At 72.8% G+C, this 57671-nt stretch carries 48 protein-coding genes (1 of these 48 only partly in view); 27 read left to right on the top strand and 21 right to left on the bottom strand.

Translation table 11 applies throughout. The features are described from left to right. Nucleotides 1–1052: the 3' end of a DNA helicase PcrA gene (pcrA, locus tag ACIQMU_RS04380; RefSeq protein WP_352240305.1), read on the top strand. The gene continues 1393 nt to the left of window position 1, outside the view; 1052 of the gene's 2445 nt are visible here — the last part of the coding sequence; its start codon lies off the left edge, out of view; the stop codon is at nt 1050–1052. A gap of 91 nt (nt 1053–1143) precedes the next feature. Here the strand turns inward: pcrA and ACIQMU_RS04375 are convergent, their stop codons facing one another. Both ACIQMU_RS04375 and ACIQMU_RS04370 read right to left on the bottom strand, forming a co-directional pair. Beyond that, on the bottom strand, nt 1144–2934 hold the full coding sequence (locus ACIQMU_RS04375) for a peptidoglycan DD-metalloendopeptidase family protein (RefSeq protein WP_402688181.1): 1791 nt from the start codon (nt 2932–2934) through the stop codon (nt 1144–1146). Between the two features lie 245 nt (nt 2935–3179). Further along, a complete protein-coding gene (locus ACIQMU_RS04370) occupies nt 3180–4217 on the bottom strand; it encodes a lipase family alpha/beta hydrolase (protein ID WP_402688180.1) in 1038 nt (345 codons plus the stop codon). A 357-nt stretch (nt 4218–4574) separates the two neighbouring features. Between ACIQMU_RS04370 and ACIQMU_RS04365 the strand changes: the two genes are divergently transcribed. Beyond that, a complete protein-coding gene (locus ACIQMU_RS04365; protein ID WP_352240308.1) occupies nt 4575–4982 on the top strand; it encodes a cobalamin B12-binding domain-containing protein in 408 nt (135 codons plus the stop codon). A gap of 244 nt (nt 4983–5226) precedes the next feature. Here ACIQMU_RS04365 and ACIQMU_RS04360 read toward each other — a convergent pair whose 3' ends face one another. Both ACIQMU_RS04360 and ACIQMU_RS04355 read right to left on the bottom strand, forming a co-directional pair. After that, complete coding sequence (locus tag ACIQMU_RS04360; protein WP_402688179.1) at nt 5227–6909, bottom strand: DUF5691 domain-containing protein; 1683 nt, start codon at nt 6907–6909, stop codon at nt 5227–5229. A gap of 241 nt (nt 6910–7150) precedes the next feature. Beyond that, the gene (locus ACIQMU_RS04355) at nt 7151–8548 is read right to left on the bottom strand and encodes an SWIM zinc finger family protein (protein ID WP_402688178.1); all 1398 of its coding nucleotides are present in this window, start codon (nt 8546–8548) and stop codon (nt 7151–7153) included. A gap of 154 nt (nt 8549–8702) precedes the next feature. On the opposite strand from ACIQMU_RS04355, the gene ACIQMU_RS04350 reads away from it, so the two are divergent. From ACIQMU_RS04350 to sucD, 6 genes are all read left to right on the top strand, one after another. After that, complete coding sequence (locus tag ACIQMU_RS04350; protein WP_352240311.1) at nt 8703–9167, top strand: MmpS family transport accessory protein; 465 nt, start codon at nt 8703–8705, stop codon at nt 9165–9167. A gap of 247 nt (nt 9168–9414) precedes the next feature. Then, a complete protein-coding gene (locus ACIQMU_RS04345) occupies nt 9415–10539 on the top strand; it encodes an AAA family ATPase (protein ID WP_356733415.1) in 1125 nt (374 codons plus the stop codon). Further along, entirely contained in the window at nt 10536–13052 is a 2517-nt protein-coding gene (locus tag ACIQMU_RS04340) for a DUF5682 family protein (protein ID WP_402688177.1), read from the top strand. Before ACIQMU_RS04345 ends, ACIQMU_RS04340 begins: the two co-directional genes overlap by 4 nt. Nucleotides 13053–13279: 227 nt before the next feature. Further along, the gene (locus ACIQMU_RS04335) at nt 13280–14575 is read left to right on the top strand and encodes a VWA domain-containing protein (protein WP_352240513.1); all 1296 of its coding nucleotides are present in this window, start codon (nt 13280–13282) and stop codon (nt 14573–14575) included. 385 nt (nt 14576–14960) lie between these two features. After that, nucleotides 14961–16142, top strand: coding sequence for an ADP-forming succinate--CoA ligase subunit beta (sucC, locus tag ACIQMU_RS04330; RefSeq protein WP_352240314.1), 1182 nt, complete (start codon nt 14961–14963; stop codon nt 16140–16142). 21 nt (nt 16143–16163) lie between these two features. Next, nucleotides 16164–17048, top strand: a complete 885-nt coding sequence (sucD, locus tag ACIQMU_RS04325; RefSeq protein ID WP_352240315.1) for a succinate--CoA ligase subunit alpha — start codon at nt 16164–16166, stop codon at nt 17046–17048. Nucleotides 17049–17195: 147 nt separating this feature from the next. On the opposite strand, the gene ACIQMU_RS04320 is transcribed toward sucD, so the two are convergent. Then, on the bottom strand, nt 17196–18623 hold the full coding sequence (locus tag ACIQMU_RS04320) for a helix-turn-helix domain-containing protein (protein ID WP_402688176.1): 1428 nt from the start codon (nt 18621–18623) through the stop codon (nt 17196–17198). A 126-nt stretch (nt 18624–18749) separates the two neighbouring features. On the opposite strand from ACIQMU_RS04320, the gene ACIQMU_RS04315 reads away from it, so the two are divergent. After that, nucleotides 18750–20801 (top strand): DUF6350 family protein, encoded by a 2052-nt coding sequence (locus ACIQMU_RS04315; RefSeq protein ID WP_402688249.1) that lies wholly within the window; start codon nt 18750–18752, stop codon nt 20799–20801. Here the strand turns inward: ACIQMU_RS04315 and ACIQMU_RS04310 are convergent. Further along, the gene (locus tag ACIQMU_RS04310; RefSeq protein WP_352240317.1) at nt 20791–21759 is read right to left on the bottom strand and encodes a hypothetical protein; all 969 of its coding nucleotides are present in this window, start codon (nt 21757–21759) and stop codon (nt 20791–20793) included. The genes ACIQMU_RS04315 and ACIQMU_RS04310 overlap by 11 nt on opposite strands. A gap of 270 nt (nt 21760–22029) precedes the next feature. On the opposite strand from ACIQMU_RS04310, the gene purN reads away from it, so the two are divergent. The 3 genes from purN to ACIQMU_RS04295 all read left to right on the top strand — a co-directional run bounded on the left by purN (nt 22030) and on the right by ACIQMU_RS04295 (nt 25946). Continuing rightward, the gene (purN, locus tag ACIQMU_RS04305) at nt 22030–22686 is read left to right on the top strand and encodes a phosphoribosylglycinamide formyltransferase (RefSeq protein ID WP_402688248.1); all 657 of its coding nucleotides are present in this window, start codon (nt 22030–22032) and stop codon (nt 22684–22686) included. Then, on the top strand, nt 22673–24223 hold the full coding sequence (gene purH, locus ACIQMU_RS04300) for a bifunctional phosphoribosylaminoimidazolecarboxamide formyltransferase/IMP cyclohydrolase (RefSeq protein WP_352240320.1): 1551 nt from the start codon (nt 22673–22675) through the stop codon (nt 24221–24223). The genes purN and purH overlap by 14 nt, the downstream gene beginning before the upstream one ends. A gap of 181 nt (nt 24224–24404) precedes the next feature. Continuing rightward, a complete protein-coding gene (locus ACIQMU_RS04295) occupies nt 24405–25946 on the top strand; it encodes a DUF2079 domain-containing protein (RefSeq protein WP_352240321.1) in 1542 nt (513 codons plus the stop codon). A 156-nt stretch (nt 25947–26102) separates the two neighbouring features. Here ACIQMU_RS04295 and ACIQMU_RS04290 read toward each other — a convergent pair whose 3' ends face one another. Continuing rightward, a complete protein-coding gene (locus ACIQMU_RS04290; RefSeq protein ID WP_402688175.1) occupies nt 26103–26705 on the bottom strand; it encodes an RDD family protein in 603 nt (200 codons plus the stop codon). Nucleotides 26706–26925: 220 nt separating this feature from the next. On the opposite strand from ACIQMU_RS04290, the gene ACIQMU_RS04285 reads away from it, so the two are divergent. The 4 genes from ACIQMU_RS04285 to ACIQMU_RS04270 all read left to right on the top strand — a co-directional run bounded on the left by ACIQMU_RS04285 (nt 26926) and on the right by ACIQMU_RS04270 (nt 31476). Next, a complete protein-coding gene (locus tag ACIQMU_RS04285; RefSeq protein ID WP_352240323.1) occupies nt 26926–27807 on the top strand; it encodes a bifunctional methylenetetrahydrofolate dehydrogenase/methenyltetrahydrofolate cyclohydrolase in 882 nt (293 codons plus the stop codon). A gap of 23 nt (nt 27808–27830) precedes the next feature. Next, nucleotides 27831–28586: a DUF3017 domain-containing protein gene (locus ACIQMU_RS04280; RefSeq protein WP_402688174.1), complete on the top strand. Its 756-nt coding sequence runs from the start codon at nt 27831–27833 to the stop codon at nt 28584–28586. Between the two features lie 498 nt (nt 28587–29084). Further along, nucleotides 29085–30236, top strand: a complete 1152-nt coding sequence (locus ACIQMU_RS04275) for a DUF2690 domain-containing protein (protein ID WP_402688173.1) — start codon at nt 29085–29087, stop codon at nt 30234–30236. Nucleotides 30237–30486: 250 nt separating this feature from the next. Then, nucleotides 30487–31476 (top strand): malate dehydrogenase, encoded by a 990-nt coding sequence (locus ACIQMU_RS04270; protein ID WP_352240326.1) that lies wholly within the window; start codon nt 30487–30489, stop codon nt 31474–31476. A 151-nt stretch (nt 31477–31627) separates the two neighbouring features. Here the strand turns inward: ACIQMU_RS04270 and ACIQMU_RS04265 are convergent, their stop codons facing one another. Then, nucleotides 31628–32143: a carboxymuconolactone decarboxylase family protein gene (locus ACIQMU_RS04265; RefSeq protein ID WP_402688172.1), complete on the bottom strand. Its 516-nt coding sequence runs from the start codon at nt 32141–32143 to the stop codon at nt 31628–31630. Nucleotides 32144–32190: 47 nt separating this feature from the next. Here ACIQMU_RS04265 and ACIQMU_RS04260 point away from each other — a divergent pair, with 47 nt between their 5' ends. The 3 genes from ACIQMU_RS04260 to ACIQMU_RS04250 all read left to right on the top strand — a co-directional run bounded on the left by ACIQMU_RS04260 (nt 32191) and on the right by ACIQMU_RS04250 (nt 35300). After that, complete coding sequence (locus ACIQMU_RS04260) at nt 32191–33591, top strand: PLP-dependent aminotransferase family protein (RefSeq protein WP_352240328.1); 1401 nt, start codon at nt 32191–32193, stop codon at nt 33589–33591. Nucleotides 33592–33792: 201 nt separating this feature from the next. Further along, nucleotides 33793–34107: a hypothetical protein gene (locus tag ACIQMU_RS04255; protein ID WP_352240329.1), complete on the top strand. Its 315-nt coding sequence runs from the start codon at nt 33793–33795 to the stop codon at nt 34105–34107. Between the two features lie 5 nt (nt 34108–34112). Beyond that, a complete protein-coding gene (locus ACIQMU_RS04250; protein ID WP_352240330.1) occupies nt 34113–35300 on the top strand; it encodes a glutathionylspermidine synthase family protein in 1188 nt (395 codons plus the stop codon). Between the two features lie 171 nt (nt 35301–35471). On the opposite strand, the gene rocD is transcribed toward ACIQMU_RS04250, so the two are convergent. Next, entirely contained in the window at nt 35472–36677 is a 1206-nt protein-coding gene (gene rocD / locus ACIQMU_RS04245; RefSeq protein WP_402688171.1) for an ornithine--oxo-acid transaminase, read from the bottom strand. 238 nt (nt 36678–36915) lie between these two features. On the opposite strand from rocD, the gene trpS reads away from it, so the two are divergent. Together trpS and ACIQMU_RS04235 are read left to right on the top strand one after the other, a co-directional pair. Next, nucleotides 36916–37983 (top strand): tryptophan--tRNA ligase, encoded by a 1068-nt coding sequence (gene trpS, locus ACIQMU_RS04240; protein WP_352240332.1) that lies wholly within the window; start codon nt 36916–36918, stop codon nt 37981–37983. Nucleotides 37984–38106: 123 nt separating this feature from the next. Next, nucleotides 38107–38715, top strand: a complete 609-nt coding sequence (locus ACIQMU_RS04235; protein WP_402688170.1) for a 2'-5' RNA ligase family protein — start codon at nt 38107–38109, stop codon at nt 38713–38715. Nucleotides 38716–38736: 21 nt separating this feature from the next. Here ACIQMU_RS04235 and ACIQMU_RS04230 read toward each other — a convergent pair whose 3' ends face one another. After that, the gene (locus ACIQMU_RS04230; RefSeq protein WP_402688169.1) at nt 38737–39492 is read right to left on the bottom strand and encodes a decaprenylphospho-beta-D-erythro-pentofuranosid-2-ulose 2-reductase; all 756 of its coding nucleotides are present in this window, start codon (nt 39490–39492) and stop codon (nt 38737–38739) included. Nucleotides 39493–39505: 13 nt separating this feature from the next. After that, nucleotides 39506–40912, bottom strand: a complete 1407-nt coding sequence (locus tag ACIQMU_RS04225) for an FAD-binding oxidoreductase (RefSeq protein WP_402688168.1) — start codon at nt 40910–40912, stop codon at nt 39506–39508. 172 nt (nt 40913–41084) lie between these two features. On the opposite strand from ACIQMU_RS04225, the gene ACIQMU_RS04220 reads away from it, so the two are divergent. Further along, nucleotides 41085–42074, top strand: coding sequence for a YihY/virulence factor BrkB family protein (locus ACIQMU_RS04220; protein ID WP_352240336.1), 990 nt, complete (start codon nt 41085–41087; stop codon nt 42072–42074). Here ACIQMU_RS04220 and ACIQMU_RS04215 read toward each other — a convergent pair. Continuing rightward, nucleotides 42071–43438: a D-alanyl-D-alanine carboxypeptidase family protein gene (locus ACIQMU_RS04215; protein ID WP_402688167.1), complete on the bottom strand. Its 1368-nt coding sequence runs from the start codon at nt 43436–43438 to the stop codon at nt 42071–42073. The genes ACIQMU_RS04220 and ACIQMU_RS04215 overlap by 4 nt on opposite strands. Nucleotides 43439–43571: 133 nt before the next feature. Between ACIQMU_RS04215 and ACIQMU_RS04210 the strand changes: the two genes are divergently transcribed. The 3 genes from ACIQMU_RS04210 (at nt 43572) to ACIQMU_RS04200 (ending at nt 47124) form a co-directional block, all read left to right on the top strand. Then, nucleotides 43572–43817, top strand: coding sequence for an SCO4848 family membrane protein (locus tag ACIQMU_RS04210; protein WP_352240338.1), 246 nt, complete (start codon nt 43572–43574; stop codon nt 43815–43817). 33 nt (nt 43818–43850) lie between these two features. After that, a complete protein-coding gene (locus ACIQMU_RS04205; RefSeq protein WP_402688247.1) occupies nt 43851–45299 on the top strand; it encodes a metallophosphoesterase in 1449 nt (482 codons plus the stop codon). A gap of 271 nt (nt 45300–45570) precedes the next feature. Then, nucleotides 45571–47124 carry an ABC transporter substrate-binding protein gene (locus ACIQMU_RS04200; protein WP_352240339.1) on the top strand — a complete coding sequence of 518 codons (1554 nt, stop codon included), beginning with the start codon at nt 45571–45573 and terminating at the stop codon, nt 47122–47124. Nucleotides 47125–47134: 10 nt separating this feature from the next. Here the strand turns inward: ACIQMU_RS04200 and ACIQMU_RS04195 are convergent, their stop codons facing one another. From ACIQMU_RS04195 to ACIQMU_RS04155, 9 genes are all read right to left on the bottom strand, one after another. Next, complete coding sequence (locus ACIQMU_RS04195; protein WP_352240340.1) at nt 47135–47872, bottom strand: TetR family transcriptional regulator; 738 nt, start codon at nt 47870–47872, stop codon at nt 47135–47137. A gap of 10 nt (nt 47873–47882) precedes the next feature. After that, nucleotides 47883–48338, bottom strand: coding sequence for a DCC1-like thiol-disulfide oxidoreductase family protein (locus ACIQMU_RS04190; RefSeq protein WP_352240341.1), 456 nt, complete (start codon nt 48336–48338; stop codon nt 47883–47885). 179 nt (nt 48339–48517) lie between these two features. Beyond that, nucleotides 48518–49366: a hypothetical protein gene (locus ACIQMU_RS04185; RefSeq protein WP_402688166.1), complete on the bottom strand. Its 849-nt coding sequence runs from the start codon at nt 49364–49366 to the stop codon at nt 48518–48520. Nucleotides 49367–49374: 8 nt separating this feature from the next. Continuing rightward, on the bottom strand, nt 49375–49974 hold the full coding sequence (locus ACIQMU_RS04180; RefSeq protein WP_352240343.1) for a hypothetical protein: 600 nt from the start codon (nt 49972–49974) through the stop codon (nt 49375–49377). A gap of 139 nt (nt 49975–50113) precedes the next feature. Beyond that, complete coding sequence (locus ACIQMU_RS04175; RefSeq protein ID WP_097868834.1) at nt 50114–50890, bottom strand: succinate dehydrogenase iron-sulfur subunit; 777 nt, start codon at nt 50888–50890, stop codon at nt 50114–50116. Then, the gene (gene sdhA / locus ACIQMU_RS04170; protein WP_352240344.1) at nt 50890–52644 is read right to left on the bottom strand and encodes a succinate dehydrogenase flavoprotein subunit; all 1755 of its coding nucleotides are present in this window, start codon (nt 52642–52644) and stop codon (nt 50890–50892) included. The genes ACIQMU_RS04175 and sdhA overlap by 1 nt, the downstream gene beginning before the upstream one ends. A gap of 29 nt (nt 52645–52673) precedes the next feature. After that, entirely contained in the window at nt 52674–53156 is a 483-nt protein-coding gene (locus tag ACIQMU_RS04165) for a succinate dehydrogenase hydrophobic membrane anchor subunit (RefSeq protein ID WP_030579533.1), read from the bottom strand. Between the two features lie 5 nt (nt 53157–53161). Continuing rightward, complete coding sequence (sdhC, locus tag ACIQMU_RS04160) at nt 53162–53542, bottom strand: succinate dehydrogenase, cytochrome b556 subunit (RefSeq protein ID WP_073740310.1); 381 nt, start codon at nt 53540–53542, stop codon at nt 53162–53164. A 166-nt stretch (nt 53543–53708) separates the two neighbouring features. Further along, nucleotides 53709–54266, bottom strand: a complete 558-nt coding sequence (locus tag ACIQMU_RS04155; protein ID WP_352240345.1) for a 2-oxo-4-hydroxy-4-carboxy-5-ureidoimidazoline decarboxylase — start codon at nt 54264–54266, stop codon at nt 53709–53711. A gap of 481 nt (nt 54267–54747) precedes the next feature. Between ACIQMU_RS04155 and ACIQMU_RS04150 the strand changes: the two genes are divergently transcribed. Next, nucleotides 54748–56358 (top strand): glycoside hydrolase family 20 protein, encoded by a 1611-nt coding sequence (locus ACIQMU_RS04150; protein ID WP_352240346.1) that lies wholly within the window; start codon nt 54748–54750, stop codon nt 56356–56358. A gap of 360 nt (nt 56359–56718) precedes the next feature. Then, on the top strand, nt 56719–57297 hold the full coding sequence (locus ACIQMU_RS04145) for a hypothetical protein (protein WP_352240347.1): 579 nt from the start codon (nt 56719–56721) through the stop codon (nt 57295–57297). The last annotated feature ends 374 nt before the right edge of the window (nt 57298–57671 follow it).

The raw sequence follows: 57671 nt of genomic DNA, 5'->3' as shown, positions 1-57671 counted from the left end.
TCCTCGCCAACCCCGAGGACACCGTCCCGCTGCGCCGCATCCTCAACGTCCCCAAGCGCGGCATCGGCGACCGCGCCGAAGCCATGATCGACGCCCTGTCGATGCGCGAGAAGATCTCCTTCCCGCAGGCACTGCGCCGCGTGGACGAGGCGTACGGCATGGCCGCCCGCTCGTCCAACGCCGTCAAGCGCTTCAACACGCTGATGGAGGAGCTGCGCACGATCGTCGAGTCCGGGGCGGGGCCCGCCGTCGTGCTGGAGGCCGTCCTGGAGCGCACGGGCTATCTCGCCGAACTCCAGGCTTCCACCGACCCGCAGGACGAGACCCGCATCGAGAACCTCCAGGAACTCGCCGCCGTCGCCCTCGAATTCGAGCAGGAGCGCGGCGACGAGGAGGGTTCCGGCACGCTGGCGGAGTTCCTGGAGAAGGTGGCGCTCGTCGCGGATTCCGACCAGATCCCCGACGAGGACGAGGACGGCTCCGGCGTCATCACGCTGATGACCCTGCACACCGCGAAGGGCCTGGAGTTCCCGGTCGTCTTCCTCACCGGCATGGAGGACGGCGTCTTCCCGCACATGCGGGCCCTCGGCCAGACCAAGGAGCTGGAGGAGGAGCGCCGCCTCGCGTACGTCGGCATCACCCGCGCCCGCGAGCGGCTCTACCTCACCCGGGCCGCCATGCGCAGCGCCTGGGGCCAGCCCTCGTACAACCCGCCCTCGCGGTTCCTGGAGGAGATCCCGGAACAGCACATGGACTGGAAGCGCAAGGGCCCGATGGCCGCCCCCGCCGGGCCGACCTCCGGCATCACGTCCTCGCTGTCCTCCTCCCGCAGCCGCTCCGGCCCCTCGGGCTTCGCGACCCGGCGCGGCGGCGGCGCGGAGAAGCCGACGGTCACTCTGGTGGCCGGGGACCGGGTCACGCACGACCAGTTCGGGCTGGGCACGGTGACGGCCGTCGAGGGCTTCGGCGACCAGGCCAAGGCGACGGTCGACTTCGGCGACGAGCGCCCCAAGAAGCTGCTGCTGCGGTACGCACCGGTCGAGAAGCTGTAGCCGGGCGGACGGACCAACGCGAAAGGGAGCGGGAGGAGGGCCGAGGCCCTCCTCCCGCTCCCTTTTCCGTCTCCGTTTTCGCCCTGGTGTCTCAGGTCGGGTCGACGCCCTTGCTGCGCAGCCACGCCAGCGGGTCGATCGCCGTGCCGCCGCCGGGCCGGACCTCGAAGTGGAGGTGCGGACCGGTGGAGTTGCCCGAGTTCCCGGAGTACGCGATGACGTCGCCGGCCTTGACCGGTCCCGAGCGGATCTTGGTGCTGCTGAGGTGGCAGTACCAGGTCTCGGTGCCGTCGGCGGCGGTCACGATCGCCATGACCCCGTAGGCGCTGTTCAGCTGGGTGCGGACGGTGCCGTCGGTCGCGGCCATCACCGGAGTGCCGTACGAGACGGGGAAGTCGATGCCCGAGTGCACGGACATCCAGTTGACGCCCGCCTGGCCGTAGTAGGCGCTGAGCCCGTGCTGCTTGACCGGCAGGACGAACTTGGGTCGCAGCGCCTCACGGCGTGCGGCCTCCTCCTCGCGCTTCTTCTTCTCCGCCGCCTGCCGCTCCCGCAGGTCGATGCGCTCCTGGGTGCGGCTCGCGCGCTCGCGGAAGTCGTCGCTTCCCGCGGAGAGCTGCTCCAGCTGGCTGTCCAGCCGATTGTTCGCGGCGACCGGCTTGACCGTGCTGGGGTCGGCGACCGCCAGCGAGGTGGTCGTCTCGTCCTGCTTCTCCTCGCCGCCCGGCATTCCGGCGACCGACGCGGCGGCGATGCCCGCGACGCTCATCACGCAGGCGGAGGGTACGGCGACGGTCAGCAGGGCGGAGCGCTTGGCGGGGGTGCGCCGACGGGCCCGGTTGCGCGGGGCGGGAGGGCGGACGGGGGCGCGGTTCGCGGAGGGCGCGACGGGGAAGCCGGCCCCGGCGTCCGGCTCATGCGCGGCCTCCGGTGCGAGGGCGGCGAACTCGGCGGTGGCGGCCGGGCCGTCCTCCGGCTCCTCGGTCATCCGGTCCGGGTCGGCCGGAGCCTCGGGCACCGCCACGTCGGCGGCCCGCTGTTCGTACAGCGGGTACGACGTCTGTTCGGGTTCGTACGCGGTGGGCTCGGGCGTGGCGCCGGAGTTCCACGCGGTCGCGTCGTAGGCGCCCGTGTCGTACGTACCCGCGCCGTAGGCGCCGGTGCCGCCGTACGAGCCGGTCTCGTACGAGCCGGTGTCGTACGAGCCCGTGTCAGGTGAACCGGTGCTCTGCGTGCCCGCGCCGAGGGTGCCGGTGGTGAAGGCGGTGGTGGCGTACGTCCCGGTGTCGGCGGTGACGGCCGCCGTGCCGTACGCGCCGATCGGATACGCCCCGGTCTCGTAGGCGTCCGACCCGTGGGCGTCGCCGGTTCCGTACGCCGTGCCGGCCGGGTAGGTGCCGGTGTCGTAGGAGCCGGCCCCGTACGCCCCGGCGCCGTACGCGGTGTCGGTGTCGTACGAGCCCGTGGGGAAGCCGTTGGTGGGGAACGAACCGGTGTCGGCGGTCGCCCACGGGCCGGTCGCGTCCTGGGCGGCGACCTGCTGCCAGGCCCCGGAGGTGTCCCACTGCTGCGGGACCTGCTCCTGGGCGGCGTAGCCGTCGTGGGTGAGCGTCTGCTGTGCGCCGGTGTTCCACGCGGAGGCGTCGTACTGGCCGCTGTGGTCCGGCTGTCCGGTCGCGTACGCGGTGTCGTGGCCGGCGCCGTAGGTGGTGTCGGCGTAACCGGCGGCGGGGTGACCCGCGTCGTGACCGGCGTCTTGCCCGGCGTCGTGGCCGGCGCTGTGGCCCCCCGGAAGGGAGCCGAAGAGCGGGTCGGTGTCGAAGCTGCCGGTCGATCGGTCGTCGTACCCGATGTGCCCGGCGTGGGGGTGCTGGTCGTTCACCAACTTCTCTCTCGCCTCGGCGGCAGGACTGTCCTGTATCCCGGTCGGGGGGTCCCAGGGGGAAGCAGTGGCCGCGACTGTACCCGGCGGTATGTGACGACGACAATCTTCGACAGGGTTTGCGTTCGCAGGAAACGGGCAATCGGCCGCCTTTCGGTGGACGGCTGACGCAGCCTTGGCTCTACGTTCGAGTGATGTTCTATTCGGGATCACTTCAGGCCGCATCGGGCCCGCATCGGGCCGCATCAGGCGACGGAAGCCGCTCCGGTGGCGGGAGTGGTGTCCTCCCGGGTCCCGGGCGCCTCAAGAACCTCGCGGATCGCGGCGGCCACGGTCGGGTGCACGGGAAGTGCCAGGTGCCCGATGCCGGTGACGCGAACGTTCACCGCGTCGAGATCCGGGTGATCGACACACGCCGTTCTGACGGGGACCATCATCTGGTCCAACTCGCTCCAGAAGCTCACGAACCGGGTCCGGCAGCCGGGGGCGGGGCCGCGCAGCTCCTCGATCAGGGTGGAATCGCCGCGCATCTGCCGCACGATGGGGTGAACGCCGGTACCGGGGGCGACGGCCGTGCCCCCGTGCGGCGTCCCGAGCGTCACCAGGGTGCGCACCCGCCGGTCGCCGCCCAGTCGCTGTACGTAGTACCGGGCGATCAGGCCGCCGAGGCTGTGCCCGACGATGTCGATCCGGCTGTGCCCGGTGCGGGCGCAGATCTCCTCCACATGCCGCCCGAGCAGTTCGGCGGCGGTGCGGACGTCGCGCGTCAGCGGCGAGTAGTTGAGGGACTCCAGGTGGCGGTGGCTGCGCCGGGTCAGGGCGCGTCGCAGAACGACGAACACGGAGCGATTGCCGATGAAGCCGTGCAGCAGGACCACGGGCGGCGCGGCGGTGGCCGTGACCGGCAGGGCGGCGGCCGCAGGGGGAGTGGCCTCGCCGCACTCCCGGTCCGGGCCCCCGGCCGGGTCCCGGCGGGCGTCCGGAGCAGGGCGGCGGCGGGTCTCCGGGCTCGCGGCTGGGACCGGGCCGCCAGTGGCGGCATCGGCCCCGGCGGCGGTGGGGCCGACGATGACGTCGGTGGCCGCGGCCGTGGTGGTGGGGGTGTCGGTGGCGGTGTCCGCCGGTCGGGCCGGCGGGCGGCGCTCCGGGGTGATGCCGAAGGGGTAGACGATCAGGTGCCCGGCGAGGACGACCAGCTCCAGCGCGGTGGCGCCGAGCAGCGCGGACGACAGCCGGGGGCCCGGCAGACGGGGCAGCGGGGGTAGGAGAGGGAGGAGCTTCACGGCCGGCCTCCTGCACTGGCGTACGGGGAGAGGAGGTCCCCTTCCCCGTACAGCTCTCGCGGGGCGTCGGTACGAGGGTCGCGCGGCCGGCGGAGGCCGGACCGCGACGACGGAGGCCGGACCACCGTGCCGTGCGGCTGGCGGCGCGGTGGTACGGCGACCTCGTTGCGGCTCCCCTTGCGCCGGGCCCCGCGCGGCCGGAACACCGCGTTTACGGGGGACGACGCCTGGCGAACATGTCCCACATGTGATTTCCCCCTCCCCGCCTGCCGCGAAACAGCGGCTTGCGAGATGCTGTGGATAACGTTCGTTCACATCCCCGGCCCTTCAGGCGCGGGATACCAGGTGGAGGCAGTGATGGGTGTGACCGGTCCGATCCGTGTGGTGGTGGCCAAGCCGGGGCTCGACGGCCATGACCGCGGGGCCAAAGTCATCGCGCGCGCGTTGCGGGACGCCGGTATGGAGGTGATCTACACGGGGCTCCACCAGACGCCCGAGCAGATCGTCGACACGGCGATCCAGGAGGACGCCGACGCCATCGGCCTCTCGATTCTCTCCGGGGCGCACAACACGCTGTTCGCCAAGGTGATCGAGCTGCTGAAGGCCCGGGAGGCGGAGGACATCAAGGTGTTCGGCGGCGGGATCATCCCGGAGGACGACATCGCGCCGCTGAAGGGGCTGGGCGTCGCGGAGCTCTTCACTCCGGGGGCGACGACGACCGAGATCGTCACGTGGGTCAACGCCAACGTCCGCCAGCCTGCCTAGGGCGTCCCTGAACGCCGGCCCGCGCGGACCTGCACCCGTGTGTGCGGGGGGCGCGCGGTGCTGCGCCGGGGCCGGCGCGCGCGGCGCTGCGTGGGTCTGTTCGGGCGGGGGAGCGGCGGGGACAGCGGGCCCGGCGGCGGCCGGGGAAGCGGCGGGCCGGTCACGGGCCGGTCGGGCGCCGGAGGCATCCGCGTACGGGCCGTGCCCGCGACCGCGTCCGCGTTTGGGCCGTGCCCGCGTCCGCTCAGGCCAACAGCTCCGCCTCCATCGCGGCGCGCAGCCGCAGGGTGGAGACCAGGCGCTGGAAGGCTTCGGACCAGTAGCCTCCTGCTCCCGGTGACGCCCCCTCCCGCTCGTCCTGCGTGGCCGTCAGGACCTCCAGCCGGTCGGCCTCGGCCGGATCCAGGCAGCGCTCCGCGAGCCCCATCACACCGCTGAAGCTCCATGGGTAACTCCCGCCGTCCCGTGCGATGTCGAGCGCGTCGACCACCGCGCGCCCGAGCGGACCGGCCCAGGGGACCGTGCACACCCCGAGGAGCTGGAACGCCTCCGACAGTCCGTGGGCCGCGATGAACTCGGCTACCCAGACGGCGCGTTCCTGCTCACCCAGCACCGCGAGGAGCTTCGAGCGCTCGGCGATCGACGCCGTCCCGGGGCCGCTCGCCGGCGGTGCCGAGGGGCGGCCGAGCAGGGCCCGGGCCCACTGCGGATTCCGCTGCCGCAACGCGGCTCTGCACCACGCCCCGTGCAGCTCGCCGGCCCAGCCGTCGGCGACGGGCAGGGCCACGACCTCCTCGGCCGAACGCCCGCCGAACCGCTCCTCCCAGACGCCGAGCGGGGTGGCCTCCACCAATTGCCCGAGCCACCAGGACCGCTCGCCCCGGCCGGTCGGCGGAACCGCGCTGACGCCGTCGCGCTGCATCCCCGCGTCGCACTCGTGCGGCGCCTCCACGGCGATGGTGGCGCCGTCCCCCGTACGGTCCGGGTTCACACAGGACGTCGCGCGGGCCGCCATCCGTCCGGCGAGCGCCGACTCGGGCAGAGCGGAGAGCAGTTCGGCGGCGGTCGCACGGACGTTGCGGCTCCGGTCGGACAGGGCCTGCTCCAGGAACGGTTCGTCGTCACCCCCGAGCCCGGTCCGCAGGGAGTCCAGGAACATCAGCCGGTCCTCGGCCCGTTCGGCCGGCCACGTGGCGGCGAGCAGGGCCCGTGCGGCGGACGGATCCCGGGCCCGTACGGAGTCGAGCAGGGCGATCCGCTCCGCGAAGAGTCCTTCCTCCCACAGCCGGCCCACCGCGTCCGCGTCCATGGCGTCGAGTTGCGGGGTGCCGCTCGCGGAGCCCCGCAGGGCGAACCTCCACTCGGGGTTCAGGCCGGCCAGCCACAGACCGCGCGGCCCGGCGAAGGCGAGCGCCTGCGGGCGCAGGTCCGTACGGGCGCGGGCGGCGTCCAGCAGCGGTGGCAACAGGGCCGCCGGGGCACGGTAACCCTTCCGGTTGGCGGTGGCCAGCCACTGCGGAATGAGTTCGGTGAGGTCCGGCGCGGACCCGCGCCTCCCGCCGCCCGACGGCGCGGAACGGTCGGCCAGCAGGCGGGCGAGCCGGTGCCGGGCGGCCTCGGGGAGCGCCGGGCGTGGATCCGGCGCGGCGGGCCCGGGCCGGTCTTTCGGGACGGCGGGCAGCAGCCCGGCCCGCCGCCGCACGGTGTGCAGTGCGGCGGCGTCCAGCAGAGCTGCGGGCGCGTCGGCCGGTATGGGGCCACCGTGTGGTGCCGGCGGGCGGCGGTCGGTGCCCAGGAGCGCCGAGGTGATCAGCTCCTCCCAGGGCAGGGAGTCGACGCAGGCCGAGGTGGAGGCGGGAGCATCGCTGGTGCTGGTGCTGGTGCTGGTGCTGGTGCTGGTGCTGGCGGCGCTGGTCGTGCGAGTCATTTTTCCCCTCCGGTGGCAGGGATGCGCGGTTGTCGGTCAGGGGTGGTGGTGGCCGGGGCGGCGGGCGGATGTGGCAGGCGGTGCGCGGGCGACGGATCCCGGTTCGCCAGGGTGGGAAGAGCGGATGGCGGCGACGCGGGCCACGGGGCGAGCCGAGTCGGGCGTCGAGGAGGGCCGGGGCGCACGGGCCGAGCGCACGGGCCGGTGCGCACGGGTCGAGCGCCCGGGTCGAGCGCCCGGGTCAGATCAGCTGGACGACCGCCCCGCCGCCGGTGCCCCCGTCCTCCTCCGTACCGTCCGGGTCCCAGGCCGCGAACGGGTCGAAGCCGCGATGGCCGAATTCGCCGAACACCGTGACCGGGCCGCCCCCGGAGAGGGCGCCGAGCTTCCACAGGCCGGGCCGGGACAGGGCGGCCGGGGCGATCGGCAGCGCGGCGTCCGCACACGCGTCGGCCACCTGCCAACCGTCCTCGGCCGGCACGGGTATGACGCCGCCCAGGGTGACCGGGCAGGCGTCCAGCCACGGGTCCTTTCGCAGGGCGTCTCCGTAGACGGCCGGTGCGGCCGCTGCGGTGATCCCCGGCGGGGGACCGGCCGGAGGCACGCCTCCGAACCGCTCGCCCAGTTCGGCACGGAGCTGCCCGCCGCCCGGATAGGGCGTCAGCTCCGCGTCGATCGTCGTGCCCACCGGCAGCGCCTGCGCAGGCGACCGGCCCGCCGCGCCGAACGAGAGCAGCAGAGCGGTACGGCCCGACTCGCGCCCGTACAGCCAGATCCGCCGGGTGACGATCCTGCCGTCCGGAGTGTCGTACTGGGCGAGGACCAGCCAGTGGTCACGGACCGGGACGCCTTCGGCGGAGGACGGCAGCCCCACTCTCGTGCGCACGGTCGCGGCCAGTGGCTCGGGCAGCCGCTCCCGGCCGAGCCAGGCCGTGTTCAGCAGATGGAGCAGGCCGCACTCCTCCAGCAGGCGGACCGGCCGGTCCGCGGCGGAGCCGGTGATCGCGCCCAGCTCCCTCACCCGGGCCGCCAGCCCGGGGGCCTGGGCGTCGACCATGCGGGCCGCAGTCTCCTCCCACAGGCCGTATCCCGAGCGGTCGGTCGCGGCGAGGCCCCCGCGCAGCAGGTCGGCAAGACGCTGTTCCAGCTCCTGAGCCCCGCCCGTGACACGCTCCGCGCGGCGCTCCGCCCGCTTCCTGGCGGCGGCGCCCGCAGGCTCTCCTGCGAGACCGCCGCCCGTCGCCCGCGCCTCCGCCACGCGCCCACGCCGGGCCTCGATCCACGCTGCGGCCCAGTCGGCCGGCTCTCCCGGCCGGAACGCGGCATCGTCGGACACCCGGAACAGCAACAGTCCGAGCGCGTGCTCGCACGGGGACTTCCGGCTCGGGCAACTGCACGAGAAGGCCGGGCCGGCGGTGTCGACCACCGTCCGGTACGGCGTGCCCCCGCCGCCCTCGCACAAGCCCCACAACGCGCCCGCGGCGTCACAGCCCGCGCCGGTCCACGGGCCGGCCGCGCCGAGTCGCCCACCCGCCTCGCGTGAGGCTTCGTCAGGAGCCAGTGCCAACACCTGCTCCACCGACCAGCGCGCCACCGGTCCGCCGGTGGGCGAGGGTTCTCCCCCGTGAGATAGCAGCATGTCCCCGACGGTAGGGGGCGCCACTGACAGACGCCTCCGACCTGCGAAGCAATTGCCCCGCGAGGGATTTGACTTCGCCGGTCCGCTGCGCTTCTCTGCGATCTCCGCGCACGGAACGGATCCGTGCCCGGGCCGATCCAGGGGGGATCCCGGAATGAACCGCACCATCCGCACCACACGCACGTCCAGAACCATCCGCCCCGTGCGCACCGCCGCCCACGCCCTTGCGATCGCCGGCCTCGTACTCGGGCTCGGCGCCTGCTCGGCCGAGACGGTCGACGAGGCGGTCGGCAAGGCGGTCGACACGGCCGTGGACGAGAAGTACGAGGTGACCTACGAGGTCACCGGCAAGAGCGTCGACGAGATCACCTACCACGGGGGCGCCGGCGACGCCATGGAACCGGAGCTGGAGACCGTCACCTCGCCGGCCCTGCCGTGGAAGAAGACCGTCGAACTGCGCGGCATCATGCCGCCTGCCGTCATGCCGGTGGCCGTGGACGCGGGCGGCGCCGACGTCGCCTGCACCATCACCTACAAGGGCAAGATCATCAAGGAGGCGAAGGGCGAGGGCATGCTCACGGCGGGCGGCTGCGTCGCCGTGTCGCCGATCGTCGGCTGATTCGGCCGGCCCTCGATCGGCCTGCCGGTCCTGCCGGTCCCGATCGGCCTGCCGGTTCTGCCGGTGCTGCTGTTTCGGCGGGCCCGGCGGGTCCGGCGGGCCCGGCCGGTCTCCGCGGTCCGGATGCCCGGCCCGGCTGTTCGGCGCGCTCACCGGAAAACGGGCCCTGACCTGCGGTCAGGGCCCGTTGTCAGTGGCATGGTGCACGGTGGAACCACATCAGGTCGATCGATCTGGAGGGGGATCCATGACCGTGTCCGAAACCACCGCGGCCGTCGGGCCGGAGGCGGGCGCCGAGCCGCTGCGCCCGCACGCCGAGGACGCGTTCGCCGACGAACTGAAGGCGCTCGCCGCCGCCGACGACCGCCCGAGGCCCGCGCGTTGGCGGCTGTCGCCCTGGGCCGTCGCCACCTATCTGCAGGGCGGGACCCTGCCGGACGGGACGGTGATCACGCCCAAGTACGTGGGGCCGCGCCGCCTGGTGGAGGTGGCCGTGACCACACTCGCCACCGACCGGGCGCTGCTTTTGCTGGGCGTCCCCGGCACGGCCAAGACCTGGGTCTCCGAGCACCTCGCCGCCGCCGTCAGCGGTGACTCGACCCTGCTCGTGCAGGGCACCGCGGGGACCCCGGAGGAAGCCGTCCGTTACGGATGGAACTACGCCCGGCTGCTGGCCCACGGCCCCAGCCGCGACGCCCTCGTGCCCAGTCCGCTGATGCGGGCCATGTCCGAGGGCATGACGGCCCGGGTCGAGGAGCTGACCCGCATCCCCGCCGACGTGCAGGACTCGCTCATCACGATCCTGTCCGAGAAGACGCTCCCCGTCCCGGAGCTGGGACAGGAGGTCCAGGCCGTCCGGGGGTTCAACCTCATCGCCACGGCCAACGACCGGGACCGCGGCGTCAACGAGCTGTCCAGCGCACTGCGCCGCCGGTTCAACACCGTCGTGCTGCCCCTGCCCGCGACCCCGGAAGCCGAGGTCGAGATCGTCTCCCGGCGCGTCGACCAGATCGGCCGCTCGCTCGACCTGCCGGCGGCACCGGAGGGCCTGGCCGAGATCCGGCGCGTGGTGACGGTCTTCCGCGAACTGCGCGACGGGGTGACCACCGACGGGCGCACCAAGCTCAAGTCCCCCTCCGGCACGCTCTCCACCGCCGAGGCGATCTCCGTCGTCACGAACGGCCTCGCCCTGGCCGCCCACTTCGGCGACGGCATCCTGCGCCCCGGCGACGTCGCGGCCGGCATCCTCGGCGCGGTCGTCCGCGACGCGGCGGCGGACCGGGTGGTCTGGCAGGAGTACCTGGAGACCGTGGTCCGCGAGCGGGACGGCTGGAAGGACTTCTACCGCGCCTGCCGCGAGGTATCCGCATGACGGGCCCGGCCGGCCCCTGGCTCCTGGGGGTGCGGCACCACGGCCCCGGGTCGGCCCGCGCGGTCCTCGCCGCGCTCGCGGCGGCCCGCCCGGCCGCCCTCCTCATCGAGGGACCGCCCGAGGGCGACGCGCTGCTGCCGCTCGCCGCCGACCCGCGTATGCGTCCCCCCGTCGCCCTGCTCGCGCACGCCGTGGACGACCCGGGACGGTCCTCCTTCTGGCCGATGGCCGCGTTCTCCCCCGAGTGGGTGGCCATCCGCTGGGCGCTCGACCACGGCGTCCCGGTCCGCTTCATCGACCTGCCCGCCGCCCACTCCCTCGCGCTCAGGGAACCCGCGCCGGGCACCCGGAGCGACGGGGCGCCGGGGGAGGGGACACCGGGGGGCGGGGCCGTGGAAGGGATCGCGCCGGTCGTCGACCCGATCCGGCTGCTGGCCGAAACCGCCGGATACGACGATCCCGAACGCTGGTGGGAGGACGTCGTCGAGCACCGCTCACCCACCAGGGGCACGCCCGGCGGCGGTACGACTGCCGGACGAACGCCCACCGAAGGAACGGCTGCCGTGGAAGCGGCCGGCGGCGGTACGACTGCCGTGGCATCAGCCAGCCGGGGACCGACCGGCGCCGGCGGGGGACCGACCGGCGGGGGAACGGCCTCGGTCGGCGCGGACATCGGCGGCACGGCGGATGACGCCCTGGTGCCGTTCGAGGCCCTGGCGGAGGCCATGAGCGCTCTCCGTGAGGCGTACGGCGACGGCGGTCATCCCCGGGACGCGGTGCGCGAGGCGTACATGCGCATCCAGTTGCGTACCGCGCGCAAGGAGTTCGGGGACGGCGTCGCGGTCGTCTGCGGGGCGTGGCACGTGCCGGCTCTCGCCGCGCGGACCACCCTGGCCGCCGACCGCGCCCTGCTCAGAGGGCTACCGAAGGTCAGGACCGACCTGACCTGGGTGCCGTGGACCCACCGCCGGCTCGCCCGGCACAGCGGGTACGGGGCGGGGATCGACTCGCCCGGCTGGTACGGGCACCTCTTCGCCGCGGCGGACCGGCCGGTCGAGCGATGGATGACCAAGGTCGCCGGACTGCTGCGTGAGGAGGACCGGTTCGTCTCCACCGCCCATGTCATCGAGGCCGTCCGGCTCGCGGAGACCCTCGCCGCTCTCCGGGGCCGGCCGCTGGCCGGTCTGGCCGAGACGACCGACGCGGTGCGGGCCGTCATGTGCGAAGGGTCCGACGTCTCGCTCGCCCTCGTCCGCGACCGGCTGATCGTCGGCGAGGCACTCGGCGAGGTGCCGGACACCGCCCCGGCCGTCCCGCTGCAACGGGACCTGACCCGCAGCCAGCGCACCCTCCGGCTCAAGCCGGAGGCGTCGGAACGCGAGCTGGACCTCGATCTGCGCAAGGAGACCGACGCCGCCCGCAGCCGTCTCCTGCACCGCTTGCGCCTCCTCGGCGTCGGCTGGGGCGACCCGGTCGCCGGACGGGGCAGCACCGGCACCTTCCGGGAGAGCTGGCGGCTGAGCTGGGAACCGGAACTGCACGTCCGGGTCGCGGAGGCGGGCGTGTGGGGCACCACCGTCCTCACCGCCGCCACCGCGAAGGCGGAGTCGGAGGCCGAGGCGGCGACCGCACTGGCCGACGTCACCGCACTCGCCGAACGCTGCCTCCTGGCCGGACTGCCCGGCGCGCTGCCCGCCGTGATGAGGGCCCTGGCCGACCGGGCCGCACTGGACGTGGACGTCGGCCACCTCGCGGACGCCCTGCCGGCCCTGGCCCGCTCCCTGCGGTACGGGGACGTGCGCTCCACGGACACGGCGGCGCTCACGGAGGTCGCCGCCGGACTCGCCGAGCGGATCTGCGTCGGCCTGCCGCCCGCCTGCACGGGCCTCGACGCCGACGCGGCCGAGACGCTGCGCGATCAGGTGGAGGCCGTGCACGGCGCGATCGGTCTGCTGCTCGCCGGAACGGCGTCCGCCGAAGGGCTGCGGAGACGCTGGCACGCCGTCCTGCGCAAACTGGCGGCCCGGGAAGCGGTCGCCGGGATCATCCGGGGCCGGGCCACCCGGCTGCTCCTGGACGAGGGACGGCTGGCGGACGACGAGGCGACCCGGCTGATGGGCCTGGCCCTCTCGCCCGGAACCCCGCCCGCCGACGCCGCCGCCTGGATCGAGGGGTTCGTCGGCGGCGCGTCCGGCGGCGGCATGCTGCTGGTCCACGACGAGCGGCTGCTCGGCCTCGTCGACGCCTGGCTGACCGGTGTCCCCGCCGACATGTTCACCGATGTGCTGCCGCTACTGCGCCGCACGTTCGGCGCGTACGAAGCGGGCGTACGGCGCACGCTGGGCGAGCTGGTCCGGCGCGGACCTGTTGCCGAGGGCGTTCGACCGAACGACGGCGGCCGGGCGTCCGGGGGCTTCGGACCCGGTCTCGACGGGGCCAGGGCGGACGCGGTGGAGCCGGTGCTGCGGCTCCTGCTCGGCCGCCGGCCCGAGCCCGCGGAAGCGGCCGGATGAGGACGACGGCCATGACCAGGACGACGGTCACGTATGCGAAGACGGCCATGGACACGACGGAACCGGCCACGGCCGCCACGGCCGCGGTCGCGACGGCCACAGCCACGGTCGCCACGGCCAAGGCCACGGCTGCGGTCGTGACCACGACCGCGAACATGACGACCGGCCGGAGCGCGCCCCACCAGGACGAGACGGGCCAGGCCATCACGGACCCGAGCGGAGAGACGATGGAACGGACGACGGAACAGGCATCGCGGACCACGCGGCCCACCGTTCCGCACGCGCCCGATGCCGAACGGCTGCGACGCTGGCGGATGGTGCTCGGCGCGGACAGCGCCGACAGCGGCGGACCCCTCCTCACCGGCCGGGACGCGGCGATGGACGAGACGTTGAACGCGCTGTACGGCGGGGGCGCCGGGAAGCGGCCCGGCGGCCGGGGCCCCGACCGCCGTTCGGCGGGGCTCGGCGCGTCGGCGCCCGCCGTCGCCCGCTGGCTCGGCGACATCCGTTCCTACTTCCCGAGCAGCGTCGTCCAGATCATGCAGCGCGACGCGATCGACCGGCTCGGGCTGGAGGCTCTGCTCCTGGAGCCGGAGATGCTGGAGGCCGTCGAGGCGGACGTCCACCTCGTCGGCACCCTGCTCTCCCTCAACAAGGCGATGCCCGAAACGACGAGGGAGACCGCACGCGCCGTCGTCCGCAAGGTCGTCGAGGACCTGGAGAAACGCCTGGAGAACCGCACCAGGGCCACCCTGTCCGGCGCCCTGGACCGCTCGGCCCGGATCAGCCGGCCGCGCCACCGGGACATCGACTGGAACCGCACCATCCGGGCCAACCTCAAGAACTACCTCCCGGCCCCGGGGCCGGCCGCCACGGGAGACGCCGGGGGCGGGGGAGCCGCTGGGGGGCGAGGCGGGGGAGCCGCTGAGGGGAGGGGAACGCTCATTCCCGAGCGCCTCATCGGCTACGGGCGTGCCTCCCGGACCGCCAGGAAGGACATCGTCCTGTGCGTCGACCAGTCGGGCTCGATGGCCGCGTCCGTCGTCCACGCCTCGGTCTTCGGGGCAGTGCTCGCCTCCATGCACACCCTGTCGACCCGGCTCGTCGTCTTCGACACGGCGGTCGTCGATCTCACGGACCAGCTCGACGACCCGGTCGACGTCCTCTTCGGCACCCAGCTCGGCGGCGGAACGGACATCAACCGGGCGCTCGCCTACTGCCAGTCGAGGATCACCCGCCCGGCGGACACCGTCGTCGTCCTCATCAGCGACCTCTACGAAGGCGGCATACGCGACGAGATGCTCAAGCGGGTCGCCGCGATGAAAGCCTCGGGCGTGCAGTTCGTGACCCTGCTCGCGCTCTCCGACGAGGGCGCACCCGCGTACGACCACGAGCACGCGGCGGCGCTCGGGGCACTGGGCGCACCGGCGTTCGCCTGTACGCCGGACCTCTTCCCGGACGTCATGGCGGCGGCGATCGAGAAGAGGCCGCTGCCGATACCGGACAGGGAGCCCCGACCGTGACCAGGAATTGCGGTCCCCTCGCGGCTTGTGCGCGCCGCCGCCGCGACCGCGCCGCATCCGCGCCGCCACCACGACCGGGGCGCGGCCGTCGTGCCGCTCTCTCCCGGGCCGAAGTGCCGCTCCCTCCGGGGCCGAACAGCCCCTTCCGGCTCCCAGGCGACCCTCGGCCCGAAGCCGGAGGGGCCACCCTCTGTGACCGTTATCACCGCTCAGGTGTGATCTGCGATTTAGGGCCACACGGAGTGCGGGGATAACCTGCCGGATGGACATGCCGCGTACTCGGACACCGTGTACGCCTCCCTAGTGACAGCGCAGTCACGTTGCCCTTCGCGGCACGCCCACGCAGAAGAACGAACCGCGATACCACTAAAAGGGACGGACGCGCGTGGACCTGTTCGAGTACCAGGCGAGGGACCTCTTCGCCAAGCACGGTGTACCGGTGCTGGCCGGTGAAGTCATCGACACGCCTGAGGCAGCCCGCGAGGCGACCGAGAAGCTGGGCGGCAAGTCTGTCGTCAAGGCGCAGGTGAAGGTCGGCGGCCGCGGCAAGGCCGGCGGCGTCAAGCTGGCGGCAGACCCGGACGAGGCGGTCGCCCGGGCGACCGACATTCTCGGCATGGACATCAAGGGCCACACGGTCCACAAGGTGATGATCGCCGAGCTGTCCCCGGAGATCGAGGCGGAGTACTACGTCTCGTACCTCCTCGACCGCACCAACCGCACCTTCCTGGCCATGGCCTCGGTGCAGGGCGGCATGGACATCGAGGAGGTCGCGGAGAAGACCCCCGAGGCCCTCGCGAAGGTCCCGGTCAACGCCGTCGACGGGGTCGACATCGTCAAGGCCCGCGAGATCGTGGCCCAGGCGAAGTTCCCGGCCGACGTGGCCGAGGGCGTGGCCGAGGCCATGGTGACCCTGTGGGACACCTTCGTCGCCGAGGACGCCCTCCTCGTCGAGGTCAACCCGCTGGTGAAGACCAAGGACGGCCGCATCCTGGCGCTGGACGGCAAGGTGTCTCTCGACGAGAACGCCGACTTCCGTCAGCCGGGTCACGAGGCGCTCGAGGACAAGGCCGCAGCCAACCCGCTCGAGGCTGCCGCCAAGGCCAAGAACCTCAACTACGTCAAGCTCGACGGCGAGGTCGGCATCATCGGTAACGGTGCCGGTCTGGTCATGTCGACCCTGGACGTCGTCGCGTACGCCGGTGAGAACCACGGCAACGTGAAGCCCGCCAACTTCCTCGACATCGGTGGCGGCGCCTCCGCGGAGGTCATGGCGAACGGCCTGGAGATCATCCTCGGCGACCCGGACGTCAAGTCCGTGTTCGTCAACGTCTTCGGCGGCATCACCGCCTGCGACGAGGTCGCCAACGGCATCGTCCAGGCGCTCGAGCTGCTCAAGACCAAGGGCGAGGCGGTCACCAAGCCGCTCGTCGTGCGTCTCGACGGCAACAACGCGGAGCTGGGTCGCAAGATCCTTTCCGACGCCAACCACCCGCTGGTCCAGCGCGTGGACACCATGGACGGCGCGGCCGACAAGGCCGCCGAGCTCGCCGCGGCTGCGAAGTAAGGAAGAGGGACTCAGACCACCATGGCTATCTTCCTCACCAAGGACAGCAAGGTCATCGTCCAGGGGATGACCGGCGCGACGGGCATGAAGCACACCAAGCTCATGCTCGCCGACGGCACCAACATCGTCGGCGGCGTGAACCCGCGCAAGGCCGGCACCTCCGTCGACTTCGACGGCACCGAGGTACCGGTCTTCGGCTCCGTCGCCGAGGCGATGGAGAAGACCGGCGCGAACGTGTCCGTCCTCTTCGTGCCGCCGGCCTTCTCGAAGGCCGCCGTCGTCGAGGCGATCGACGCCGAGATCCCGCTCGCCGTCGTGATCACCGAGGGCATCGCCGTCCACGACTCGGCCGCCTTCTGGGCGTACGCCGGCGCGAAGGGCAACAAGACCCGGATCATCGGTCCGAACTGCCCGGGTCTCATCACCCCCGGCCAGTCCAACGCCGGCATCATCCCGGGCGACATCACCAAGCCCGGCCGCATCGGTCTCGTGTCGAAGTCCGGCACGCTGACCTACCAGATGATGTACGAGCTCCGTGACATCGGCTTCTCCTCCGCCGTCGGCATCGGTGGCGACCCGGTCATCGGCACCACGCACATCGACGCCCTCGCGGCGTTCGAGGCGGACCCGGAGACCGACCTCATCGTGATGATCGGCGAGATCGGCGGCGACGCCGAGGAGCGTGCCGCCGACTTCATCGCGAAGAACGTCACCAAGCCGGTCGTCGGCTACGTCGCGGGCTTCACCGCCCCGGAGGGCAAGACCATGGGCCACGCCGGCGCCATCGTCTCCGGCTCCTCGGGCACCGCCCAGGCGAAGAAGGAGGCCCTTGAGGCCGCCGGCGTCAAGGTCGGCAAGACGCCGACCGAGACCGCCAAGCTGGCGCGCGAGATCCTCGCCGCCTGACCGGCGGAACCGACGCGCTGTGACGGCGCGGGCCCGCACCCTGGGAGCACAGGGGTGCGGGCCCGCGCCGTTCGCGTACGCACGCCCCGTACGCACGCACGCCCCGTATGCCCCGTACGTACGCCCCGTACGTACGGGACGACCGGGTCACCCGAGCTGCGGAACCAGCCGCTCGGGGCCGTGCGTCAGCTGCTCGCGCAGCGACTTCTGCAACTTCAGGTCCTGCGCGGTGAGCTTCTGCGGACCACCGCGTGGCGGTACGCCCCCGACCCGCTCCGGAGGGGCGATCGGCGGCTCGTAGTGGGTGGGCGCGGTGTGCAGGGTCAGCCCCGTGACGGCGACGAGCAGCGCGACGCCCGCGATGGCGGCCCGGGTCCACAGCCTGGCCCTGTCCTCGCTGCCGGTGCGCACGGCCCGGGCCGGACGCGGTACGGGGACGTGCTCGGCGCGGGCGAGACCGCCGAGCCGCTCGTGCAGCAGGGCCGACTGGGCGGCGGGCGAGCCGGCGACGGCCAGTTCGGGGAGCCGCTCGGCGACAGCGGCGCGGGCGGTCATCAGACGGCCCGCCGTGGCCGGGGTGCTGGCCTCCGTCTCGGCCGCGGTCTCCGGAAGGTCCAGCCCCACCCCGTCGTACAGGAGCAGCGTGCGCCGGTAGGCCGGGGGCAGGTCGAGCAGCGCGTCGAACAGCGCCTGCTTGGCCGGCTCCGTGGGCGGGGCGTCGGGGTGCCGGTGCGCGCGGCGCAGCCGGTGCCAGGGGGACATCGCGTGCTCGTACGCCGCGGCGCGCACCCAGCCGGCCGGGTCGCGGTCGACGGCCACCTCGGGCCAGCGGTGCCAGGCCAGCTGGAAGGCGCGCTCCACGGACTCGCGGGCCAGCGCCCGGCGGCCGGTCAGCAGATAGGTCTGCCGGACGAGTCCGGGGGCGGAGCGGGCGTACAACGCGTCGAACGCCTCGGCGGGTGAGAGGCACCGTGCGTCGGCCGCCTCCGCAGCGGTGTCCGGTCCCGGTGCCTGCACCGCTTCCGTGCCCGTACCCGCACCTGACCCGGCGCTCGTGCCCGTACCCGTACGCGTCTCGGTGCCCGCACCCGCACCCGCACCGGTACTCGTGCTCCTGCTCGGGCGCGTGCTCCTCTTCGCCTTCGCGTCCGTACCCGCCTCCGTAGGCGAAGGCGGGCATTCCGGCGCGGGCGGAGGTGCGGGCGGGGCCGCCGGCCCCGGGTCCGGGACCGCCTCCGCCGCCGCCGTCGCCCCGACCTTCGGAGCGGCCTTCTGCTTGGCTTTCGACTCGGCTTCCGGAGGGGGCTCCGGGGCGGATTCCGGGGCCGTCGAAGCCGTCGGCGGTTCGGCGGGGGGCGTTTCCGGTTCGGGGGCGATGAGCTTCGCGTACAGCGCACGCTTGCGCCCGCGCGGGCTCGTGCGCCCCGTCTCCCAGGAGCGCACGGTGGCGCGCGTGACACCGACGGCCGCCGCCACCTGCTCCTCGCTCAGCGATTTCGCCTCGCGCAGCCTGCGGCGCTCCTTGGGGGAGGGCAGCGGCGGCGCGGCGGCCTCGTCGGTCGTGCCCCGGGTCATGGGTGACCCCCAGCGACACCGCACAGGGTGAAAAAGTACATAAACGTATATTGGGCGACACAGCGGCTGTTAGCGCGTTACGCGAAATAAGCGCGTGTCGTTGGCAGCATGGGCCGCGTGACCCAAATGACGCAACGCGCCCCGAAGGCGACGGCCGAGCGCAAGCGCACCCTCGCCCTGGCCTCCTCCCTGGTGCGGGGCGCCGTCGCGGCCGGGCTCGGCCTCGGGTCGCTGACGGTGCTGATCATGGTGCTGTGGATCAGCTCCCCGCACCCCGACAGCGGGCCGGGCGGGGCGCTGCGCGCGGCGGCCGGGGTCTGGCTCCTCGCGCACGGCGCCGGACTCGTGCGGCCGGAGACCCTCAGCGGCGTTCCGGCCCCCGTCGGCGTGGTGCCGCTGCTGCTCCTGGTGGGTCCGCTCTGGCTGACGCACCGCGCGGCGCGCGGTGCGGCGGAGCCGGACGAGCGGCGGCCCAGGCCCTCGCAGGCGGGCGCCTTCTGCGGGGTGACCGCGGGATACCTGCTGGTCGTGGCGGGGGCGGCGGCCTATGCGCGGGACGGCTCGCTGCGCGCGGACCCGGACACACTGGCGTTCCCGGTGGCGCTGGTGGTGGCCGGTGCGGCGGCGGCCGGGGTGTGGGCGGCGGCGGGGCGGCCACTCGGGCCCCTGCCGTCCTGGTCGCCCCTGGCGCTTCAGGAGTCCGTGGCGCGGTCAGTCTTCCGCCATCGGGCGGGGGCGGCCTGCCGGTCGGCGGCGGGAGGCGCGATGGTGCTGCTCGGGGGTGGCGCGGTGCTCGTCGCGGTGGCGCTCGGCCGGAACGCGGGGGCGGCCCAGGAGGCGTTCCTGGCGCTCGCGGGCGACTGGCCGGGGCGCTTCGCCGTGCTACTGCTGGCCGCCTCCCTCGTGCCGAACGCCGCGCTGTGGGGAGCGGCGTACGGGCTCGGGCCCGGCTTCTCGCTCGGTACGGGAGCCACCGCCACCCCGCTGGGCCTTGACGGGACCCCGGTGGTGCCTCACTTCCCCCTGCTGGCGGCCGTGCCGGACCAGGGGCCGGGAACCCTGCTGACCTGGACCGCCCTGGCCGTGCCGGTGGCGTCCGCGCTGGCCGTCGCCTGGTTCACCGTACGCCGGGCGGCGCCCGTCGACACCACCCGCGCCGAGGCGTGGAGCCCGCGCGAAACAGCCCTGGTGGCCCTGCTCGCCGCGGTGGGGTGCGGTGTCGTGACGGCGATGCTCACGGCGATGGCCGGCGGGCCACTCGGCACCGGGGCGCTGAGCGCGTTCGGCCCGGTGTGGTGGCTGACCGGGCCGGCGGCGCTGGCGTGGACCGCGGGCGTCGGCGTACCGGCGGCCCTGCTCCTGCGGCTGTGGCGGCTGCGCACCCCGGGCTGGGCCTGGCGCAGGGACGTACCGGAGGCGGAAGAGGCCCCGGCGGCAAGGGCGGCCGGGACGGCGGGGGCGGCCGAGGGGCAGGCGGTCGCCATCGGGCGCCCGCGCCGTCGGTGGGCCCCGTGGCGTGCGCGAGGCGGTGCGGGGGGCGGGGCCGGTGACGCGGGGCCGGGTGGTCCGCAGGCTCCGGCCGCGGCCTCCGTTCCGGGCCCCGGCGCGGCGCCTCAAGCGGCCCCCGGCGCGTTGTCCGGCCCGGCGGCGCGGCGGGCCAGTGCGGGATTCGAGCCGTACGACTTCCTGCCGACCGACCCGTGGCACGAGAAGGCGGGTCGTCGGCAGGGGCAGGGCGGCGCGGGCGGCGCGGACGGTGAGGACGGCACGGACGGCACGGACGGCACGGACGGCACGGACGGCACGGACGGCACGGGCGCTGGGCGGGAGAAGGGCGGGAAGCGCGAGGAGGCCGGCTCCTGGCACGGGAAACACCTCAGGGAGGCCCGCTGGGCCTCCCTGAAGCGGGGCTCCGGCGGGCTGATGGCCGACTTCCCCGCGGGCCCCCTCGAAGCCACCGGCCCCTTCGAGGCTCCTCGCCCCCTGGAATCCGCCGGCTCCGTCGAGGCTCCTCGCCCCGTCGAAGCCGTCGGCCCTCTCGGAGCCTCTGGCTCTCCCGCAGCCCCTGGCTCCCTCGGAACCGCCGACTCGGCCGACTCCGCCGGGTCCGCTGAGCCGGCCGACTCCGCCGCTGAGCGCCCCGCGGGGGAGCCGGGCGGCCCGGGAGCTACTCCTTGACGCCGAAGAGCGGCTCCAGCGGCTTCGGCAGCTGGTCGTTGCAGGCCACCGCTCCGGTCTTGGTCAGCGCGTCGTTCACGCAGGTGTAGTAGTCGCGGTAGACGAGCTGCACGGTGAAGGTCGTCAACACGATGAGCAGCGCCAGCAGGCCGGTCACCAGACCGCTGACCGCCGCCGTGGTCTGCTGCCGACGGCTGACGCTCTGCGGAGCGGCGGACGTCGCCGAGTCGCCGTCCGCCCCGGTTCCCGTGCCGGCCACGGCCGTGCCCGCGCCGCCCGCCGCCGTGCGGTCCGTGGCGGAGGAGGTCTTCATCGGGGTGCGCAGCGCGCTGATCGCCCAGTACGTCGAGAGCGCGCCCAGCAGCAGGGCGATCTCCGGGAAGTCGAAGAGGGCGAAGAAGAAGGCCCACATACCGCCGAGCACGGCGTAACGGGCGCGCCGCTGTGCGGGGTCCTTGGGGTCCCAGCGCGGTCCGCCCGGACCGCCGCGCTCGGGTCCGCCCTTGCCGCCGGGCCCGCCGGAGTCGTTTGTGCCGGTGCGGCCGCCGAAGCCGCCGTTGCCCCGGCCGGGCTGCTTGCTGCTCCACTGACTGCCCCACGCCGGGCGGTTCCCGGAGGAGCCCGAGCCGTTCCCGTCGGACCCGCCGTTCTCACCCGGTCCGTCCGATGTGTCCGATCCGTCGGACCCGGAGGGGTGGCGCGGCTGCCACGGCTGGTCCGGACGGTCCGCGGGCGGCGCGGCGAACGGGTTGTCCTCCTGCGGCTTCCCGGCGGAGCCCGAGACCGGCGAGGGCCCCGAGGGGGAATCCGGGGAGGCGGAACCCGGCGAACCGGAGCCCGGAGGGGTGGAGCCCGGCGAGGAGGAGTCCGGCGAAGGGGACTGCCGTTCCCGCATCAGCGGAGCGGACCGCTCGGGCAGGGGGAGGGTGAAGGCGGTGCGACGGCGTCGGTCCGGCATGTGGTGAACGTCTTCCCCATCTCGTCATGTCCGCCCGTAGGACGGTTCGTCCGCCCGGCGGACGGCTCGCTGTCCCTGACGCTACCTCCCGCTCACGCCCCCGTCCCGTGGGGGCCGTCGGGTGTGCCGGTATCGTTGCTGACGGTCGGCCCCTTCGTAGGGTTCCCCGTATCGGGCGAAGCGATACTTTCGTACGACCCTACAAAGAGCATGCCGTACCTCGCCGCACCTGCGTCACCGTGCGGTCATCACGTGAGAAAGGGCCCCGACGTGGCCTCCCCGCCCCCCACCGCCCCTCCTGCCCGGCTGGTCGTGCTGCTCTCCGGATCCGGTACGAATCTCCAGGCGCTGCTCGACGCCGTCGGCGACGACCCCGAGGGGTTCGGAGCGCGGGTCGTCGCGGTCGGCGCGGACCGCGAGGGGGCCGGCGGCCTGGAGCGCGCGGAGCGGGCCGGAATCCCCACGTTCGTGTGCAAGGTCAAGGACCACGCGACCCGGGCCGAGTGGGACGAGGCGCTCGCCGCGGCCGTCGCCGGGCACCGTCCGGACCTCGTCGTCTCCGCCGGATTCATGAAGATCGTCGGCCCGGCGTTCCTGGCCGCGTTCGGTGGCCGGTTCGTCAACACCCACCCCGCCCTGCTGCCCAGCTTTCCCGGTGCCCACGGAGTGCGTGACGCACTCGCGTACGGCGTGAAGGTCACCGGCTGCACCGTCCACTTCGTCGACGAAGGCGTCGACACCGGTCCGATCATCGCGCAGGGCGTGGTCGAGGTGACCGAGGAGGACACCCCGGAGGGCGAAGCCGCCCTTCACGAACGCATCAAGGAAGTCGAGCGCTCGCTGCTCGTCGAGGCCGTGGGGCGGATCGCCCGTGACGGCTATCGCATTGAGGGACGAAAGGTTCATCTCGGTCATGTCGGTGAATAAGCCCATCCGCCGCGCTCTGGTCAGTGTCTACGACAAGACGGGGCTCGAAGACCTCGCGCGCGGTCTGCACGAGGCGGGTGTCGAACTCGTCTCCACCGGTTCCACCGCCGGGAGGATCGCCGACGCCGGAGTGCCGGTCACCAAGGTCGAGGAGCTCACCGGCTTCCCCGAGTGCCTGGACGGCCGTGTCAAGACGCTGCACCCCCGGGTGCACGCCGGCATCCTCGCCGACCTCCGTCTCGACGCCCACCGCGAGCAGCTCGCCGAGCTCGGCGTCGAGCCCTTCGACCTCGTCGTGGTGAACCTCTACCCGTTCAAGGAGACCGTCCTCTCGGGCGCCTCCGACGACGCGTGTGTCGAGCAGATCGACATCGGCGGCCCCTCCATGGTCCGCGCCGCCGCCAAGAACCACCCGTCGGTAGCCGTCGTCACCAGCCCCGACCGGTACGCCGACGTCCTGGCCGCCGTCGCCGCGGGCGGGTTCGACCTGACCGCCCGCAAGCGGCTCGCCGCCGAGGCGTTCCGGCACACCGCCGCCTACGACGTGGCCGTCGCCTCCTGGTTCGCGGACGACTACGCCGCAGAGGACGCGGGCCTGCCCGTGTTCCTCGGCGACACGTTCACGCGCAAGAACGTCCTGCGCTACGGCGAGAACCCGCACCAGTCGGCCGCGCTCTACACCTCGGGCGACGGCGGTCTCGCCGAGGCCGAGCAGCTGCACGGCAAGGAGATGTCCTACAACAACTACACGGACACCGACGCCGCCCGCCGCGCCGCCTACGACCACGCCGAGCCCTGCGTCGCGATCATCAAGCACGCCAACCCGTGCGGCATCGCGATCGCCGAGGACGTCGCCGAGGCGCACCGCAAGGCGCACGCCTGCGACCCGCTCTCCGCGTTCGGCGGCGTCATCGCCGTCAACCGCCCGGTGACCGTCGCGCTCGCCGAGCAGGTCGCCGAGATCTTCACCGAGGTGATCGTCGCCCCGGCCTACGAGGACGGCGCCGTCGAGGTGCTGGCCCGCAAGAAGAACATCCGCGTGCTGCGCGCCGCCGACGCCCCGGCCACCGCGTTCGAGGTCAAGCCGATCGACGGCGGCGCACTGCTCCAGGTCACGGACCGTCTCCAGGCCGAGGGCGACGACCCGGCCAACTGGACGCTCGCCACCGGCGATGCGCTCTCCGAGAGCGAGCTGAAGGAGCTGGCCTTCGCCTGGAAGGCCAGCCGCGCCGTCAAGTCCAACGCCATCCTGCTCGCCAAGGACGGCGCCTCGGTCGGCGTCGGCATGGGCCAGGTCAACCGCGTCGACTCCGCGAAGCTCGCCGTCGAGCGGGCGGGCGAGGAGCGGGCGCGCGGGGCGTACGCCGCCTCCGACGCCTTCTTCCCCTTCCCCGACGGCCTGGAGATCCTCACGGCCGCCGGCATCAGGGCCGTCGCCCAGCCCGGCGGGTCCGTCCGTGACGAACTGGTGATCGAGGCGGCGAAGAAGGCCGGCGTGACCATGTACTTCACGGGCACGCGCCACTTCTTCCACTGACCGCCCCCGTCGGCGCCGTCCCGGGCCGACACGCATGGCTGAGGCCGTATCCCGCCACGGGGTGCGGCCTCGGCCCGTGTCCGTCCCGCGGAATCGGCTCGCCGCTCTGTTCTAATGAACGGCCGTATCCCATGACGTATCCGATGGACGGCCGTGGAAATCCCTAGCGGGGGCAGTCACCGTGCTTGAGCTGAACAAGAGTGGAACGGGCCGGTCGGGGCCGGGACGTCTGCCCGCCCAGGACCCGGGGCCCGACGCCGCCCCGGCGGCCCGCCCGGCCGGCGACGCCCCGGGCGGGAGGGACGACTCCTCCGGGCGCGTGCCCCTGCGCCCGTATCTCATCGCCGGAGCCGTGCTCTGCGCGCTCTACTTCCTCTACGCGTACTTCCAGTACGCCCGCTTCGGCTCCCCCTCCTGGGACCTGGGGATCTTCGAGCAGGAGGTCCGGGCGTACGCCGGCTTCGACGCCCCGGTCGTCGACATCAAGGGCCCCGGTTATCTGATCCTCGGCGACCACTTCTCCCCGATCGTGGCGCTGCTGGCCCCGCTGTACTGGCTCTGGCCGTCGGCCGAGGCCCTGCTGTTCGCCCAGGCCGCGCTGTTCGCGCTGGGCGCGGTCATCGTCGGCCGCACCACCCAGCAGCTCCTCGGCGGGCGCTCCGGGCTCTGCGTCACCGTGGCGTACGGACTCTCCTGGGGCATCCAGGAAGCGGTGAAGGCCGACTTCCACGAGATCGCCTTCGCCGTACCGCTGCTGGCCCTCGTCTGCCGGGCCCTGCTTCTGCGGCGCTGGACGGCCGCCCTGCTGTGGTCGCTCCCCCTCGTCCTGGTCAAGGAGGACCTGGGCGCCACCGTGGCGGTCGTCGGCTTCCTGCTCTTCGTGTACGGCCGCCGCCTCCAGGGCGCGCTGCTCGCCGCCTTCGGGGTCGCCGCCTTCGTCGTCACGCTCACGGTCCTCATCCCGGCGGCCAGCAGCGCGGGCACCTACGACTACTGGAAGAAGATCGACAAGGACGGCGAGCAGGACGTCTCGATGCTGGACTCCGTCCTCGGCGTCCTCGACTCCTCCGTCAAGATCGAGATGCTGGTCTTCCTGCTCGGCATCACCGCGTTCATGGCGCTGCGCTCACCGCTCACGCTGCTGATCGTCCCCACGCTCGGCTGGCGGCTGCTCTCGCAGGACAGCAACCACTGGGGCATGGTCTGGCACTACAGCGCCATCCTCATGCCGGTGCTCTTCCTCGCGCTGGCCGACGGCGTCCGCCGCGGCCGCGACTCGCCCCGCCCCTGGCTCGCCTCGTACGCGAAGGTCGCCGTGCCCGTCGCCGCCGCGATCGCCGTCGCGCTGACGCAGCACCTGCCGCTGCGCGACCTGCTGCGCCCGGAGACCTACCGGACCGACGACGCCCGCAGCCAGGCGGCCAGGGCGGCGCTGGACGCCATCCCGGCGGGGTCGCGGGTCGAGACGGACATCACGCTGATGGCCCACCTCACGTCCGACCGCACCGTCTACTGGATCGGCGGAGCCCCGGGCACCGCACCCGACATCGTCGCCGTCAACCTGGACTTCGGCTGGTCCCGCCCGATCCAGGACCCGGTGGCCTACGCCGAGCAGCTCCACCCCGAGGCGCGCTACCGCCTCAAGCACCGGGGCGGCAGCTTCGTGGTGATGGAGCGTACGACCCCGGAGCCGGCCGGGATTCCCGGCGTACGCGAGGACTGACTGACCGGGCCGCCACCGGCTCCCGTGCACGCACGGCTCCCGTGCGCACGGCTCCCGTGCACACGGCTCGCGCGTACACGCGCACGGCTCCCGTACACGCGCGAAGGCCGCTCCGTGCACCGGAGCGGCCTTCGTGTACGACGTGACGCCTGCGGGTCAGTTGGCCTTGACGACCACGGACGAGCAGACCTTGTCCGCGAACGTCTGCTTCTTCTCGTCCCACAGCGGCCACAGCCAGCCGATGTAGCAGGCGATGCTGTCCAGGAAGTGGGCCAGGCGGCGCACGAAGGCCATGCCGAAGCCCAGCGGGCGGCCGTCGGCCTCGCGCAGCAGGCGGATGCCCACGGCCTTCTTGCCGATCGTCTGGCCGGTCGTGCCCTCCTGGTACAGCTGCCAGATGGCCACGGCGATGAGGCCGATGAAGCCGATGACGGCGAGGATCGCGCCGACCGCGTCGCCGACCGCGCCGCCGATGATGACGAGGATGTACGGGACCATCATGACGAGCCCGTCGACGATCAGTCCGCCGAAGCGCAGGCCCCAGTGCGCCAGCTCGGGCATGCCGCCGGCGCCGGGCTGCTGCGGGTAGCCGCCGCCGTAGGGCTGGCCGGGCTGCTGCTGCGGGTAGCCGTAGCCCTGCGGCGGGACACCCTGCGGAGCCTGCTGGGGGTAGCCGTAGCCGGGCTGACCCTGCGGCGGTCCCTGGGGAGGCTGGCCGGGCTGCTGCCCGTACGGGTTGTTCGGGTCGCCGAAGCTCATAAGGGGTGTTCCTTCAACAGACGTGTGGGGACGAAATGGCCACACGGAGGAAGGACAACGATCAGCGGCCCGCCCCCCGTACAACCGCGGCCTTCATCGTTATAAGCGGGACCCCGGTTTGTCCAGCCCGGGGCCCGGGACGTTGTGCAAGTGCAATGTGCGGTACGGGGGCGGCACCGGCAATTGGTATGCGGGCGGGGTCATCCGCGAGGATGGGACCATGACTGCCCAGATTCTCGATGGCAAGGCCACCGCTGCCGCGATCAAATCCGATCTGACCGTCCGTGTGGCGGCCCTCAAGGCCCAGGGGATCACTCCCGGCCTCGGAACCCTGCTCGTCGGGGACGACCCGGGCAGCCGGTGGTACGTCAACGGCAAGCACCGTGACTGCGCCCAGGTCGGCATCGGCTCCATCCAGCGCGAACTCCCCGACACCGCCACACAGGAGGAGATCGAGGACGTCGTCCGGGAGCTCAACTCCAACCCCGAGTGCACCGGCTACATCGTCCAGCTGCCGCTGCCCAAGGGCATCGACACCAACCGGGTCCTGGAGCTGATGGACCCGGCGAAGGACGCCGACGGGCTGCACCCGATGAGCCTCGGCCGCCTCGTCCTCAACGAGGCCGGCCCGCTGCCGTGCACCCCCCAGGGCGTCGTCCAGCTGCTGCGCGCACACGGCGTGGAGATCAACGGGGCGCACGTCGTGGTCGTCGGACGCGGTGTCACCATCGGCCGGTCGATCCCGCTGCTGCTGACCCGCAAGTCGGAGAACGCCACGGTGACCCAGTGCCACACCGGCACCCGGGACCTCGCCTCCCACCTGCGGCAGGCCGACATCATCGTCGCCGCCGCCGGGGTGCCGCACCTGATCAAGCCGGAGGACGTGAAGCCGGGCGCGGCCGTGCTCGACGTCGGCGTCAGCCGGGACGAGAACGGGAAGATCGTCGGCGATGTGCACCCGGGGGTCCGCGAGGTCGCCGCCTGGGTCGCCCCGAACCCCGGGGGCGTCGGCCCGATGACCCGGGCGCAGCTCCTGGTCAACGTGGTGGAGGCGGCCGAGCGCGCCGCCGCCGAGGCCGCCGACGCCGACGCCGCGGGCTGACGGCCGGATCCGGAGGGAACCCCATGGGTGCTGGTACGAGCCCGGCCGACCCCGCCCCCGCGGGCCGGGCGGCGGACGAGCCTGACGGACAGGCCGAGCCCGACGGGCAGGGCGCTGAGCCCGATGGGCGGGCCGAGTCTGACGGCCGGGGCGAGCAGGCGCCCGACCGGACCGACGGGCAGGGCGAGTCTGACGGGCGGGACGTGCCCGATGGGCGGGCCGAGTCTGACGGCCGGGGCGAGCAGGTGCCTGACCGGACCGACGGGCAGGATGCGCAGGCGCCTGACCGGACCGGCGAGCAGAGCGGTGTGACGGAAGGGCGGGACGCGCCGGGCGGGCCGGACCCGGCGCCGGACGATGCCGCGACCACCGGGCGGCCCCGCCGGTCGCGGCGGTTCCCGCGGTTCACCCGCGACACGGCCCGGCCCGAGGGCGGGGGCCGGGCGGCGTCCGGCGACGCGCCCGCCCCGGCCCGGCAGTGGCCGCTGCTCACCGTGCTCTGCGCGGCGGGCCTCGGCCTGCTGATCGTGGTCCTGGACCCGTTCGACCAGGCGTTCCGCATCGGGACCATCCTGATGGGCGGCGCGCTGATCGCGGGCGCCGTGCTGCGTTGGGTGGTGCCCTCGGTCGGGATGCTGGCGGTGCGGTCCCGCTTCACCGACCTGGTCACGTACGGGCTGATGGGCACGCTGATCGTGCTGCTCGCGCTGGTGGCACAGCCCGCGCCGTGGCTGGACGTCCCGATCCTGGAGGACGCGGTCCGCTTCACGATCCGCTAGCGGGCGGTCTCGTCCCGAGCAGGTCCGTGGTGCCCGTCCCCACCCCCGAGGAGGGACGGACACCACGGCGGAACGGGGCCACCGGGCGAAAGCCCCGGTATGCGGCGAGGTGGGCGGCCTTGCCCCGTCCGACACCAGCGTCATGGACATGAAGGGCCGGAACAAGCGCTCGCCATGGCCTGTGGCACGGAAGTGACCATTCCGGCACGGTGTGATCGCCGCGCAACGATGGCAGACTGGCACCGCGCCCCGAGCGGCACGGAGCAGGCGGAGCCGTGGCCGGCGCGGTGCCGGGAACAGGTGACCACAGGCCCCCGTCCCGGAACGCGTCCGTGTGCCTCCCCGTCAGGAACCGACACCCTGGCCTCGCGCATCTTCGTGAGGGGCGGCTGACGGCCCGTTCGGGGACGTTCGGTGGAAGGACCGGGGCGCGGGGCCGGAGGACGGCCGCAGCGGGGGCACAGCAAACACGTCCGGGGGACACGAGGGGGGAACGCGATGTCTCGGTGGCAGGCACTGCCCGAAGAGCTCGACCCGCAGATCAGTGAATTCGTCGGCCAGTTGCGCCGGCTCGTCGACCACAGCGGGCTCGACGTCAACGCCGTGGCCGACCGCACGGGTTACAGCACGACGTCCTGGGAGCGGTATCTCGACGGGCGACTGCTCGCCCCGCGCGGGGCCGTCGCGGCCCTCGCCGAGGTGACGGGGGCCCCGCAGCACCACCTCACGGCCATGTGGGAGCCGGCGGAACGGGCCTGGCGCCGGGCCGAGATGCGCCACGACGTGGCGATGCGGGCAGCCGGTGCCACGCAGGCCCGCGCGCCCCACGGCGGGCTCGGCACGACGACGGCCCCCGAAGCCCCCGGAGCCTTCGCCCCCGGACCCGTCGCCCCCGGGCCCGTCGCCCCAGGACCCGAAGCCGCCGGGCCCGAAGCGTCTGGGCCCGGCGCGCCCGCGCCCGTGGAGCCTGACGACACGCTGGCGCTGACCGTGCCGCACCAGCGCGGCAGTGCGCCCGGCGCTCACCGGCCGCCGGAGGGCGGGCTGCGGACGGAACAGGCCGCCCGGGGCGGGGCTGCCGGAGCCGCCCGGGCCGCCGGAGCCGCACGGACGGCCCAGGCCCTCGGAGCCGCCCCCGGGGGCCCGCGCGGAAGTGTCCCCCCACGCCGCCGGAACGGCGCCCGGCTCGCCGTCGGGGCCGTCGGCGCCCTGATCGTCGTGGTCAGCGCGGTGCTGCTCGCGCCGGGCGGCGACGAGGCCGCCAAGGCCGCCCCGCCCGCGTCGGAGGCCCCCGCCGTCCCGGAACTCCCCGTGGGCGTCGAGTGCAGCGGCGCGGACTGCGCCGGGCAGGACCCGGAGGAGATGGGCTGCGGCGGCGAGTTCGCCCGTACGGCGGCCAGCGCCGTGGTCGGCGGCAGCAAGGTCGAGGTCCGCTACAGCGAGGTCTGCTCCGCCGCTTGGGCCCGGCTAACCGAGGCGGCGGCGGGCGACGCCGTACGGATCACCGGGGGCGCCGACGGGCAGGACGGCGAGGTCGTGGGGGCCACCGACACGTACACCCCGATGGTCGCCGTCAAGAAGGTGTCCGAGGCGAAGGCATGCGCGACGCTCGCCTCCGGTACGCAGGGGTGCACCGACCCGGGCAGATGACCGCGACCGGGCCCGGAGAGCGGCGCGAACGACCGGCACCGCACCCGCGCGGGGTCCCGTGCGTGCGGTGCGTAACCGGTTGTGCGCGGTGCCACAGGGGGGCGGGCGGCCCCGCCGGGCCGGGTCCGATAGCCTGGCCGCGGGATATCTCTTCACGTCAAGATTCGTCGGGCGGGGAGAGGTGCCCAGCACCAGGGTCCGGCACCAGGGGCCGGGACCCCCACCGCCAGCTGTCTAAACGGAGACCGCCATGACCCGCACTCCCGTGAATGTCACCGTGACCGGCGCAGCCGGCCAGATCGGCTACGCGCTGCTCTTCCGCATCGCCTCCGGCCACCTGCTCGGCCCGGACGTGCCGGTCAACCTGCGCCTCCTGGAGATCCCGCAGGGCCTCAAGGCCGCTGAGGGCACCGCGATGGAGCTCGACGACTGCGCCTTCCCGCTGCTGCGCGGCATCGAGATCACCGACGACCCGAACGTCGGCTTCGCCGGTGCGAACGTCGCCCTGCTCGTCGGCGCCCGCCCGCGTACCAAGGGCATGGAGCGCGGCGACCTGCTCGCCGCCAACGGCGGCATCTTCAAGCCGCAGGGCAAGGCCATCAACGACAACGCCGCGGACGACATCAAGGTCCTCGTCGTCGGCAACCCGGCCAACACCAACGCGCTCATCGCGCAGGCCGCCGCCCCGGACGTACCGGCCGAGCGCTTCACCGCGATGACCCGCCTGGACCACAACCGCGCGATCTCGCAGCTGGCCGCCAGGACCGGCGCCGCCGTCTCCGACATCAAGAAGCTGACGATCTGGGGCAACCACTCGGCCACCCAGTACCCGGACATCTTCCACGCGGAGATCGCCGGCAAGAACGCGGCCGAGGTCGTCAACGACGAGGTGTGGCTGGCCGACACCTTCATCCCGACCGTCGCCAAGCGCGGCGCCGCGATCATCGAGGCCCGTGGCGCGTCCTCGGCCGCCTCGGCAGCCAACGCCGCCATCGACCACGTGCACACCTGGGTCAACGGCACCGCCGAGGGCGACTGGACCTCGATGGGCATCCCGTCGGACGGCTCCTACGGCGTCCCCGAGGGCATCATCTCCTCGTTCCCGGTCACCACGAAGAACGGTGCCTACGAGATCGTCCAGGGCCTGGACATCAACGAGTTCTCCCGTACGCGCATCGACGCGTCGGTCAAGGAGCTCACCGAGGAGCGCGACGCGGTCCGCGAGCTCGGCCTGATCTGATCCGGCCCGGACTGCCGGATCCGGCCCGATCCGGTCTGATCCGATCCGGCCCGGTCGCGCCTGACGCGACCCGCGCACGCGGCACTTCGAGCGCCCTCGGCGGCATCCGCCGCCGGGGGCGCTTCCGCGTGTCCGCCCGGGGCGGGAGCGGTCAGTGCTTGTGGTCGCCGGGCGTGTAGTGGCCGGGGGTCAGGCGGCCGGCCACACCGAAGCGGTTCCAGGCGTTGATCACGGTGATGGACGCGAGCAGCTGGGCCAGCTCGGTCTCCTCGAAGTGCTCGGCGGCCTGCGCGAACACCTCCTGGGGGACGAAGCCGTCGGTCAGGACGGTGACCGCCTCGGTCAGGGCGAGCGCCGCCAGCTCCTTCTCGGTGTAGAAGTGCCGCGACTCCTCCCAGGCGCTGAGCTGGACGATCCGCTCGACGGACTCGCCCGCCGCCAGCGCGTCCTTGCTGTGCATGTCCAGGCAGAACGCGCAGTGGTTGATCTGCGAGGCCCGGATCTTCACCAGCTCCACGAGGATCGGGTCCAGACCCTTGCGGGCGGCGATGTCCAGCCGTACCAGCGCCTTGTAGACGTCGGGGAGGAGCTGCGAGACGAAGATCCGGGGCGGCTGTTCGGGGACGAGATCGGCCGGGGCGCGGTGGTGCTCGGGTGTCGTGGTCATGGGGACGACGTTACGGCCCCGGTGGCACCCCGGTATGGTCCATTGGCATGACGGATTCCTGGGCCACTTTCGGTGCGGACCTGCATCTGGAACCGGTGGGCCGAGGGCTGCGCACCGGACTGATGGAGGCGCTGCGGGAGGCGGTGCGCACCGGCCGCCTGGCCCCCGGCAGCCGGCTCCCGTCCTCCCGGGTGCTCGCCGCCGACCTGGGCATCGCCCGCAACACGGTCGCCGACGCCTACGCCGAGCTGGTCGCCGAGGGCTGGCTCACCGCCCGCCAGGGCTCGGGGACCCGGGTCGCGAGGCGGTCCGCACCGCGCCGGCCCGGCCCGGCGGCGGCCCCCTCCCGGCCGGTGCGGTCCGGCGCCGGGTACAACCTGAAGCCCGGATCGCCGGACCTGTCCGCCTTCCCCCGCCCGGCCTGGCTCAAGGCCGCCCGCAAGGCGCTCACCGCCGCGCCCGACGAAGCCTTCGGCTACGGCGGGCCGCAGGGCCGCGTCGAACTGCGCACCGTGCTGGCCGAGTACCTGGCGCGGGCGCGCGGGGTGTACGCCGACCCGGAGCGCATCGTGATCTGCTCCGGCTTCGCGCACGGGCTGACGCTGCTGGGCCGGGTGCTGCGCCGGCGCGGCGTCCGGGACGTCGCCGTCGAGTCGTACGGCCTCGACCTCCATACGAACCTCCTCGCCGACGCCGGGCTGCGTACCCCGTGCCTGCCGCTGGACGAGCACGGTTCCCGGACCGATGAGCCGGCCGCGCTGCGCGGGGCGGGAGCGGTCCTGCTCACCCCGGCGCACCAGTTCCCCACCGGCGTGCCGCTGCATCCGGACCGGCGGGCCGCCGCCGTCGACTGGGCCCGTTCCACCGGCGGGCTCGTCCTGGAGGACGACTACGACGGGGAGTTCCGGTACGACCGGCAGCCGGTGGGCGCGCTCCAGGGTCTCGATCCGGAGCGGGTCGTCCATCTCGGCACCGTCAGCAAGTCGCTGGCCCCGGGGCTGCGCCTCGGCTGGATGGTGCTGCCCCGAAGCCTGGTGGGGGAGGTGGTGGCCGCGAAGGGCATGGCCGACTGGACGAATGGCTCGACCGACCAGCTGACGCTCGCGGAGTTCATCGCGTCGGGGGCGTACGACCGGCATGTGCGCTCCATGCGGCTGCGCTACCGCCGCCGCCGCGACCAGCTCGTCGCCGCGCTCGCCGACCGCGCGCCGGACATCGAGGTCACCGGGATCGCGGCCGGGCTGCACGCCGTACTCGAACTCCCGGCGGGAGCCGAGCGTTCGGTCATCCAGGCGGCGGCGTTCCAGGGCCTGGCGCTGGAGGGCCTCGCGCGCTACCGGCACCCGGACGCCCCGGCCGCCCGCGACGCCCTGGTGATCGGCTACGGCTCTCCGTCGGAGAGCGCCTGGGCGGGTGCGCTGGACGCCCTGTGCCGGGTGCTGCCGTAGAACCCCGGGGGCACCGTCCCGCGGCGGCCCTCCCCGGGCCTCCTCGGGCCTTTGCTGCCGCGCAAAAGGAGCGTACCGGGCGGAATCCGGTGCTCCGGCCCTTCCCGGTTCCGAACCGGCCCCCCGTCAAACTAATCTGACAAGAGGGCCGGTGACGGGAAGGAAGCCGGGCCCGATCGCGAACACGGGGGAGAACCGAACATGGCCAGACGGAGGCTGAGGTCGAGCACGGTGGTGCTCGGCGGCATGGGGCTGCTCGCCCTGACGATCACGTCCTGCGGCTCGGAACCGGACCGGCGCTGCGTCGACCGGACGACCCGCGAGACGCTGCCCAGTTACGAGTGCCGGGGCGGCAGCGGGGGCTCCGGGGGCAGCGGAGGGTCTGGCGGCAGCAGCGGACGCGGCTCGTACTACTACGGCGGCGACAACTCCAACGGCAAGGTGCAGGGCGGCAGCTTCGACAAGTCCGCGGTCGACCGCGGCGGCTTCGGCTGCTCCAAGTCCGGCGGGGGCTGAGCACGGTGGAGCGCCGCACGATCGAGCCGCGCCCCGGCTGGCAGGAGACCGTCGAGTCGCAGGGCGTCGTCTACCCGCTCACCCGCTACCCGGACGACTCGCTCCGTCCGTACTGGGACGAGAGCGCCTACTACGTCTTCTCGCTGGCCGAGGTCGAGGCCCTGGAGGAGACCGTCGAGGAACTGCACACGATGTGCCTGGCCGCCGCCGCGCACATCGTCGAGCAGGGCCGCTTCGCCGACCTCGGCATCACCGACCCGCGACTCGCCGAACGAGTCGCCGAGTCCTGGCAGCGCCGCGCCGAACTCCCCTCTGTGTACGGCCGGTTCGACCTGCGCTACGACGGGAGCGGCCCGGCGAAGATGCTGGAGTACAACGCCGACACCCCGACCTCGCTGGTGGAGGCAGCGAGCGCGCAGTGGTTCTGGATGGAGGACCGCTTCCCCGGGGCCGACCAGTGGAACTCCCTGCACGAGCGGCTGGTGAACGCGTGGAAGCGGCAGGCGCCCCTGCTGCCGCCCGGGCCGCTGCACTTCGTCCACTCGGACGGCGACGAGCTGGGCGAGGACCTGATGACGGTCGCGTATCTGCGCGAGACCGCCCAGCAGGCCGGGATCGACACCGAGGCGCTGTCCGTCGAGGACATCGGCTGGGACCGGCTGTCGGGCCGGTTCGTCGACGACCGGCTGCGGTTCGTCCGCAGCTGCTTCAAGCTCTACCCCTGGGAGTGGCTGGCCACGGACCGTTTCGGCCCCCAGGTGCTGGACACCCTCGACAACGGCGGCGGCAGCGGCACCACCTGCTGGATCGAGCCCGCCTGGAAGATGCTGCTCTCCAACAAGGCCCTGCTGGCGATCCTCTGGGAGCTGTATCCCGGCCACCCGAACCTGCTCCCCGCCTACCTCGACGGACCGCGCGAGCTGGCCGGGCCCGGCGGGGCCGGCTACGTGTCCAAGCCGCTGCTCGGCCGTGAGGGCGCCGGGGTCGACCTGCACGGCCCCGGCTCCCCGCCCGTGGAGCGCGACGAGCCGTGCTGCTACCAGGAGCTGGCCCCGCTGCCCGACGTCGACGGCAACCGTGTGGTGCTCGGCGCGTGGGTCGTCGAGGACGAGGCGGCGGGGCTCGGCATCCGGGAGTCGGCGGGGCTGGTCACGGACGAGTACGCCCGCTTCCTGCCCCACGTCATCCTCTGAGGCTCCGGGGCGGCCGTCCGGGGCCGGTTCCGTGAGGCCGTCCGGGACCGGCCCCGTGACGGCCTCCGAAACCCACCCCCGCCCGACCGCCGAAACCGGCCCCCGGTCCGGCCCCCGGTCCGGCCCCCGGACGGCCCCGGGACCGACTCCCGGCCCGCCCCCCCGACCGGCTCAGGCGCTCAGCACCGTCCGCAGCCGGTCCAGCCCCCAGTCCAGGTCCTCCTTGCTGATCACCAGCGGCGGGGCGATCCGGATCGTGGAGCCGTGGGTGTCCTTCACCAGCACCCCCTGCTCCATGAGCTTCTCGGAGATCTCCCGGCCGGTGCCCAGTGCCGGAGCGATGTCGACGCCCGCCCACAGACCCCTGCCGCGCACCGCCTCCACCGCACCGCCGCCCGTCAACAGGCTCAGCTCCCGGTGCAGATGGTCGCCCAGCTCGGCCGCCCGCTGCTGGTACTCGCCGGTCCGCAGCATCGCGATCACCTCCAGCGCCACCGCGCAGGCCAGCGGGTTCCCGCCGAACGTGGAGCCGTGCTCGCCGGGCCGGAGCACGCCGAGCACGTCCGCCGACGAGACGACCGCGGAGACCGGCACCACGCCGCCGCCCAGCGCCTTGCCGAGCACGTACATGTCGGGTGTCACGCCCTCGTGGTCCAGGGCGAACGTCCTCCCCGTCCGGCCGAGGCCCGACTGGATCTCGTCCGCGATGAACAGCACGTTCCGCTCGCGGGTCAACTCCCGCACCCCGGGCAGATATCCGGCCGGCGGCACCAGCACCCCCGCCTCGCCCTGGATCGGCTCGATCAGCACCGCCACGGTGTTCTCCGTCATCGCCTCCCGCATCGCGGTGAGATCCCCGTACGGGACGATCTCGAACCCCGGGGTGTACGGGCCGAAGTCGGCCCGCGCCTCCGGGTCGGTGGAGAAGCTGACGATGGTGGTCGTACGGCCGTGGAAGTTGTCCGAGGCCACGATGATCTTGGCCATGCCGTCCGGCACGCCCTTGACCCGGTAGCCCCACTTGCGGGCGGTCTTCACCGCGGTCTCCACGGCCTCCGCGCCGGTGTTCATCGGCAGCACCGTCTCCATGCCGCACAGTGCCGCCAGCTCCGTGCAGAAGTCGGCGAACCGGTCGTGGTGGAAGGCCCGGGAGGTCAGCGTCACCCGTTCCAGCTGGGCCTTGGCCGCGTCGATGAGACGGCGGTTGCCGTGGCCGAAATTGAGTGCCGAGTACCCGGCGAGCAGATCGAGGTACCGGCGGCCCTCGACATCGGTCATCCAGGCGCCCTCCGCCGAGGCCACGACGACCGGCAACGGGTGGTAGTTGTGCGCGCTGTGCGCCTCGGCGGAGGCGATGGCGGTTTCCGTGGTCGACACGGGATCTCCGTTCGTCGTGGGGCGTGGGGGCGGGGTGATGCCCACTTTGTATCGTCGGTCGGAACCGGCGCCGGGAAACCCCCCGTCTCCCGGCGCGCCCGCCGTCGCACGCCGGGCGGCCGCAATGTGCGGTTCGTCTCAGGCGTGCGCTCCCGTGCTCCGGCCTCCTGCGGGTACGCGCCCTGTCCGCCCCGCACCGGCTGCCGGGGATCCCGCCCGCACCTGAGACAATGGGGCCATGGCCTCTGATCGCCCCTCGCTCCCCACCGACCAGCCGCAGACGGGCCGCACCGGTGCGGCCGCCCGTCCGCGCGTGCTGTCCGGGATCCAGCCCACCGCGGGTTCGTTCCACCTCGGCAACTACCTGGGCGCGGTGCGCCAGTGGGTGGCGCTGCAGGAGACCCACGACGCCTTCTACATGGTCGTGGACCTGCACGCCATCACGATCCCGCAGGACCCCGCCGAACTGCGGGCCAACACCCGTCTCGCCGCGGCGCAGCTGCTCGCGGCCGGTCTGGACCCGGAGCGCTGCACGCTCTTCGTCCAGAGCCATGTGCCCGAGCACGCCCAGCTCGGCTGGGTGATGAACTGCCTCACCGGCTTCGGCGAGGCGTCCCGGATGACGCAGTTCAAGGACAAGTCCGCCAAGCAGGGCGCCGACCGGGCCACCGTGGGCCTCTTCACCTACCCGGTGCTCCAGGTCGCGGACATCCTGCTCTACCAAGCGAACCAGGTCCCGGTGGGCGAGGACCAGCGTCAGCACATCGAGCTGACCCGCGACCTCGCCGAGCGCTTCAACGGCCGGTACGGACAGACGTTCACCGTCCCCGCGCCGTACATCCTCAAGGAGACGGCGAAGATCTTCGACCTCCAGGACCCGGCGGTCAAGATGAGCAAGTCGGCTTCCACGCCGAAGGGCCTCATCAACCTCCTCGACGACCCGAAGGCCACGGCGAAGAAGGTCAGGAGCGCGGTCACCGACACCGACACGGTGATCCGCTACGACGCCGAGAAGAAGCCGGGCGTCAGCAACCTGCTCACGATTCTCTCCACCCTCTCCGGCAGCCCCGTCGAGGACCTGGAGCGCAGTTACGAGGGCAAGGGCTACGGTGCGCTGAAGACCGACCTGGCCGAGGCCATGGTGGAATTCGTCACTCCCTTCCGGGCCCGCACCCAGGAATATCTGGACGACCCGGAGACGCTGGACTCCATCCTGGCCAAGGGAGCGGAGAAGGCCAGGGCCGTCGCCGCGGAGACGCTGGCACAGACGTACGACCGGATGGGCTTCCTGCCCGCCAAGCACTGAGTCCAAGGACTCTGGCGAGATCATGGCCGCAGGGGTCACACTTGCGGCGGCGGAACGCGCGGGCCGGACACCCGGCCCGCGCGGCATGACCGAAAATCGACCATCGACGTGGAGGAGAACGACGTGGGGACCGTAACGCTCGGCGTTTCGATCGCGGTCCCGGAGCCCTACGGCAGCCTGCTCCAGGATCGCCGCGCGAGCTTCGGGGACCCTGCCGCCTTCGGCATTCCCACCCATGTCACCCTGCTCCCGCCGACCGAGGCACGGACGGCCGACCTTCCGGCGATCGAGGCGCACCTCGACAAGATCGCCACGGCCGGCCGGCCGTTCCCGATGCGGCTGTCCGGCACCGGCACCTTCCGCCCGCTGTCGCCGGTCGTCTTCGTCCAGGTCGCCGCGGGGGCCTCGGCCTGCGCCTGGCTCCAGAAGCGGGTACGGGACGCCTCCGGCCCCCTGGTGCGCGAGCTCCAGTTCCCCTACCACCCGCACGTCACCGTGGCCCACGGCATCGCCGAGGAGGCCATGGACCGGGCCTACGAGGAGCTCGCGGACTACGAGGCGGCCTGGACCTGCGGCTCCTTCGCGCTGTACGAGCAGGGTCCGGACGCCGTCTGGCGCAAGATCAGGGACTTCCCGTTCGGCGGGGGCGGCGGCGTGCCCGCCGTCCCCGCCCAGGGCGGTTACACGATCGGTGCTCCGTCGGCTCCGTCGGCTCCGTCCCTGCGGCCCTGACCGGCCGGGGCCGTACGCCCGTCAGACCGGCAGCCGGCGGAACAGCGGGCGGGGCACGTGGCGCAGCGCCGCCATCACCACCCGGAGCGAACCGGGTACCCATACGGTCTCCGAGCGCCGCCGCAGCCCCGTGACGATCGCCTCCGCGACCTCCTCCGCGCCGGTCGCGAGCGGGCGCTCCGGCCGACCCGCCGTGGCCCGGGTCCGTACGAAACCGGGGCGGACGACCATCACCTGCACCCCGGTCCCATGGAGCGCGTCGCCGAGCCCCTGCGCGAACACGTCGAGCCCCGCCTTGCTGGAGCCGTAGATGAAGTCCGCGCGCCGGGCGCGCTCCCCGGCCACCGAGGACAGCACCACCAGCGAACCGTGTCCCTGCGCCTGGAGTGCGCCGGCGCACACCAGCCCGGCTGAGACCGCCCCCGTGTAGTTGGTCTGGGCGACCCGGACCGCGGCCATCGGCTGCTCCTCGTCCCGCGCCTGATCGCCGAGGACCCCGAACGCCATCAGCACCACGTCGATGTCGCCCTCCGCGAAGACCTTGCCGAGGGTGACCTCGTGCGAGGCGGAGTCCAGCGCGTCGAAGTCGAGGGTCCACACCTCCGCGCCCCGGCCGCGCAGCTCGGCGGCGGCGGACTCCAGGGCCGGGGAGGGCCGCCCGGCCAGCCACACCCGGCGCGTGCGCAGGGCGATCAGCCGGCGCGCGGTGGCCAGGGCGATCTCGGAGGTGCCGCCGAGGACGAGCAGGGACTGCGGGGCGCCGAAGGCATCCTTCACGGAAATCTCCTGGTCAGGTGAGGTGGGGGGGATGCGGGCCAGGGCCTGGGGAGCCTTGCAGCCCCAGCCTGCGCGCGAGGTCGGAGCGGAACGCTTCCGTCGGGTCCAGCCGCGCCCGCAGCTCCCGGAAGTCCGCCAGCCGCGGGTACATCGAGGCCGCCGTCTCCGGCCGCACCCGGGAGTCCCCGGCCAGGCAGACCCGGCCCCCGGCGGCGGCCACCTCCTCGTCGACGCCGTCCAGGAAGCGGGCCAGGCCGGGCAGGGCGGCGGGCAGATCGACGCCGAGGCTCCAGCCCGGCGCCGGGAACGACAACAGGCCGGGGCCCGCCGCCCCGAACCGCTGGAGCACGGTTCGCACCGCCGGGATCCGGTGCGCCGCGAACCGGCGCACCACCCGGTGCAGGGTCTCCTCCCGGCCGTTACCGACGACGAACCGGTAGCGCACCAGACCGCCCCGGCCGTACAGCAGGCAGCCGTCCGGTACGGCGTCGGATGCGTGGAGGAAGGCGCGCACAGGGCGGAGCTCGCCGGTCCGCGCGCGGGGCGCGCCGCGGTGGCGGATCCCGCTGTACAGCGCCGCCGAGGCCGGGCCCAGCAGCCTGCCCGGCACCGCGGGGAAGCCGGGGCCGGGGAACCGCCCCCGGCCCTCTCCGGTGCGTGAGATCAGGCGAGTGCGCCCCGCGTGCGCCGGGCGCATGTCCGGGGGCGCGTGCTCCCCCCGGGTGAGGATGCCGCGTCCGGTCGCACGGCCCCGGGCCGTCAGGTCGACCCAGGCCGAGGCGTACGGCGTGCGGTCGCCGCCCGCGGTGAAGCGGGCCAGCAGGTCGTCCAGGTCCTCCGCGCGCTCGGTGGAGACGGCCATCAGCTCCGTCGCGACGCGGCGGAGGCGGAGCGTGGCGCCCAGGATCACCCCGGTCAGCCCCAGCCCCCCGGCGGTGGCGTCGAAGAGGGCGGTGCCCGGCAGCACCGTGCGCACCTCGCCATCGGCGGTGAGCAGTTCCAGGGCGCTCACGTGCCGGGTGAACGAACCGGAGCGGCGGTGGTCGAGGCCGGGCAGGTCGGAGGCGATCGCCCCGCCGACCGTCACCCTGCCGGAGCGGGGCACGGACCGCGGGAGCCGGCCGAGCGGCAGCAGGACCCGCAGGAGCCGTTCCAGGCTCACCCCCGCGTCACAGCGCACGACGTCGGCGGCGGTGTCGACGGCGTCGATCCGCGCCAGACCCGTCGTGTCGAGCACCGAGCCGCCCGCGTTCTGCGCCGCGTCGCCGGGCGACCGCCCCGTCCCGCGCGCGATGACGCCCCGGGGCCCGCGCCCCCGGACGACCGCGACGGCCTCCTCGTGGGTACGGGGGCGAAACCGCACGGCCGTGGTCGGGGCGGTGCGGCCCCACCCGGTCAAGGACACCGTGTCGACAGACATGAGGGTGACCGTATCGTCCGAGAAATCCCCTTCGCGGCATTGGTGAATTCGCTCACCGGAACGGGTGATGGAGTGAGTGTCAGCGAAGCGTGACGGAGATCCGCCGGACGCGTCCGGGAGAGTCCGGAGCGGGCCACAGGTGTTCCGGGCCCAGGAGGGTACGCGTGACGTCATGGACTGGCTCAAGAAACTCCCGGTGATCGGGCCCCTGGTCGCCCGGCTGATGCGGACGCACGCGTGGCGTTCCTACGAGCGGTTGGACCGGGTCCACTGGTCCCGGCTCGCGGCGGCGATCACCTTCATCAGCTTCCTGGCCCTCTTCCCGCTGATCGCGGTCGGCGCGGCCGTCGCCGCCGCCCTGCTGAGCGACCGCCAGCTGGACACCATCAAGGAGGAGCTGGCCGACCAGGTGCCCGGCATCTCGGACCAGTTGGGCATCGACGGGCTGGTCGCCAACGCGGGCACGGTCGGTCTGGTGGCCGGTGCGCTGCTGTTGTTCACCGGCGTCGGCTGGGTCGGCTCGATGCGGGAGTGCCTGCGCGCGGTCTGGGAGCTGGACGACGTCCAGGAGGCCAATCCCGTCGTCGCCAAGGTGAAGGACGCCGTGCTGCTGGTCGGCCTCGGCGGCGCGGCGCTCGCCACCCTGGCGGTCTCCACCGTCGGCTCGACGGCGGTCGGCTGGACCGCCGACCTGATCGGCATCCCCGAACAGGGGGCCGGCGGCGTCCTGCTGCGGGTGGCCGCGCTGGCGGTCGCGGTCGTCGCCGACTTCCTGCTGCTGCTCTACCTGCTGACGCTGCTGCCCGGGGTGGAGCCGCCACGGCGGCGGCTGGTGGTCGCGGCCCTGCTCGGGGCGGTCGGCTTCGAACTGCTCAAGCTGCTGCTCGGCAGCTATATGAAGGGCGTCGCGGGGAAGAGCATGTACGGCGCGTTCGGCGTGCCGATCGCGCTGCTCCTGTGGATCAACTTCACCGCGAAGCTGCTGCTGTTCTGCGCGGCCTGGACGGCGACCGGGAGCAGGGACGAGGAAGGCGGAGCCGAGGCACCCGCCCAGGACGCCCCCGCCCAGGACGCCTCCGCTCCGGACGCCGACGCGCCGGAGGGGGCCGTCAAGGCGCCCGGCGGATCCACCCGTGCCGGGGGAGGACCTGCCCCCGCCTAGGACTCTTCGGCCGGTGAGGCCGGGGAGGCCGGGGAGGCCGGGGAGGCCGGGGAGGCCGGAGCAGTCGGCCCGGCCGGTACGGCCGGTTCGGTCGGCGACGGGGTGCGGCGGGCCAGGCCCGGCAGCGGCCACCGGCGGTTGACCAGGAACACCCCGCCGGCCAGGAGCACCAGCAGACCGCCGATGATCCCCAGGGCGATCCCGACGCCGCTGGAACCGTTCGAGGCCGCCGAGGCGTGTGCGGCCTCCGCGCTGCCCCCCGACCCCTGGTCCGCGCCGGCGGCCGGCGCGGCTCCCTTGCCCCCGGTCGAGGCACCGGAGGAGGTGCCGGTGTCCACGGACTTCGGCGGCACCAGTTCGCCGACCGGGGTCACCTTGCCGCTCGCGGCGAAGCCCCAGTCGAGCAGGTGGGCGGCTTCCTTGTAGACGGCGTGGCTCTCCTCCGCCGCGGGATGCATGACCGTGACCAGCAGGACCTTGCCGTTGCGCTCGGCGACGCCGGTGAAGGTGTTGCCCGCGTGCGTGGTGTAGCCGTTCTTGACGCCCGCGATGCCCCGGTAGGGGTCCACACCGATGTCCCCGGTGATCAGCCGGTTGGTGTTCTGGATCTCGAAGGACTCGCGCTTCTTCCCCTTCTTCTCCTCGCCGGGGAAGTCGGCCGACGCGGTCGCCGCGTACTCGCGGAAGTCCTTCTTCTGGAGTCCGCTGCGGGCGATCAGGGTCAGGTCGTAGGCGCTGGAGACCTGGCGCGGGGCGTCGTAGCCGTCCGGCGAGACCACCCGGGTGTCCAGGGCCTGGAGCTCCTCGGCGTGCTTCTGCATCGCGTCCACCGTCTTCTGCATGCCGCCGTACATCTCCGCGAGGACGTGCACCGCGTCGTTGCCCGACCGCAGGAACACCCCGAGCCACAGGTCGTGGACCGTGTAGGTGTGGTCCTCCTTGATCCCGACGAGGCTGCTGCCCTCACCGACCCTCGACAGTTCCTCCTCCGTGACCTTGTGGGTCATGGTGGTGGGCTGGAGGGCGGGCAGCACCGTGTCCGCGAAGAGCATCTTCATGGTGGACGCGGGCGGCAGCCGCCAGTGCGAGTTGTGCGCCGCCAGGACGTCGCCGTTCTCCGCGTCCGCGACGATCCACGACCGGCCGGTCAGCTTCTTGGGCAGCACCGGGGCCCCCGGGCCGAGATTGACCTGGGTACCGGCCTTGGCGAGCTGCTCCCCGCCGAGGCTGGACATGGTGCCCGGCGGCTTGGGCTGTTTGTCGTCGCTCTTGTCCTTGTCGGCCGCCGCAGCGGGACCGAGGACGAAACCGGACAACAAAGCGGCGGATGTGATCGTGAGGGCGATCTTTTTCAGAGCAGGCACGGTCGGAAACGTACAGGGCTCGGATGGGTATGCGGACCCGGACCGGCTGACCCGCCGCAGGGAACGCCGGGACGGCCCCGTTCGGACGCCACCCCGGGGAAGGCGGCCGGAGGGTGGCGGCGATACTGGACTCATGAAGCTCAGCCGCCGCGTGTCCTGGTTCCTGCTCGCGTTCGGGGTGTGGAGCTGGTTCATCTGGATCACTTTCGTCAAGAACCTGTGGCAGGACGGCAGCGGGCTCGCCTTCGACGACGCGGGCGAACCGACCGGGTACTTCTGGGTGCACCTGCTGCTCGCCATCACGTCCTTGTCTCTGGGGACGGCGGTCGGCGTGATCGGGTTGCGCGCAGTCCGGGCTTCGCGTGACGAGAGCGCATGACGACGGGAACGTGGGGAAGCTCGGATGGCAGCAGTGGTCTTCGCTCTGGTGGGCCTCGTGGTGCTGGCGCTGCTCGGCGCCGTGCACCGGTATGTGTGGCGGCGCTTCGTCGGTGACACGACGGCGCCTGGCAGCCCGCTGCGCCGGGCGGGCACCGTCGCGGCCTTCGTCCTGCCGCTGCTGAGCGTCGGCGCCATGTCGTCCGGCCGGGTGGGAGCGCCCTTCTGGCTCCAGCAGGTGCTGGCCTGGCCGGGCTTCCTGTGGCTGGCCTGTCTGCTGTACCTGACGCTCGCGCTGCTCGTGGGCGAGGTCGTACGCCCGGTTCTCCTGCGGGTCCTCGCCCGGCGTGACGGGGCGGCCCCGCACGCCGTGCCGGAGGCCGCGGCGACGGCTGTTTCGGACCCGGCCGCCACAGGTCCGGCAGGAGAAAGCGGAACGGCCCCCGGAACCCTCGCCGAGGTCCCGGACGAGGCCCCCTCCCGTACCGGGGAACTGGTGCCGTCCGGTTCCACCGGCGCCTCGGCCACCGCCGGAGCGGCGGCGCCAGCGGCGAAGGAGCCCGTAGCGGAATCCGTAGCGGAACCGCTGGCCGAACCGGAGACGCGCCCCGCCGCGGAAGCGGTCGCCGAAGCCCCGGCCGCCGCCCCCGCCCCCGGCCCGTCCCGGCGGCTCTTCGTCTCCCGGGTCGTCGGCGGCGCGGCGGCCGCCGCCGGACTGGCCACCGTCGGCTACGGGACGTACGGAGTGCTGCGCGGGCCGAGCGTCAAGCGGATCACCGTCCCGCTGGCCAAACTGCCCCGTGCCGCCCACGGCTTCCGGATCGCCGTGGTCAGCGACATCCACATCGGCCCGATCCTCGGCCGCGCCCACACCCGCCGGATCGTCGACACGATCAACGCGACCTCGCCCGACCTGGTCGCCGTCGTCGGGGACCTGGTCGACGGGTCCGTCGCCGACCTGGGCTCCGCCGCCGAACCGCTGGCCGGCCTGCGCGCCAAGCACGGCAGCTTCTTCGTCACCGGCAACCACGAGTACTTCTCCGGCGCCGAGCAGTGGGTCGACCACGTCCGGGAACTGGGCCTGCGCCCGCTGGAGAACGCCCGCGTCGAGATCGGCGGCTTCGACCTCGCCGGCGTCAACGACATCGCGGGCGAGACCGAGGGCCAGGGGCCCGACTTCGGCCGCGCGCTGGGCGACCGGGACCGGGGCCGTGCCGCCGTCCTCCTCGCCCACCAGCCCGTGGTCATCCACGACGCCGTCGAGCACGGCGTCGACCTCCAGCTCTCCGGCCACACCCACGGCGGACAGCTCTGGCCGGGCAACCTCCTCGCCGAGCTGGCCAACCCCACCGTCGCCGGGCTCGAACGCTACGGCGACACCCAGCTGTTCGTCTCGCGCGGCGCGGGGGCCTGGGGGCCGCCCGTCCGGGTGGGCGCTCCGTCCGACATCACCGTCGTGGAACTCGCCTCCCGGCAGGCGTAGCACCGTTGCGGGTGCGACGGTCCGGAAGCCCCCGTTCCGTCGTCCCGAAATCCCTACCGAAGGGTCACCCTCAGCTACGAAAAGCCGCAGGTGAGAGGCAGGAAACAGCCTTATCGGACAGGGGGTTCCGCACGTGTCCAACAAAAGGCTGTGAGAGCCCCATTTACTCTTCCAGATGTGAAAATCGTGTGATTGGGTTAGCGCGAACGTGCGGCGATGTGCGGATCTGAGCACAACCGTCGAGGTGGGGCTGGTAAGGGAGAGCACGGCAATGCGGTCGGTCCGGGTACGGATTCTCGCGATTCTCGCGGTTTTGGTCATAGCGGGCGTCGGCGCCTGGCAACTGCTCCCGTCGGGGGAGGCGAAGACCGATGCGATCACTGTCGGGACCTCGGATGTCGTCACCTCCCTCGACCCGGCCGGTGCGTACGACGCCGGTTCCTGGGCGATCTACAGCAACATCTACCAGTCGCTGATGACCTTCCGGCCCGGTGCGGTCACGCCGGAACCGGACGCCGCCGAGAGCTGCGGGTTCATCGGGCAGAAGCTCCAGACGTACCAGTGCAAGCTCCGTGACGACCTGACGTTCTCCAACGGCCGCAAGGTCACCGCCGAGGACGTCAAGCACTCCTTCGACCGGATCTTCGCGATCAAGTCGGACGTCGGTCCCGCCGGTCTCTTTCCCACGCTGGACACGGTGGTGACCGAGGGCCGCACGATCACGTTCAACCTGTCCGGCAAGGACGCGACCTTCCCGCAGAAGATCGCCACCGGCGCCGCGGCGATCGTCGACTCGACCAAGTACCCGAAGGACAAGCTCCGCCGGGGCAACCAGGTCGACGGCTCCGGCCCGTACGTGCTCAAGTCGTACGAGTCGGGGAACAGCGCCGAGCTGGTGCCCAATCTGAAGTACAAGGGCGCGCTCAAGAAGACCGGCGAGGCGGTGAACATCCGCTACTTCAAGACCTCCGAGGACCTGCAGACGTCCTGGGACGCCGGCGACGTGGACATCGCCCACCGCCAGCTGCCGTCCGAGACCCTCGCCGAGCTGAACGTCAACGACCCGGACGTGCGGGTGACCGAGGCGGCCAGCGCCGAGATCCGCAACGTCATCTTCAACGTGCGTGAGAGCTCGCCGTTCGCGGAGAAGAAGGTCCGCCAGGCCGTCGCCACGCTCCTCGACCGGGGCCCCCTGGTCCGGAAGGTCTACCAGGGCACGGTCGACCCGCTGTACTCCCTGATCCCCACCGGCTACATCGGGCACAGCACCCCCTTCTTCGACGCCTACCCCTCCTCGGACCCCAAGCGGGCGGCGCAACTGCTGGAGGAGGCCGGAGTGGAGACGCCCCTCGCCGTCAACTTCGCCTACCGCGAGGGCGACATGTACACCAAGGAGACCGCCGAGCTGCGCCGTCAGATGGAGAAGGACGGGCTGTTCAAGGTCTCGGTCGAGGCCGTGGAGTGGACGAAGTACCAGAAGGAGTACGCGGCCGGTGAGTACGACATGTACACCGTCGGCTGGTTCCCCGACTTCCCGGACCCGGACACCTTCAGCCAGCCGCTCGTCGGCACCGGAAACGTGCTGCACAGCGGTTACTCCAGCAAGAAGATGGACCAGCTGATCGCCGCCACGCAGCAGTTCAGCGACCGCAGCCGGTCCTCGAACGACTTCAAGGAGATGCAGTCGCTGGTCGGCGAGGACGTCCCCCTGCTGCCGCTGTGGCAGAAGAAGGACTACGTCGTCGCCAAGTCCGAGGTCGCCGGATCCCAGTACCTCTCCGACGGCACCGGCACCTGGCGCCTGTGGGAACTCAGCTGGATCTGATCCGCACGGATCAGCCGGACGGCCGGGGCCCCGCCCCGGCCGTCGTCGTGTCCGGCAGGAACTCCACCAGCAGCGCGTGGACCTGTCTCACCAGCGGACGCAGCACCCGGAACCGGGAGAGCGCGATCGCCCGTGCGGCGATCGGCGCGGTGCGCTCGACCAGCCGGCGGCTGCGCTCGGCGCCCTCGCTGCGGTCGTACACCCAGAACAGCACCAGCCCCATCTGCATCAGCCACATCAACTGCGGCAGCAGCGGGGCCAGTTCCGGGTCGCTCTTGACGTCCGCTCCGGCGACGCAGCGCGCGTGGATGGAGATCGCCGCGTCGCGCGCGGCGGCCGAATCCTCGGAGAACGGGGAGAGCGGGCTGTCCGGATCGGCCGCGTTCTTGAAGAACTGGGCGGCGAAGCGGTGGTACGGCTCGGCCACGTCCAGCCAGCCGAGCAGCACGCCCCTGATGCGCACGGCCAGGTCCCCTTCGCCCTCCAGCACGGGCCGGACGGCCCTGGCGTGTTCATCGGCGATCCGGTCGTAGAAGCCCTGGACCAGGTGCTCCTTCGAGGAGAAGTAGTAGTAGGCGTTGCCGACCGAGACGCCCGCCTCCTGAGCGATGGCCCGCATGGTCGTCCGGTCGTAGCCGCGCTCCGCGAAGAGCCGGAGCGCCGTTTCGAGAATCAGCGTGCGGGTCTGCTCGCTCTTCGCGGCCCTGGCCGGCTTGTTCTCCTGCACGTTCTTCTCTTCCTTCACCACGGGCCCAAGGTTAACGGGGCCCCCGCGGGCCGCCGGGCGGTGCGTGGCACGCGCGGGCCCCGGGGGCGCAGGGCGGGAGAACCGCCGAGCGGTAGCGGGCGGCGGCCAGCACCGTGCCCCGGGCGAAGGGCCGCCCCGCCGGGGTGGTCAGCCAGTGGGCCCGGGCGCGGTACGAGGCGAGCGCCCACAGGCAGACGATCCAGGCGGAGGTCTCCCGGTAGACCTGTCCCAGGTCGCCGATCACGGTGATCTCCCGGAGTGTCGCCGCGTGGTCCAGCTCCGGGAACCGCCGCCACGCCTCGGCCGATCCGGCCGGTACGAGATCCAGCGGGACGAGCTGCCGCTGCCGCTGGAGCCAGTGCCGCAGGTGGACGCAGAGCGGGCAGTGCGCGTCGTGGAGCACGGTGAGCCGGTGTACGGGGGCGGCGTACGGGGCGGGCCCCCGCGGGGCCGCGTGGGCGGTCACCGTACTCACTGCCCGGGGGCGGGCGCCGGAGCGGTCCACGCGCCCGGGGCACCCGGAGGCGTCCAGCCCTGCGGCGGTACGGGCGGCGTCTGTTCGCGCTCCAGGGCGCTCCGCCGACGGATGCGGCTCAGGACCCACACGTTGGGCCGGGAACGGCCAAAGGAGGCGGAGGCGGATCGTCAGGCGGAGGCGGGCGCGGGGCCGGGCGGCTCGGTCAGGGCGTCCGCCAGCTCCGCGCGCAACGCCTCGCCGTGCGAGGGCGTGCTCTCGGCGAGCGCCGCGTTCCACTCGCCGGCCGAAGTCTCCACCGCCTCCCGGAAGCTCCGCGCCAGCGGGCCCCGCGCGAAGAACAGCGCCACCGCGCCCACCGGCCGCAGCAGCCACCGCCCGCGCACGGCCAGCACCACGGAGACCTGCCAGGAACCGTCCTCGGCCGGGCGCGGGGTGACCGTCAGACGGGCCTTGCCCAGCCGGTGCACCGCCCTGCCGGACACCGGCGGACGGGCGGCCGGGGGCGCCGTGTGCGGCCGGTCCACCGCCGCCCACCAGGCGGCCAGATCGGCCTTGCCGCGTCCCGAGAAGCGGTACAGCGAGCCGCCCTGCGGGTTGTGCCCGGAGAGGGAGAGCTCCAGCGTCCTGGGCGCCGACGGATCACGCAGCCGTATCCTCATCCGGACGGAGAGCGGGGCCTCCTCCAGGACGGTCTCCACCTCTATAGAGCGCGAAGGACGCCACTCGCGCAGCACGGCCGCCTCCCGGGCCCCGGGGGCGTCCCCGGCCCCGGTCCCCCGGCCCTCCGGTACGCCGCCCGCCCCGGGTTCCCGAGGCGGCCCCCCGTAGCGCGCCCCGGCCTGGAGATGACGCCCCTTCAGCAGCCGGAGGCCGTCTACCGGGCGACCGTCCGGCAGCAGGATCGCGCCTTCCCGCTCCCGGGAGGCGTCGAGGAGGCCCACCATCGCCCCCGCGGCCTCCTCGAACCACGCGCGGTCCAGGGCCGCGACGGTGACCGTGTGCTCGAAGCGTGCCATGGAGGGGCTCAGGCGCTCATCGAGCGGGCCTGGTTGAGCTGGCCCATGACGGCGGGGAAGGTGTGCGGGCCCATGGCCGGGATCATCGTGGAGTGGTGCCGGCCGCCACTGGTGACCGTGACCTGGACGAAGCCGGTGGTCCGCTTCTCCTTCATCAGCAGGAACAGCAGACCGATCAGGCAGAACAGGGCGAAGACGATCGCCAGCACGACCGCGTGCGTCGGGATCTTCTCCTCCGTGCGCGACATGTCCGTGGCGGTCCAGACCGCGCCCTTGAGCGGCATCGACCCGGACGGCGTGACGATCGCGTCGCTCATCACCGTGATGTCGCCGATCGACAGCACCGGGACGCCGCCCTGGCCGGGCGCTCCCTGAGGCACCGGGAGGTACTGGCCGGGCATCGTCGGCTGCGCCGCGTTCGGGTAGCCGTAACCGGGGCCGGGCTGGGACGCGGACTCCGGCAGCGGCTGCGGATAGCCGTAGGCGGGCGGGGCGCCCGGCGCCGGGTAGCCGTAGCCCTGGCCGTCGGCGACGGTCGGCTGGTGGCCGGGCTGCTGGGGAGGACCCCACTTGTACGCGTCGTCCGCGTACGGATTCGGCTCGCTCACGACGATCCCCGTTTCTTTCGGTCTTCAGCTCCGCTGAACCGTACCGTCCGTGCGGCCCCGGCGCAGCAACAGGCCCCGCCCCGGCAGCGGTCTCGCTGCGGGGGCGGGGCCTGTCGACGTAACAGGTGCTACGAGCGGGTCAGAAGCGACGCGTGATGAGCGCGCGCTTCACCTCCTGGATCGCCTTGGTGACCTCGATGCCACGCGGACAGGCGTCCGTGCAGTTGAACGTCGTGCGGCAACGCCACACGCCGTCACGGTCGTTGAGGATCTCCAGCCGCTGCTCGCCGGCCTCGTCGCGCGAGTCGAAGATGAAGCGGTGCGCGTTGACGATCGCCGCCGGGCCGAAGTACTGGCCGTCGTTCCAGAACACCGGGCACGAGGACGTGCACGCGGCGCACAGGATGCACTTGGTGGTGTCGTCGAACCGCTCGCGGTCCTCGGCGGACTGCAGGCGCTCGCGGGTCGGCTCGTTCCCCTTGGTGACGAGGAAGGGCATGACGTCGCGGTACGCCTGGAAGAACGGGTCCATGTCGACCACGAGGTCCTTGAGGACCGTGAGGCCCTTTATGGCCTCCACCATGATCGGCTTGTCCGGGTTGATGTCCTTGATCAGCGTCTTGCAGGCGAGCCTGTTCTTGCCGTTGATCCGCATCGCGTCGGAGCCGCAGATGCCGTGGGCACAGGAACGGCGGAACGTCAGAGTCCCGTCGAGCTCCCACTTGATCTTGTGAAGGGCGTCGAGGACACGCTCCTTCGGGTCGATCTCGATCTGGAAGTCCTGCCACTGGACCTCGTCGGAGACCTCCGGGTTGAAGCGGCGGATCCGGAACGTGGCGGTGATGAACGGGGAGTCGGCGAAGCCCGCCTCGGGCTTCGCGGTCCCGTCGGTCTTGTCCAGGGTCGGGGTAGCCATCAGTACTTACGCTCCATCGGCTGGTAGCGGGTCGTCACGACCGGCTTGTAGTCGAGCCGGATCGACTCGGCGCCGTCGGCGGCCACCTCGCGGTACGCCATGGTGTGGCGCATGAAGTTGACGTCGTCGCGGTTCGGGTAGTCCTCGCGGTAGTGACCGCCGCGGGACTCCTTGCGGGCCAGCGCGGAGACCGCCATGACCTCGGCCAGGTCGAGCAGGTTGCCCAGCTCGATGGCCTCCAGCAGGTCGGTGTTGAACCGCTTGCCCTTGTCCTGGATGGACACGTTGAGGTACCGCTCGCGCAGCTCGGCGATCTTGTCGACCGCCGTCTTGATCGTCTGCTCGGTGCGGAACACCATCACGTTGGCGTCCATGCACTCCTGGAGCTCCGTGCGCAGCGTGGAGACGCGCTCGGTGCCGGTGGAGCTGCGCAGCCGCTCGACCTGGTCGGCGACCAGCTGGGCCGGGTTCTCCGGCAGCTCGACGAAGTCGGTCTTCGTCGCGTACTCGGCGGCGGCGATGCCCGAGCGCTTGCCGAAGACGTTGATGTCGAGCAGCGAGTTGGTGCCCAGGCGGTTGGCGCCGTGCACCGAGACGCAGGCGACCTCGCCGGCGGCGTACAGGCCCGGGACGACGGTGGTGTTGTCGGCCAGCACCTCGCCCTCGACGTTGGTCGGGATGCCGCCCATGGCGTAGTGCGCGGTCGGCTGGATCGGGATCGGGTCCGTGTAGGGCTCGATGCCGAGGTAGGTCCGCGCGAACTCGGTGATGTCCGGGAGCTTGGCGTCCAGCTGCTCCGGCGGCAGGTGGGTGAGGTCCAGGTACACGTGGTCACCGGCGGGACCGCAGCCGCGGCCCTCACGGATCTCCGTGTAGATGGACCGGGAGACGACGTCACGGGACGCGAGGTCCTTCATGACCGGCGCGTACTTCTCCATGAAGCGCTCGCCGTCCTTGTTGCGGAGGATGCCGCCCTCACCGCGGGCGCCCTCCGTCAGCAGGATGCCCATGCGCCAGATGCCCGTCGGGTGGAACTGGAAGAACTCCATGTCCTCCAGCGGCAGGCCGCGCCGGTAGCAGGCGGCCTGGCCGTCACCGGTCAGGGTGTGGGCGTTGGACGTCACCTTGAAGAACTTGCCGGTGCCGCCGGAGGCGTAGATGACCGACTTCGCCTGGAAGACGTGGATCTCGCCGGTCGCCAGCTCGTACGCGACGACGCCGGAGGACTTCTTGACCCCGTCGACCTCGGTGATCAGCTGGTCCAGGACGTAGAACTCGTTGAAGAACTCCACGCCCTCCTTGACGCAGTTCTGGTACAGCGTCTGGAGGATCATGTGACCGGTGCGGTCCGCGGCGTAGCAGGACCGGCGGACCGGGGCCTCACCGTGGCTGCGGGTGTGACCGCCGAAGCGGCGCTGGTCGATGCGGCCCTCGGGCGTCCGGTTGAACGGCAGGCCCATCTTCTCCAGGTCGAGGACGGCGTCGATGGCCTCCTTCGCCAGGATCTCGGCGGCGTCCTGGTCGACCAGGTAGTCGCCGCCCTTGACCGTGTCGAAGGTGTGCCACTCCCAGTTGTCCTCCTCCACGTTGGCGAGCGCGGCGGCCATGCCGCCCTGCGCCGCGCCCGTGTGGGAGCGGGTGGGGTAGAGCTTCGTCAGCACGGCGGTGCGGCTGCGCTTGGTCGACTCGATGGCCGCGCGCATGCCGGCGCCGCCGGCGCCGACGATGACGGTGTCGTACTTGTGGATCTGCATGGTTTCCTCTGGTCCCTCTGTCCCGGCGCCTAGCGGATGTTCGGGTCGAAGGTGAAGATCACCAGCGTGCCCAGCAGGACGGTGAACACCGTGGCGGTGTACAGGAGCATCTTCAGCCAGAAGCGGGTGTTGTCCCGTTCGGCGTAGTCGTTGATGACCGTACGGAGGCCGTTGGCGCCGTGGAGCATGGCGAGCCACAGCATCGTCAGGTCCCAGACCTGCCAGAACGGCGAGGCCCAGCGGCCCGCCACGAAGGCGAAGCCGATCTTGGAGACGCCGCCGTCGAGCACCAGCTGGATCAGCAGGTGGCCGATGACGAGGACGACCAGGACGATGCCCGACAGGCGCATGAAGAGCCAGGCGTACATCTCGAAGTTGGTGCGCGAAGCCTTGGGGGTCTTGCCCGTGCGCTTGCGCGGGGGCTCGATCACCGGGGCCGGGTGGTCGACGTCGTACAGGCTCACGCCTTCGACGTCGCCGATCGCGGCTGCGGAAGAAGTCTCACTGGACATGGGCCTCAGCTCCCGAAGACGTCGCGTACGGCGTGACCGAGGACGGGGTACAGGGCCCCGACCATCAGCACGATCCAGATGCCCACCACGGTCCAGAGCATCTGCTTCTGGAGTCGCGGGCCCTTGGCCCAGAAGTCCACGGCGATGATCCGGAGACCGTTCAGCGCGTGGAAGAGAATCGCGGCCACGAGGCCGTATTCGAGGAGCGCGACGATCGGCGTCTTGTACGTGGCCACGACATCGTCGTAAGCCTCGGGGGAGACGCGGACGAGAGCGGTGTCCAGGACATGTACGAACAGGAAGAAGAAAATGAGGACACCGGTGACTCGATGAGCCACCCAGGACCACATGCCTTCCCGGCCGCGGTACAGCGTTCCAGCCGGCACGGAAGAACCCTCCGGGAGCGGGGATTGGGGTCGGCCGGCTTGACTGTCGGTCTGACCCGGCCGGGTACGGTCCACCGGCCCCGGCCATCGTAGCGACGCCTGGTCGGTTAGTTCGCGCCGGGGCCTCTGGTGTGATCAAAGTGGCAATCAAAGAGGCACGTACGGGCTAGGGAGCGGCTTGCCGCCGGGGGTCCGAGGCCAGGAGTCCGACGATCCGGCTCCGGGCGAGTCGCCGCAGTTCCTCGGCGGTCACCGCCCGCTCCTCGTCCGGATCGTGCGTCAGCCGGACCCGGATCCCGGCCAGCACCTGGTCGACGTGCTGGGAGGGCCCGAAGGCGTCCAGGCAGATCACGAAGGCGTGGCCGAACCTGCTCTCGTACGCCGCGTGCGCGGCCCGCAGTGCCAGGTGGGCGGCGCGGGGAGCGTCGTGGTGCAGGCAGGGGGCGGGCTCCGAGGCCAGGGCCTCCGCGATGTCCCCGGGCGCGAGGTCGTAGCCCGCCTCGTCGGAGGCGGCCAGTAGGGAGCCGAGATCCGGGTAGGGGCGGTGGGCGGCCATCCGGTGGGCCCAGCGGAGACTGCCGCAGCACTCCAGGAAGGCCGCCTCGGCGGCGGCGAAGGGGAGATTGTTGAAATGGACCAGGCCGACGGCATGATCAACCGGAGACGCGCCGGCGAGCGCTCCCGGACCGTCGGCCGGGGCCGGGTGGCGCGGCTGCGCGGGCACGGCCGACCGGCCGGCCGGGGCGGATCGCTTCGGCAGGCCGGCGGGGGATTCGCTGGACCTGGACAGCGTGAACTCCTCGTATCAACGACGTCAACGACATCAGCGACATCAACGACATCCATGACTCTGTGGCCCGGAACAGGACCCTCTGCTCCTGGAAGACAGGCCCCGGCGCGACGAGGTTGCCCGGAGCGGGAGTGAGTTCCGCGAGGTGAGAGTGAAGGGAGGGACAAATGTGCCCCAACGTTAGCGAGATCGGTCGGCAGCCGTCCGGCCGATCGAGGAAAAATCACCCGAACGAGAGAGTTTCGGCACGCGTGAGGGGCGTCTGACCTGCGGCGGCCGGGGTTCTGGTCGCCCCCCGGAGCCCTCGATGGGCGAGGCCGCGGCAAAAATGCCAATCTTGCATCATCTTCACCCGTTCCGTTCGTTCTTCACTCGTTTCACCCGACTTTGCCCCCTCAATGGAGGAATCTGCCCGATGTCGCCCACGCGTGGTGCCCTTGTCGCCGGCGCGGCTGTCACGGCCGCAGCCGCCGTCGCCCTCACCGTCGTCGTCTGGCCGGAAGGATCCGGCAGCGGCTCGTCCGGCGACACGGCGTCGCCCTCCGGAACCTCCGCCGAGGCCGCCGCCCCGTCGCCGTCCCGCAGCTATCCGATGTCCAGCACGCCGAGCGCGATCCCCGCGGTACGCGAGCACACCGCGGCCCGCGGACCGGGCTGGCAGCCCGGCAAGGACAGCTCGGTCGTCATCGCCAGGGGCAGCCAGGTGCTCGCCGACGAGGCCCAGCTGCTCGCCAAGGAACTGAAGATCCGCTACCGGGGCGCCGAGCCGGCCCGCACGGGAGACGTCGAGCTGGCGCTCGGCGCCAAGGACGCGGGCCCCACCGAGTCGTACACCCTCACCGTCCGCGACCGGAAGGTGAAGATCACCGGACCCGACGAGTCGGGCGTCTTCTACGGCACCCGCACCCTGAAGCAGTCGCTCAAGGCGGACCGGACCGTGCCCGAGGGCGTCGTCAACGACCGGCCGGACCGGCCGCAGCGCGGGCTCAACCTCGACATCGCGCGCAAGCACTACAGCGCGGAGTGGATAGAGGACCGCATACGTGAGATGGGCGACCTCAAGCTCAACCAGCTCGGCCTGCACTTCTCCGACGACCAGGCGTTCCGGATCGAGTCGAAGAGCCACCCCGAGGTGGTCTCCGACGAAGCCCTCACCCAGGACGAGGTGCGCCGCATCGTCGGGCTCGCCAACAGCCGGCACATCGAGGTCGTCCCCGAGATCGACTCGCCCGGACACCTCGGCGCGGTGCTGGACGCCCACCCGGACCTCCAGCTGCGCAACACCGCGGGCGTCCCGTCGAAGGGGTCCATCGACATCTCCCGGCCGGGCGCGGCCAAGCTCATCGACGAACTCCTCGACGAGTACACCGACCTCTTCCCGGGGAGGTACTGGCACCTCGGCGCCGACGAGTACCAGGCGCTGACGGTCCGGGACCCGGCCGCCTCCTACCCGCAGCTCAAGCGCGCGGCGGAGGAGAAGTACGGCGCCGGCGCCACGATCGAGGACCTGGCCACCGGCTGGCTGAACGACCGGGCGGACGTCGTCGTGCCCAAGGGCAGGACCCCCAAGGCATGGAACGACGGGCTCTTCCGGGGCACCGACATCAAGGCCGACGAGAACATCGAGATCGAGTACTGGACCGGCAAGGAGATCGGCGCCCGCCCGCCGCAGGAATACCTCGCCGCGGGCTACCAGGTGCTGAACCTCAACGACGAGTTCCTCTACTACGTACTCGGCGAGCCCAACGAATTCGTCTACCCGACCGGAGAGCGGATCTACGAGCAGTGGACTCCGCTGGTCCTGCGCGGCACCGAACCCGTGGCCGAGAAGTACTCGCCGCAGATCCTCGGCGGCCGGTTCGCCGTCTGGGGCGACCTGCCGAACGCGCAGACCACGCAGCAGGTGGCGGACGGCATCAGGATGCCGCTGGTGGCGACCTCGCAGAAGCTGTGGGACCCGAGGAAACCGGCGCTGAGCTGGGCGCGGTTCAAGGAACTGGCGGAGCGGACCGGCAGCGCCGGGTGACGCCCGGGGCGTGCTCCGGCCGTGCGTGAGCCCGTGGACAGCACCGCTGTCCACGGGCTGCCGTCCGCCGGCCGAGCGCTCCTGGGGAGGGACGCGGGCCACCCATCGACACCGCGCCCCGGGGGAACCACCTCATGCTCTGTACCCGTTGCCGCATCAGAACGGCCGTGACCGACGACGGCCTGTGCACCTTCTGCTCGGGCACCCGGCCGCCGCTGCCCGGCGGCCTCATGGCCCCCGTCCCCGGGCCCGGGGACCGGCCCGCCCCGGCCGGCCGGGGTTCCCTCGGAGCCACGACCACTCCACAGTGACGCTTTTCAGCCATTCGGCGCAGTACCCGGTAGACCGAGGGAGACGCCGATGAGTCTGCTGGAACTGATGAGACGAGCCGACGAGCGGGCCCTGTCCGCCGCGGCGCTGGCCTGCTTGGACCGGTGCCTGCCGCTGCTCGCGGGGCCCGACGCGGAGCCCCTGCGCCCGCTCTGGGCGAGCTGTGAGGAGGGGCGGGATTGGGCCAATCGGCTCGCGGCGGTACGGACGGCGATGGAGCACGCGTCCGTCACCGACGGCCCGGCCGCACTCGTGCGGGCCATGCTCGGCGCCGCCCCCTCCGACTTCGCCGCCGTACCGCTGCGGGAATGGGCCGACGCCTGCTCGCTGGTCGCGCTCCGCATCCACGGGCGGTTCGACGCCCCGGACGGGGACGCGCCGCCCGACGACGAGCACCTGCTCAAGGCGGCCCGCGGCGGTGAACCGGCCGCCGTGGGCCCGCTCGTCGCGGGGGAGCTGGAACGGCAGGTCCGCATCCTGGAGATCCTCGCGGAGACGGCCGGCACGGCGGGCAGCGGCGCCGGACTCCGCAAGGCGCTGGACCTGTCCACGGAGGGCCGCCGGATCCTGCGCGCCGTGATGTCACGACGGGCCCGCGGCCGGGGCTGACGCACGGCTTGCCCGTCCGCCGCCGAGCGCCGAGTGGAAGGTGCCGGAAGCTCGTCCCGGGATCGCGCGGCGTGTGAGCCCGGGCAGGTTGGGTGAGCACTGGAAAGTGTTGGTCTCGGGGGTGTCTGGCGCCCAAGGAGGCACCCACCCGGGACGAACTCGCTGGCGTTGGTCACGCCGTTGGTCACGAGGGCTTTCAGGCGGCGTGGAAAGTGCCTGGCCAGAGGGCCACATGCTGGAGCGACGACCGGGGCCGCCACCCCCCACAGGAGAGGCCCCGGCCGTCTTCCACGGGGCCGCAGCACGACCCCGTACTCATCTCAGCGCCATGACTGCGTTTTGTGTCACACCGGAGTGTGGCCGACGCATTGTTG

Source organism: Streptomyces sp. NPDC091649, from assembly GCF_044756785.1.
Classification (GTDB): Bacteria; Actinomycetota; Actinomycetes; order Streptomycetales; family Streptomycetaceae; genus Streptomyces.
Note: the sequence above shows the minus strand (reverse complement) of the source record. Positions and strands in the feature narration are given on the sequence as shown.

Bases quoted from the DNA above. Each gene is read 5' to 3' on its own strand.
- ACIQMU_RS04365 (WP_352240308.1), top strand. From the start codon at position 4,575: ATGGGTGTGACCGGTCCGATCCGTGTGGTGGTGGCCAAGCCGGGGCTC.
- ACIQMU_RS04360 (WP_402688179.1), bottom strand. From the start codon at position 6,909: ATGACTCGCACGACCAGCGCCGCCAGCACCAGCACCAGCACCAGCACC.
- ACIQMU_RS04355 (WP_402688178.1), bottom strand. From the start codon at position 8,548: ATGCTGCTATCTCACGGGGGAGAACCCTCGCCCACCGGCGGACCGGTG.
- ACIQMU_RS04350 (WP_352240311.1), top strand. From the start codon at position 8,703: ATGAACCGCACCATCCGCACCACACGCACGTCCAGAACCATCCGCCCC.
- ACIQMU_RS04345 (WP_356733415.1), top strand. From the start codon at position 9,415: ATGACCGTGTCCGAAACCACCGCGGCCGTCGGGCCGGAGGCGGGCGCC.
- ACIQMU_RS04340 (WP_402688177.1), top strand. From the start codon at position 10,536: ATGACGGGCCCGGCCGGCCCCTGGCTCCTGGGGGTGCGGCACCACGGC.
- ACIQMU_RS04335 (WP_352240513.1), top strand. From the start codon at position 13,280: ATGGAACGGACGACGGAACAGGCATCGCGGACCACGCGGCCCACCGTT.
- sucD (WP_352240315.1), top strand. From the start codon at position 16,164: ATGGCTATCTTCCTCACCAAGGACAGCAAGGTCATCGTCCAGGGGATG.
- ACIQMU_RS04320 (WP_402688176.1), bottom strand. From the start codon at position 18,623: ATGACCCGGGGCACGACCGACGAGGCCGCCGCGCCGCCGCTGCCCTCC.
- ACIQMU_RS04315 (WP_402688249.1), top strand. From the start codon at position 18,750: ATGACGCAACGCGCCCCGAAGGCGACGGCCGAGCGCAAGCGCACCCTC.
- ACIQMU_RS04310 (WP_352240317.1), bottom strand. From the start codon at position 21,759: ATGCCGGACCGACGCCGTCGCACCGCCTTCACCCTCCCCCTGCCCGAG.
- purH (WP_352240320.1), top strand. From the start codon at position 22,673: ATGTCGGTGAATAAGCCCATCCGCCGCGCTCTGGTCAGTGTCTACGAC.
- ACIQMU_RS04290 (WP_402688175.1), bottom strand. From the start codon at position 26,705: ATGAGCTTCGGCGACCCGAACAACCCGTACGGGCAGCAGCCCGGCCAG.
- ACIQMU_RS04285 (WP_352240323.1), top strand. From the start codon at position 26,926: ATGACTGCCCAGATTCTCGATGGCAAGGCCACCGCTGCCGCGATCAAA.
- ACIQMU_RS04280 (WP_402688174.1), top strand. From the start codon at position 27,831: ATGGGTGCTGGTACGAGCCCGGCCGACCCCGCCCCCGCGGGCCGGGCG.
- ACIQMU_RS04275 (WP_402688173.1), top strand. From the start codon at position 29,085: ATGTCTCGGTGGCAGGCACTGCCCGAAGAGCTCGACCCGCAGATCAGT.
- ACIQMU_RS04270 (WP_352240326.1), top strand. From the start codon at position 30,487: ATGACCCGCACTCCCGTGAATGTCACCGTGACCGGCGCAGCCGGCCAG.
- ACIQMU_RS04265 (WP_402688172.1), bottom strand. From the start codon at position 32,143: ATGACCACGACACCCGAGCACCACCGCGCCCCGGCCGATCTCGTCCCC.
- ACIQMU_RS04260 (WP_352240328.1), top strand. From the start codon at position 32,191: ATGACGGATTCCTGGGCCACTTTCGGTGCGGACCTGCATCTGGAACCG.
- ACIQMU_RS04255 (WP_352240329.1), top strand. From the start codon at position 33,793: ATGGCCAGACGGAGGCTGAGGTCGAGCACGGTGGTGCTCGGCGGCATG.
- trpS (WP_352240332.1), top strand. From the start codon at position 36,916: ATGGCCTCTGATCGCCCCTCGCTCCCCACCGACCAGCCGCAGACGGGC.
- ACIQMU_RS04225 (WP_402688168.1), bottom strand. From the start codon at position 40,912: ATGTCTGTCGACACGGTGTCCTTGACCGGGTGGGGCCGCACCGCCCCG.
- ACIQMU_RS04220 (WP_352240336.1), top strand. From the start codon at position 41,085: ATGGACTGGCTCAAGAAACTCCCGGTGATCGGGCCCCTGGTCGCCCGG.
- ACIQMU_RS04210 (WP_352240338.1), top strand. From the start codon at position 43,572: ATGAAGCTCAGCCGCCGCGTGTCCTGGTTCCTGCTCGCGTTCGGGGTG.
- ACIQMU_RS04200 (WP_352240339.1), top strand. From the start codon at position 45,571: ATGCGGTCGGTCCGGGTACGGATTCTCGCGATTCTCGCGGTTTTGGTC.
- ACIQMU_RS04185 (WP_402688166.1), bottom strand. From the start codon at position 49,366: ATGGCACGCTTCGAGCACACGGTCACCGTCGCGGCCCTGGACCGCGCG.
- ACIQMU_RS04175 (WP_097868834.1), bottom strand. From the start codon at position 50,890: ATGGCTACCCCGACCCTGGACAAGACCGACGGGACCGCGAAGCCCGAG.
- sdhA (WP_352240344.1), bottom strand. From the start codon at position 52,644: ATGCAGATCCACAAGTACGACACCGTCATCGTCGGCGCCGGCGGCGCC.
- ACIQMU_RS04165 (WP_030579533.1), bottom strand. From the start codon at position 53,156: ATGTCCAGTGAGACTTCTTCCGCAGCCGCGATCGGCGACGTCGAAGGC.
- ACIQMU_RS04150 (WP_352240346.1), top strand. From the start codon at position 54,748: ATGTCGCCCACGCGTGGTGCCCTTGTCGCCGGCGCGGCTGTCACGGCC.
- ACIQMU_RS04145 (WP_352240347.1), top strand. From the start codon at position 56,719: ATGAGTCTGCTGGAACTGATGAGACGAGCCGACGAGCGGGCCCTGTCC.